At 46.4% G+C, this 57,671-nt stretch carries 55 protein-coding genes and 2 pseudogenes (2 of these 57 only partly in view); 25 read left to right on the top strand and 32 right to left on the bottom strand.

The genetic code is table 11. The features are described 5' to 3' along the window. The 6 genes from FD977_RS01220 to FD977_RS01195 form a co-directional block, all read right to left on the bottom strand. On the bottom strand, nucleotides 1–610 hold the 5' portion of the coding sequence (locus tag FD977_RS01220) for a glutamate-5-semialdehyde dehydrogenase (RefSeq protein WP_215305777.1). 677 nt of this gene lie to the left of the window's left edge; only the first 610 of its 1,287 coding nucleotides appear in the window; its start codon is at nucleotides 608–610; its stop codon lies beyond the left edge, outside the window. 33 nt (nucleotides 611–643) lie between these two features. Further along, nucleotides 644–1,705: a DNA polymerase III subunit delta gene (gene holA, locus FD977_RS01215; protein WP_215305776.1), complete on the bottom strand. Its 1,062-nt coding sequence runs from the start codon at nucleotides 1,703–1,705 to the stop codon at nucleotides 644–646. A 19-nt stretch (nucleotides 1,706–1,724) separates the two neighbouring features. Continuing rightward, nucleotides 1,725–2,252: an LPS assembly lipoprotein LptE gene (gene lptE / locus FD977_RS01210; RefSeq protein ID WP_215305775.1), complete on the bottom strand. Its 528-nt coding sequence runs from the start codon at nucleotides 2,250–2,252 to the stop codon at nucleotides 1,725–1,727. A 36-nt stretch (nucleotides 2,253–2,288) separates the two neighbouring features. Continuing rightward, nucleotides 2,289–4,961 (bottom strand): leucine--tRNA ligase, encoded by a 2,673-nt coding sequence (gene leuS / locus FD977_RS01205; RefSeq protein WP_215305774.1) that lies wholly within the window; start codon nucleotides 4,959–4,961, stop codon nucleotides 2,289–2,291. A 40-nt stretch (nucleotides 4,962–5,001) separates the two neighbouring features. Continuing rightward, complete coding sequence (gene dapB / locus FD977_RS01200) at nucleotides 5,002–5,802, bottom strand: 4-hydroxy-tetrahydrodipicolinate reductase (protein WP_215306995.1); 801 nt, start codon at nucleotides 5,800–5,802, stop codon at nucleotides 5,002–5,004. A gap of 68 nt (nucleotides 5,803–5,870) precedes the next feature. Further along, complete coding sequence (locus FD977_RS01195) at nucleotides 5,871–6,557, bottom strand: outer membrane protein assembly factor BamE (protein ID WP_215305773.1); 687 nt, start codon at nucleotides 6,555–6,557, stop codon at nucleotides 5,871–5,873. Between the two features lie 81 nt (nucleotides 6,558–6,638). On the opposite strand from FD977_RS01195, the gene fur reads away from it, so the two are divergent. After that, complete coding sequence (gene fur / locus FD977_RS01190) at nucleotides 6,639–7,091, top strand: ferric iron uptake transcriptional regulator (RefSeq protein WP_215305772.1); 453 nt, start codon at nucleotides 6,639–6,641, stop codon at nucleotides 7,089–7,091. A 106-nt stretch (nucleotides 7,092–7,197) separates the two neighbouring features. Here fur and gap read toward each other — a convergent pair whose 3' ends face one another. Continuing rightward, nucleotides 7,198–8,226 carry a type I glyceraldehyde-3-phosphate dehydrogenase gene (gap, locus tag FD977_RS01185; protein ID WP_215305771.1) on the bottom strand — a complete coding sequence of 343 codons (1,029 nt, stop codon included), beginning with the start codon at nucleotides 8,224–8,226 and terminating at the stop codon, nucleotides 7,198–7,200. Nucleotides 8,227–8,282: 56 nt separating this feature from the next. Next, entirely contained in the window at nucleotides 8,283–10,277 is a 1,995-nt protein-coding gene (gene tkt / locus FD977_RS01180) for a transketolase (RefSeq protein WP_215305770.1), read from the bottom strand. A 43-nt stretch (nucleotides 10,278–10,320) separates the two neighbouring features. Between tkt and FD977_RS01175 the strand changes: the two genes are divergently transcribed. Continuing rightward, the gene (locus FD977_RS01175; RefSeq protein WP_215305769.1) at nucleotides 10,321–11,082 is read left to right on the top strand and encodes a 16S rRNA (uracil(1498)-N(3))-methyltransferase; all 762 of its coding nucleotides are present in this window, start codon (nucleotides 10,321–10,323) and stop codon (nucleotides 11,080–11,082) included. 53 nt (nucleotides 11,083–11,135) lie between these two features. On the opposite strand, the gene FD977_RS01170 is transcribed toward FD977_RS01175, so the two are convergent. Beyond that, nucleotides 11,136–11,756: a barstar family protein gene (locus FD977_RS01170; RefSeq protein ID WP_215305768.1), complete on the bottom strand. Its 621-nt coding sequence runs from the start codon at nucleotides 11,754–11,756 to the stop codon at nucleotides 11,136–11,138. A gap of 138 nt (nucleotides 11,757–11,894) precedes the next feature. After that, nucleotides 11,895–14,234, bottom strand: coding sequence for an NADP-dependent malic enzyme (locus FD977_RS01165; RefSeq protein ID WP_251369508.1), 2,340 nt, complete (start codon nucleotides 14,232–14,234; stop codon nucleotides 11,895–11,897). A gap of 72 nt (nucleotides 14,235–14,306) precedes the next feature. Between FD977_RS01165 and thiL the strand changes: the two genes are divergently transcribed. The 3 genes from thiL to FD977_RS01150 are packed head-to-tail and all read left to right on the top strand — an operon-like array spanning nucleotide 14,307 to nucleotide 16,428. Then, entirely contained in the window at nucleotides 14,307–15,329 is a 1,023-nt protein-coding gene (thiL, locus tag FD977_RS01160) for a thiamine-phosphate kinase (RefSeq protein WP_215305767.1), read from the top strand. Continuing rightward, nucleotides 15,326–15,907 (top strand): phosphatidylglycerophosphatase A, encoded by a 582-nt coding sequence (locus tag FD977_RS01155; protein ID WP_215305766.1) that lies wholly within the window; start codon nucleotides 15,326–15,328, stop codon nucleotides 15,905–15,907. The genes thiL and FD977_RS01155 overlap by 4 nt, the downstream gene beginning before the upstream one ends. Continuing rightward, nucleotides 15,904–16,428, top strand: coding sequence for a CinA family protein (locus tag FD977_RS01150; protein WP_215305765.1), 525 nt, complete (start codon nucleotides 15,904–15,906; stop codon nucleotides 16,426–16,428). Before FD977_RS01155 ends, FD977_RS01150 begins: the two co-directional genes overlap by 4 nt. 18 nt (nucleotides 16,429–16,446) lie before the next feature. On the opposite strand, the gene corA is transcribed toward FD977_RS01150, so the two are convergent. After that, nucleotides 16,447–17,418 (bottom strand): magnesium/cobalt transporter CorA, encoded by a 972-nt coding sequence (corA, locus tag FD977_RS01145; RefSeq protein WP_215305764.1) that lies wholly within the window; start codon nucleotides 17,416–17,418, stop codon nucleotides 16,447–16,449. A gap of 73 nt (nucleotides 17,419–17,491) precedes the next feature. On the opposite strand from corA, the gene pyrF reads away from it, so the two are divergent. Then, nucleotides 17,492–18,337 carry an orotidine-5'-phosphate decarboxylase gene (gene pyrF, locus FD977_RS01140; RefSeq protein ID WP_215305763.1) on the top strand — a complete coding sequence of 282 codons (846 nt, stop codon included), beginning with the start codon at nucleotides 17,492–17,494 and terminating at the stop codon, nucleotides 18,335–18,337. 2 nt (nucleotides 18,338–18,339) lie between these two features. On the opposite strand, the gene mtgA is transcribed toward pyrF, so the two are convergent. From mtgA to mpl, 6 genes are read right to left on the bottom strand one after another with little or no spacing between them, the layout of a single operon-like run. Next, nucleotides 18,340–19,083: a monofunctional biosynthetic peptidoglycan transglycosylase gene (mtgA, locus tag FD977_RS01135; RefSeq protein WP_215305762.1), complete on the bottom strand. Its 744-nt coding sequence runs from the start codon at nucleotides 19,081–19,083 to the stop codon at nucleotides 18,340–18,342. 17 nt (nucleotides 19,084–19,100) lie between these two features. Then, on the bottom strand, nucleotides 19,101–20,009 hold the full coding sequence (gene aroE / locus FD977_RS01130; RefSeq protein ID WP_215305761.1) for a shikimate dehydrogenase: 909 nt from the start codon (nucleotides 20,007–20,009) through the stop codon (nucleotides 19,101–19,103). 37 nt (nucleotides 20,010–20,046) lie between these two features. Continuing rightward, entirely contained in the window at nucleotides 20,047–20,907 is an 861-nt protein-coding gene (locus FD977_RS01125) for an energy transducer TonB (RefSeq protein ID WP_215305760.1), read from the bottom strand. After that, a complete protein-coding gene (locus FD977_RS01120; RefSeq protein WP_215305759.1) occupies nucleotides 20,891–22,879 on the bottom strand; it encodes a ribonuclease catalytic domain-containing protein in 1,989 nt (662 codons plus the stop codon). The genes FD977_RS01125 and FD977_RS01120 overlap by 17 nt, the downstream gene beginning before the upstream one ends. Before the next feature lie 2 nt (nucleotides 22,880–22,881). Then, entirely contained in the window at nucleotides 22,882–23,610 is a 729-nt protein-coding gene (fabG, locus tag FD977_RS01115) for a 3-oxoacyl-ACP reductase FabG (protein ID WP_215306993.1), read from the bottom strand. Between the two features lie 5 nt (nucleotides 23,611–23,615). Further along, nucleotides 23,616–25,022 carry a UDP-N-acetylmuramate:L-alanyl-gamma-D-glutamyl-meso-diaminopimelate ligase gene (gene mpl, locus FD977_RS01110; RefSeq protein WP_215305758.1) on the bottom strand — a complete coding sequence of 469 codons (1,407 nt, stop codon included), beginning with the start codon at nucleotides 25,020–25,022 and terminating at the stop codon, nucleotides 23,616–23,618. 26 nt (nucleotides 25,023–25,048) lie between these two features. On the opposite strand from mpl, the gene FD977_RS01105 reads away from it, so the two are divergent. From FD977_RS01105 to FD977_RS01080, 7 genes and pseudogenes are all read left to right on the top strand, one after another. After that, complete coding sequence (locus FD977_RS01105; RefSeq protein WP_215305757.1) at nucleotides 25,049–25,576, top strand: TlpA disulfide reductase family protein; 528 nt, start codon at nucleotides 25,049–25,051, stop codon at nucleotides 25,574–25,576. Nucleotides 25,577–25,824: 248 nt separating this feature from the next. Further along, nucleotides 25,825–26,274: a type II 3-dehydroquinate dehydratase gene (gene aroQ / locus FD977_RS01100; RefSeq protein WP_215305756.1), complete on the top strand. Its 450-nt coding sequence runs from the start codon at nucleotides 25,825–25,827 to the stop codon at nucleotides 26,272–26,274. A gap of 36 nt (nucleotides 26,275–26,310) precedes the next feature. Continuing rightward, entirely contained in the window at nucleotides 26,311–26,760 is a 450-nt protein-coding gene (accB, locus tag FD977_RS01095) for an acetyl-CoA carboxylase biotin carboxyl carrier protein (protein ID WP_215305755.1), read from the top strand. A 52-nt stretch (nucleotides 26,761–26,812) separates the two neighbouring features. Further along, nucleotides 26,813–28,177 carry an acetyl-CoA carboxylase biotin carboxylase subunit gene (accC, locus tag FD977_RS01090; RefSeq protein ID WP_215305754.1) on the top strand — a complete coding sequence of 455 codons (1,365 nt, stop codon included), beginning with the start codon at nucleotides 26,813–26,815 and terminating at the stop codon, nucleotides 28,175–28,177. Between the two features lie 34 nt (nucleotides 28,178–28,211). Next, nucleotides 28,212–29,141, top strand: a pseudogene (gene prmA / locus FD977_RS10785) (50S ribosomal protein L11 methyltransferase); the annotation flags it as partial. After that, nucleotides 29,121–29,759, top strand: a complete 639-nt coding sequence (locus tag FD977_RS10780; RefSeq protein ID WP_251369562.1) for a DUF3426 domain-containing protein — start codon at nucleotides 29,121–29,123, stop codon at nucleotides 29,757–29,759. The pseudogene prmA and the gene FD977_RS10780, both read left to right, overlap by 21 nt. 57 nt (nucleotides 29,760–29,816) lie before the next feature. Then, nucleotides 29,817–30,776: a carbohydrate kinase family protein gene (locus FD977_RS01080; RefSeq protein WP_215305752.1), complete on the top strand. Its 960-nt coding sequence runs from the start codon at nucleotides 29,817–29,819 to the stop codon at nucleotides 30,774–30,776. 203 nt (nucleotides 30,777–30,979) lie between these two features. Here FD977_RS01080 and FD977_RS01075 read toward each other — a convergent pair whose 3' ends face one another. The 5 genes from FD977_RS01075 to FD977_RS01055 form a co-directional block, all read right to left on the bottom strand. Beyond that, the gene (locus FD977_RS01075; RefSeq protein WP_370624461.1) at nucleotides 30,980–31,267 is read right to left on the bottom strand and encodes a hypothetical protein; all 288 of its coding nucleotides are present in this window, start codon (nucleotides 31,265–31,267) and stop codon (nucleotides 30,980–30,982) included. A gap of 334 nt (nucleotides 31,268–31,601) precedes the next feature. After that, a complete protein-coding gene (locus tag FD977_RS01070; protein ID WP_215305751.1) occupies nucleotides 31,602–32,789 on the bottom strand; it encodes a ribonucleotide-diphosphate reductase subunit beta in 1,188 nt (395 codons plus the stop codon). A 45-nt stretch (nucleotides 32,790–32,834) separates the two neighbouring features. After that, nucleotides 32,835–35,801, bottom strand: a complete 2,967-nt coding sequence (locus FD977_RS01065) for a ribonucleoside-diphosphate reductase subunit alpha (RefSeq protein ID WP_215305750.1) — start codon at nucleotides 35,799–35,801, stop codon at nucleotides 32,835–32,837. Between the two features lie 272 nt (nucleotides 35,802–36,073). Then, on the bottom strand, nucleotides 36,074–36,889 hold the full coding sequence (gene ampD, locus FD977_RS01060) for a 1,6-anhydro-N-acetylmuramyl-L-alanine amidase AmpD (RefSeq protein ID WP_256442653.1): 816 nt from the start codon (nucleotides 36,887–36,889) through the stop codon (nucleotides 36,074–36,076). A 4-nt stretch (nucleotides 36,890–36,893) separates the two neighbouring features. Further along, a complete protein-coding gene (locus FD977_RS01055; protein WP_215305749.1) occupies nucleotides 36,894–37,742 on the bottom strand; it encodes an inner membrane protein YpjD in 849 nt (282 codons plus the stop codon). 20 nt (nucleotides 37,743–37,762) lie between these two features. Between FD977_RS01055 and ffh the strand changes: the two genes are divergently transcribed. Next, a complete protein-coding gene (gene ffh / locus FD977_RS01050; protein WP_215305748.1) occupies nucleotides 37,763–39,145 on the top strand; it encodes a signal recognition particle protein in 1,383 nt (460 codons plus the stop codon). 18 nt (nucleotides 39,146–39,163) lie between these two features. Here the strand turns inward: ffh and FD977_RS01045 are convergent, their stop codons facing one another. After that, on the bottom strand, nucleotides 39,164–40,906 hold the full coding sequence (locus FD977_RS01045; RefSeq protein ID WP_215305747.1) for a proline--tRNA ligase: 1,743 nt from the start codon (nucleotides 40,904–40,906) through the stop codon (nucleotides 39,164–39,166). 50 nt (nucleotides 40,907–40,956) lie between these two features. Here FD977_RS01045 and FD977_RS01040 point away from each other — a divergent pair, with 50 nt between their 5' ends. Further along, complete coding sequence (locus tag FD977_RS01040) at nucleotides 40,957–41,553, top strand: RNA pyrophosphohydrolase (RefSeq protein WP_215305746.1); 597 nt, start codon at nucleotides 40,957–40,959, stop codon at nucleotides 41,551–41,553. Beyond that, the gene (locus tag FD977_RS01035) at nucleotides 41,550–42,116 is read left to right on the top strand and encodes a CNP1-like family protein (protein WP_251369507.1); all 567 of its coding nucleotides are present in this window, start codon (nucleotides 41,550–41,552) and stop codon (nucleotides 42,114–42,116) included. The genes FD977_RS01040 and FD977_RS01035 overlap by 4 nt, the downstream gene beginning before the upstream one ends. 35 nt (nucleotides 42,117–42,151) lie before the next feature. Here the strand turns inward: FD977_RS01035 and proB are convergent. The 4 genes and pseudogenes from proB to rplU all read right to left on the bottom strand — a co-directional run. Then, a pseudogene (proB, locus tag FD977_RS01030) lies at nucleotides 42,152–42,946 on the bottom strand (glutamate 5-kinase); the annotation flags it as partial. Nucleotides 42,947–42,957: 11 nt separating this feature from the next. Continuing rightward, on the bottom strand, nucleotides 42,958–44,052 hold the full coding sequence (obgE, locus tag FD977_RS01025; RefSeq protein WP_215305744.1) for a GTPase ObgE: 1,095 nt from the start codon (nucleotides 44,050–44,052) through the stop codon (nucleotides 42,958–42,960). Nucleotides 44,053–44,139: 87 nt separating this feature from the next. Beyond that, entirely contained in the window at nucleotides 44,140–44,400 is a 261-nt protein-coding gene (gene rpmA, locus FD977_RS01020) for a 50S ribosomal protein L27 (RefSeq protein WP_215305743.1), read from the bottom strand. 34 nt (nucleotides 44,401–44,434) lie between these two features. Further along, nucleotides 44,435–44,746 carry a 50S ribosomal protein L21 gene (rplU, locus tag FD977_RS01015; protein ID WP_041484800.1) on the bottom strand — a complete coding sequence of 104 codons (312 nt, stop codon included), beginning with the start codon at nucleotides 44,744–44,746 and terminating at the stop codon, nucleotides 44,435–44,437. 75 nt (nucleotides 44,747–44,821) lie between these two features. Between rplU and FD977_RS01010 the strand changes: the two genes are divergently transcribed. Next, nucleotides 44,822–45,826, top strand: coding sequence for a polyprenyl synthetase family protein (locus FD977_RS01010; RefSeq protein ID WP_215305742.1), 1,005 nt, complete (start codon nucleotides 44,822–44,824; stop codon nucleotides 45,824–45,826). Here the strand turns inward: FD977_RS01010 and FD977_RS01005 are convergent. Next, nucleotides 45,823–46,758 carry a reductase gene (locus tag FD977_RS01005; RefSeq protein ID WP_215305741.1) on the bottom strand — a complete coding sequence of 312 codons (936 nt, stop codon included), beginning with the start codon at nucleotides 46,756–46,758 and terminating at the stop codon, nucleotides 45,823–45,825. The genes FD977_RS01010 and FD977_RS01005 overlap by 4 nt on opposite strands. 55 nt (nucleotides 46,759–46,813) lie before the next feature. Between FD977_RS01005 and FD977_RS01000 the strand changes: the two genes are divergently transcribed. Continuing rightward, nucleotides 46,814–47,581 (top strand): fumarylacetoacetate hydrolase family protein, encoded by a 768-nt coding sequence (locus FD977_RS01000; RefSeq protein WP_215305740.1) that lies wholly within the window; start codon nucleotides 46,814–46,816, stop codon nucleotides 47,579–47,581. A gap of 122 nt (nucleotides 47,582–47,703) precedes the next feature. Here FD977_RS01000 and FD977_RS00995 read toward each other — a convergent pair whose 3' ends face one another. Both FD977_RS00995 and FD977_RS00990 read right to left on the bottom strand, forming a co-directional pair. Then, nucleotides 47,704–48,723: a 2-dehydropantoate 2-reductase gene (locus FD977_RS00995; RefSeq protein WP_215305739.1), complete on the bottom strand. Its 1,020-nt coding sequence runs from the start codon at nucleotides 48,721–48,723 to the stop codon at nucleotides 47,704–47,706. An 82-nt stretch (nucleotides 48,724–48,805) separates the two neighbouring features. Beyond that, nucleotides 48,806–50,239 (bottom strand): sodium:solute symporter family protein, encoded by a 1,434-nt coding sequence (locus tag FD977_RS00990; RefSeq protein WP_215305738.1) that lies wholly within the window; start codon nucleotides 50,237–50,239, stop codon nucleotides 48,806–48,808. 108 nt (nucleotides 50,240–50,347) lie between these two features. Here FD977_RS00990 and FD977_RS00985 point away from each other — a divergent pair, with 108 nt between their 5' ends. Next, nucleotides 50,348–51,337, top strand: coding sequence for a squalene/phytoene synthase family protein (locus FD977_RS00985; protein WP_215305737.1), 990 nt, complete (start codon nucleotides 50,348–50,350; stop codon nucleotides 51,335–51,337). On the opposite strand, the gene FD977_RS00980 is transcribed toward FD977_RS00985, so the two are convergent. Beyond that, nucleotides 51,334–51,828, bottom strand: a complete 495-nt coding sequence (locus FD977_RS00980; protein WP_215305736.1) for a methylated-DNA--[protein]-cysteine S-methyltransferase — start codon at nucleotides 51,826–51,828, stop codon at nucleotides 51,334–51,336. The two genes, FD977_RS00985 and FD977_RS00980, sit on opposite strands and share 4 nt — an antisense overlap. A 117-nt stretch (nucleotides 51,829–51,945) precedes the next feature. On the opposite strand from FD977_RS00980, the gene FD977_RS00975 reads away from it, so the two are divergent. The 6 genes from FD977_RS00975 to zapD are packed head-to-tail and all read left to right on the top strand — an operon-like array spanning nucleotide 51,946 to nucleotide 57,271. Beyond that, complete coding sequence (locus FD977_RS00975) at nucleotides 51,946–53,235, top strand: HlyC/CorC family transporter (protein ID WP_215305735.1); 1,290 nt, start codon at nucleotides 51,946–51,948, stop codon at nucleotides 53,233–53,235. Then, on the top strand, nucleotides 53,232–54,302 hold the full coding sequence (locus FD977_RS00970; protein ID WP_215305734.1) for a GspE/PulE family protein: 1,071 nt from the start codon (nucleotides 53,232–53,234) through the stop codon (nucleotides 54,300–54,302). The genes FD977_RS00975 and FD977_RS00970 overlap by 4 nt, the downstream gene beginning before the upstream one ends. A gap of 5 nt (nucleotides 54,303–54,307) precedes the next feature. Then, nucleotides 54,308–55,366, top strand: a complete 1,059-nt coding sequence (locus tag FD977_RS00965; protein WP_215305733.1) for a type II secretion system F family protein — start codon at nucleotides 54,308–54,310, stop codon at nucleotides 55,364–55,366. Then, entirely contained in the window at nucleotides 55,366–55,866 is a 501-nt protein-coding gene (locus FD977_RS00960) for an A24 family peptidase (protein ID WP_215305732.1), read from the top strand. Before FD977_RS00965 ends, FD977_RS00960 begins: the two co-directional genes overlap by 1 nt. Before the next feature lie 17 nt (nucleotides 55,867–55,883). Beyond that, a complete protein-coding gene (coaE, locus tag FD977_RS00955) occupies nucleotides 55,884–56,507 on the top strand; it encodes a dephospho-CoA kinase (protein ID WP_215306990.1) in 624 nt (207 codons plus the stop codon). An 11-nt stretch (nucleotides 56,508–56,518) separates the two neighbouring features. Beyond that, a complete protein-coding gene (gene zapD, locus FD977_RS00950) occupies nucleotides 56,519–57,271 on the top strand; it encodes a cell division protein ZapD (RefSeq protein ID WP_215305731.1) in 753 nt (250 codons plus the stop codon). Here the strand turns inward: zapD and FD977_RS00945 are convergent. Then, on the bottom strand, nucleotides 57,268–57,671 hold the 3' portion of the coding sequence (locus tag FD977_RS00945) for an NUDIX domain-containing protein (protein WP_215305730.1). The gene runs 13 nt beyond the window's last position; the window shows 404 of its 417 coding nt (coding positions 14–417); its start codon lies beyond the right edge, outside the window — the gene reads right to left on this strand; the stop codon is at nucleotides 57,268–57,270. The two genes, zapD and FD977_RS00945, sit on opposite strands and share 4 nt — an antisense overlap.

Genomic DNA, 57,671 nt, shown 5'->3' with positions numbered 1-57,671 from the left:
TATATTTAGTCATGGTGATCATTTCACCAACGGCAGCGCGATCTGTAGTACTCACAACCTGCACTGCATCCATCGGTAAATTAGCAGCGTCCAAACCTTCTTGAATCAATTGCGCTAACAAGGTATTTGAATCAATTGCCTCTGAGCCACCGCGCAAAATGACGGCGTTGCCAGATTTAAGACATAGTGCGGCAGCATCAATCGTGACATTCGGACGAGATTCATAAATGATGCCGATCACACCAAGCGGCACTCGCATCTGACCAAGCTCAATACCCGAAGCCTGCTTTTGTAAAGGCGTAATTTTTCCAATCGGATCTTCCAAAGAAACAATTTGCTCCAAACCCAAGGCCATCGACTCAATGGTCTTTGGCGTCATGGTGAGACGATCAATAAACGCTGCATCCTGACCATTGGTTGTGGCGCGAGCAACATCAAGTGCATTCACTCCAACAATTCCCTCAGAGCGCTCACGAACTAACTTAGCAATATGCAATAGCGCCTGATTTTTCTGATCGCTAGATGCCCGCGCCATTGCACGTGAGGCCTGGCGAGCACGTCGGCCAATATCTTGCATCATGTGTTGAATGGTATTTGTTGAATCACTCATATATTTACTATGTCAAAATTAATATTGTTTTATCTAGCGTAATAAATTACCCACTAAGCGCAAACCATCCCAAGGATCTGCTGGTAGTTCCGCCGCCTGCAATCCTTTAGCCTGACGATCCAAGCCTGCAGCCACTTGCATCGCTCTGCGCAACTTCAAAGGCTGAACCCGCTTTAGAGCCATAGGATATATACGCTCCTTATTGCCCCAGATACGGTTAGTGCGCATTAAGTTCTGCACAGACTCTCCAGCATCGCTTGCTGCTTTTAGTTTCGATAGTATCCGAAGCTCTTCAGTTACGCTCCACAGAATCAGAACTAGGGGCTCACCCTCACCTTTAAGGCCATCTAACATGCGATTAAGGCGAGGCAGATCGCCAGCTAACATCGCTTCAGTCAACTCGAAGACGTTATACCGTGCCACCTTCAAAATAGCCGACCGAATTTGCTCCTCAGTTAATACGCCTGCAGGATGCAATAAACCCAACTTCTGAATCTCTTGATGAGCAGCAATGAGGTTTCCCTCTACCTGCTCAGCAATAAAGGCTAGAGCGCGTTGGCCGTCTGGGCCCGACTGCACCTCTTGACCCTGTTTTTTTAAGCGACCCGCAATCCACTGCGGTAATTGCGTGCGATCCAAAGAATCCAATTGAATCGCCATACCCGCCTCATCCAAAGCACTAAACCAGGCAGAGGTTTTAGTCTTCCCATCTAATTTAGGAAGGATGATGCAAAAAATCGTATCTGGGCCATCAGGCCCTCGCGACTGAGACTCGATTTGGGCGGAGAACTGCTTCAGCGCATCAGCACCATCACGTCCTGGCTTACCAGTTGGTATACGTAACTCAACCCAGCGCTTATCTCCAAATAAAGACATAGTCTGACCAGCACTTAACAAAGCACTCCAATCAAACCCACGCTCTTGCAATAAGACTTCACGATCGGTGTAACCCATTTTTTTGGCAGTGGCACGCAATTGGTCCATTGCCTCCATCATGAGGAGAGGCTCGTCACCGCTAAAGATGTAAAGAGGCTTTAATGAAGCCGCAGAATTGAGCGACTTCAAATGAAGCTGTAGGGCATCGCTCTTAACCATGCGGTTGGGTCGTCATTCTTTAAAAGCTTCGAGCCTGTGGTGCTCGAGCGGATGCAGAAACACGACGCAGAATTTGAACGGCCAGATCTCTGCGCATCAAAGATAGAAATTGTTGTATTTGGACATCGGTAGCCAAAACGGTCGATACCGAGAAGTCCATATCGCGAGTCATATAGATTTCAGCTTCAGGCACAACATCTGCGCCAGTGTTGTCATACGCCCTAAATCCGACCCGAATATTTAAGCGGTAGGCAGAAACTTGACCATTCGAGTTATATGCCAAGATCTCACGGCCATTTAGATCGTTGGTAACCTCTAAGATAAGATCAGCATCTTTAGGGTTAATCGCCACCTTCGCATCAGTACCAGTCAAGATCGCTGTTTGCAAATCAGCGCGCAAAGGTGGTGATGGATTACCAGTAATTGCAATAACCTTAAATGGCAAATCCACCATGCCACGCAAACGATAGCCGCAGGCTATCAAACCACTGACTGGGGCTAAGGTGAGAAACCCAAGCATAGTACGTCGAAGGTGATTTACGCGCATGTGTTTAGTTTCTGTTCAAAATAAAGCGTTAGCGATCTAAGCAACAATATTAATTAAGCGACCCGGAACCACAATCACCTTTTTAGGTGCAGCGCCGTTTAATGCTTTGACAGCAGGCTCACTTTGTAATGCCAAAGCCTCAATTTGTTCTTTAGTGGCATCGGCAGGCACTCTTATATCGCCACGCAACTTGCCATTAATTTGCAACATGATGGTCAACTCAGTTTGAATCAGCGCAGCCTCATCTACTACAGGCCATGGTGCATCCAAAAGAGTGCCAAATGATTGATCGCACCCAATCTCGCTCCAAAGGGCATGGGTCAAGTGAGGCACGACTGGGTAAAGCACCCGAATCAAAATACTCAAAGACTCAAGCAATACAGCAGGTCGCACTGCAGTCTTATCACCCAGCTTTATAGGCTCTAAAACATTAAGCATCTTCATTGCTGCAGAAACTACCGTGTTGTACTGGCGACGCTGATAGTCAAAGTTCGCCTGCTTCAAAATGGTATGTACTTCACGACGCAATTCTTTTTCTGCCTCATTTAAATCGTCTGGCAACACTTCACCGGCAGCACGGATTGCATCCGCCTGACTACTGGAATACATCCATACGCGGCGCAAGAAGCGCGAGGCACCTTCTACACCGGCACTGGACCACTCAAGCTGCTGCTCAGGAGGAGCGGCAAACATCACAAAGAGGCGCGCAGTATCTGCGCCGTATTGATCAATTAAAGCTTGAGGATCAACACCATTATTTTTACTCTTAGACATCTTCTCAACACCACCAATAATGACTGGTGTACCAGAAGTATCGCCTTTCAGCTTGGCACTTTGAGGGCGGCCTTTTTCATCTAGCTCGAGCTCTACATCTAAAGGATTTAACCAAGTTTTTTTACCGGATGCTTCTTCAGAGTAATAAGTCTCATTGAGCACCATGCCTTGCGTTAGCAAGTTTTGGAAGGGTTCATCAAAAGTAATGAGATTGAGATCACGCATGACCTTGGTCCAAAAGCGTGCGTAGAGTAAATGTAAAATTGCATGCTCAATACCGCCAATGTATTGATCCATTGGCATCCAGTATTCATTACGCTCATCAACCATGGTCTTCGCATCTGGACCGGTATAGCGCATGAAGTACCAAGAAGAATCCACAAATGTATCCATGGTGTCAGTCTCACGACGCGCAGGCTTGCCACATTTTGGACAATTCACACTGAGGAAGTCAGCACGTTTATTCAGTGGATTACCACTACCATCTGGTACGCAATCTTCTGGTAATACAACCGGCAAATCCGCTTCAGGGACTGGAACTGCCCCACAACCAGGATTACCCTCATCACCACAATGAATAATCGGAATCGGTGTTCCCCAATAACGCTGACGAGAGATACCCCAGTCACGCAAACGGTAAGTAGTTTTGATTTCACCAACACCCATATTTGCTAAATCCTTGGCTACTGCATCCACTGCCTCTTCATGTGACAGGCCATCGTACTTACCGCTATTAAGACAAACGACATCATCTTTTTGGGCATACCAATCTTGCCAATGGCTAGTATTGAACATGTCTGATGGAGTGCGCAAAGCAATCACTTGCTTAATCGGCAAGTCGTACTTGAGAGCAAATGCAAAGTCCCGCTCATCATGCGCAGGCACACCCATCACGGCGCCATCGCCATAGGACATCAAGACGTAGTTACCAACCCAAACTGGTACCGGCTCTTTAGTTAGTGGATGCGTCACATATAAACCTGTGAACATACCCTCTTTTTCTTGAGTAGCTAGATCAGCTTCAATCACGCTTCCCGTTTTGCATTTCTCAATAAAGGCAGCTAACTCAGGATTATTAGCAGACGCCAATGTTGCTAATGGATGTTCAGCTGCTACTGCGCAGAAAGTAACACCCATAATGGTGTCAGCACGCGTTGTAAATACATACAGCTGACCATCTTGAACAAAATTACCGTGCGCATCAGCAATCTCGTGCTTAAACGCAAAACGCACACCACGACTCTTACCAATCCAATTCTGCTGCATAGTCTTCACACGCTCAGGCCAGCCTAAATTATCTAGACCAGACAGTAATTGTTCTGCATAAGCGGTGATATTGAAGTAATAGCCAGGGATTTCGCGCTTTTCTACCAAAGCACCAGAGCGCCAACCACGCCCATCAATTACCTGCTCATTTGCTAATACGGTTTGATCGATTGGATCCCAGTTCACAACTTGGGTCTTACGATAAGCAATACCTTTTTCGAGCATCTTCAAAAAGAACCATTGGTTCCAGCGATAGTAGTCCGGACTGCAAGTAGCAACTTCGCGTGACCAGTCAATTGCTAAACCCATCGCCGCCATTTGCTTTTTCATATAAGCAATGTTGTCGTAGGTCCATTTGGCTGGAGGTACTTTATTCTGAATCGCTGCATTTTCAGCAGGCATGCCAAACGCATCCCAGCCCATTGGCATGAGCACGTTATAACCCTGCATACGCAACTGTCTCGCCATCACATCATTGATGGTGTAGTTACGAACATGCCCCATATGCAACTTACCTGATGGATAAGGCAACATCGAGCAGGCATAGTATTTTGGTCTTGGCTTGCCAGAAGCATCTACTGCGTTCTCGACTACCTTATAAGCTTGCGAGCTTTCCCAATCAGCGCGTGCTGCAGCTTCAATACTGCGGTGATCGTAATCCTTACTCATTCAATACAACTCTTTTCTTCTATTCTGTTTTACTGAAAATTCACTTACGCAGGCCAAGCACATCTTGCATGTCATAAAGGCCGGAACTCTGACCCTGCAAGAAGCGTGCAGCGCGCAACGAACCTTGTGCATAAGACTGACGACTAGAAGACTTATGGCTAATCTCAATACGCTCACCCTCGCCCGCAAATAAGACAGTGTGATCACCCACAATATCTCCACCACGGATAGTGGCAAAACCAATCGAGCCCGCTTTGCGCTCACCGGTATGACCTTCGCGTGCGTATACCGCAACATCGTCCAATTTCTCACCAAGCGCATCCGCAATCACCTCGCCCATTCTGAGGGCGGTACCAGATGGCGCATCCACTTTATGACGGTGATGGGCTTCAACGATTTCAATGTCGTAACCTTCATTCAACATCTTTGCGGCAATCTCTAGCAACTTAAATGTCACATTGACACCCACACTCATATTTGGAGCAAATATGATTGCCAAATTGACGGAAGCTTTCTTAAGACTATCAATTTGTTCTGAGCTCAGGCCGGTAGTACCGATAATCATTTTGGTGTTCGTCTTTTGCGCCACGGCCAAGTGAGCCATGGTGCCCTCGGGACGAGTGAAGTCAATCAAAAACTCAGCGCCACTTAAAGCCTTCGTAATATCCGATGTAATGACTACGCCAGTTTTTTTACCCAAGAATGCACCAGCATCTTCACCAAGCAAAGGGCAAGACTCATGCTCTAGCGCACCAACAAGCTCAGCATCCGTGCAATTGAGCACAGTCTCGATCAACATTTTTCCCATGCGGCCTGTTGCACCAGCGATTGCGATTTTCATCATTTGTATCTTCGTTTCTTATTCAAGGTTGCCGAAAAACTTCACTCGACATCAACACAACTTTATCTTTATTTAACTTCACTAGCCTGCGGGACGTTGAGTGCACCAGGGCCTAACTGTTGAGGCACCGGCTGAGCATCTGGCGATTTTTTTGAAAAGCTAAAAAAGTCCCAAAATGAACTGCTAGCAGGAGCAGCAGGCACTGTAGCCCCGGCGGGCAAATTATTAGTTGGGCTGGGAACCAGCAACTCTGGCTGCTGCAAAGGTGGAGTTACTGGAGGCTTGTTCGATCCAGTCATGACATCCCAGAATGAGCGTTTGGTTTTTGCATAGCCATCAATCTCGGCAACCAACTCAACATCGGTTGGCAAGGCATCACCCTGGAATTTGACCAACTTATCGCCTTCAAAAAATACCGTTACGCGACGCTCTTTACCCATCACCTGACCGGCACGCTTGAATTCAAAAACGTAGTCCCAGCGATTGGCATGGAAATAACTAGCCAACAAAGGTGTTCCCAGAATTTGACGCACCTGCTCACGACTCTGACCGACTTGTAACTTAGCGTATTGCTCACTCGAAATAAAGTTGCCCTGCACCACATCCGGAACATAAGGTCTAAAGACTTTATTCATCCAGGCACGTTGGGTGTCGTCGACAGCGCTGGTGCAACCAGTGGTGATCATTACCGAACTCACTGTAGCAATAACTAACACCATCCGGGCGAGGTCAAAAACTCCAAAAATGGAGTTCATTAGACGAGTAAAAAGTTGAAGGCAATTTTGCATGGCAGGCCGTATCATTAAGACATTGATTTTAGCTCCCAAACCCTGAATATGAACCAAAACTCGACTCCAGCAGATTTACGCGACATTGGCCTTAAGGCAACCGGTCCACGCATGAAAATCTTGGACTTTTTTCATCAAAATGGTGGCACGCACTTTAGCGCCGAAGACGTCTTTATGGCCTTGGCCAAAGATGACAAAGAAATTGGTCTAGCCACGGTATATCGGGTGCTCACCCAGTTTGAGCAAGCAGGACTATTGCTCCGTAGTCATTTTGAGTCCAGCAAAGGGGATGGTAGGGCTATCTATGAACTGAATGAGGGTCAGCACCATGACCACCTGGTCTGCCTCGATTGCGGTCACGTTGAGGAGTTTGTGGATGAGGCCATTGAAAAAAGGCAGCGCGATATTGCTAAAAACCTCGGTTTCAAGCTCCAGGAGCACTCTTTAGCCATGTATGGCCACTGCCAAAAGAAGAATTGCCGCAATAAGCTAAAGTCCTAATTCAGGAAAATAAGAGCAAATAACGAAAAAAGACCTCAATTGAGGTCTTTTTTTCATGTAAAGCAAGATTTTAAGAACTTTTAGCCTTAAAAACCCACTTAACTACTTACTTTACAGCCATCAATGCTTGGGCAGCATTGAGCATTTGGACTGAATAACCCCACTCGTTGTCATACCAAGCCAATACTTTGACCAACTTACCATCAGCTGAAACGCGAGTCTGGGAAGCATCGTAAATACTGGGGCGCGGATCGTGGTTGAAGTCGATGGATACCAAAGGCAGGGTATTGAAACCCAAAATACCCTTCAACTCGCCCTCACTAGCTGTTTTGAGGATGGAATTGACTTCATCCAGGCTGGTAGGGCGGCTGGCAGCAAATGTTAAATCCACAACAGAAACGTTAATGACGGGTACGCGCATTGCAAAACCATCAAAGCGCCCTGCTAAAGCCGGCAATACCAAGCCAACCGCTTTTGCAGCACCTGTCTTGGTTGGAATCATGCTGGTTACAGCAGAACGCGCCCGGCGCATATCCTTGTGATACACATCAGTCAGAACCTGATCATTGGTGAACGCATGAATCGTAGTCATCAAACCAGACTCGATACCAATTTTTTCTAGCAGTGGCTTAACCAATGGGGCAAGACAGTTCGTTGTGCAGCTTGCGTTGGAGACAACAACATCGCTTGGCTTCAAAACTTGTTGATTCACGCCATAAACAATCGTGGCATCTACATCTTTTTCACCTGGAGCAGAGATCAATACCTTCTTTGCGCCCTGAGAAATATGCACCATGGCTTTTTCTTTGGAAGTAAATTTGCCTGAGCACTCAAGCACTAAATCCACACCCAACTCACCCCAAGGAGTTTCCAAAGGATTGCGAGTAGAGAACATCTTGATGCGATCGCTATTGACCACCATGCAATCACCGTCTACCTTTACTTCAGCAGGAAAACGACCATGCGCAGAATCATATTGCGTCAGGTGCGCATTGATGTCGATATCACCCATTGCATTAATTGCAACAATTTTGATATCACGTCTAGGCTTGCCATTGACTTGATCTTCATACAAAGCACGTAAGACCATACGACCAATGCGACCATAACCGTTAATTGCGACACGAATTGTCATTCCATTTCCCTTACTAATTTTGAATTCTTAAATAAATACTTTGTTTCTTATCTTATCTATTGCTTTGCAATAAATTGCTTCACTGTTTTAGTAATCTGGTCAACCGTTAAACCAAAGTATTCATACAGCACAGGTGCTGGCGCAGATTCCCCGAAGGTATCAACACCGTGCACTGCAGCGCAACCATACTTCCACCAGAAATCACTTACGCCGGCCTCAACAGCAATGCGTGGAATGTCGGCAGGCAATACTTTTGCTTTGTACGCAGCATCTTGTTGATCAAATACTGTCGTCGATGGGATCGATACCACACGAATACCAAAACCCTCGCCCTCTAAACGCTCTGCTGTTTGCAATGCCAGGGCGATTTCTGAACCAGTAGCAATGATCACTGCCTTGATCTTAGATTTCTTGGGATCACGCAAAACATATCCACCGCGGGCAATATCTTTTACTTGCTGACTATTACGTGGCACAAATGGGCAGTTTTGACGACTGAAGATCAAGGCACTTGGGCCATGCTTACGTTCAATTGCAGAGCCCCAAGCCACCGCACTTTCAGTGGTATCACATGGACGCCACACCATTAAATTCGGAATGAGGCGCAAGCTCGCTACATGCTCAACAGACTGATGGGTTGGGCCGTCTTCACCCAAGCCAATAGAGTCATGCGTAAAGACAAAGATACTACGCAGCTTCATCAATGCAGCCATGCGTATTGCATTCCGGCTGTAATCAGAGAAGGTTAGGAAGGTGCCCCCAAACGGGATATAGCCACCATGCAAAGCGATACCGTTCATGATGGCGCTCATACCAAATTCGCGCACACCATAGTTAATGTGGTTACCCCATTGATCGCCACGCACAGCCTTGCATGAAGACCAGTTGGTTAAGTTGGAACCTGTCAAGTCGGCAGAGCCACCCATGAACTCCGGCAAAGCTGGCGCCAATGCCTCGATCGCATTTTGACTGGCCTTACGAGTAGCAATTGTTTCTGCTTTGGTTTCACAAGTTTTTAAATAAGCATCTAAAGTCTTAGAGAAGTCTTTGGATAAATCGCCTTGCATACGGCGCTGTAACTCTGAAGCTAACTCTGGGTATTTATTTTTGTAGGCTTGGAATTCTTTATTCCACTCATGCTCAGCAGCTTGGCCACGCCTCTTGAAATCCCAAGCTTCGTAAATATCGTTTGGAATTTCAAACGGCGCATAAGGCCAGTTCAATGCAACACGGGTTGCAGCGATTTCAGCTGCGCCCAATGGTGAGCCATGTACCTTGTCACTACCGGCCATATTGGGGGAGCCCTGACCAATCGCAGTCTTACAACAAATCAAGGTTGGCTTATCACTCTTCTTCGCCTTGGCAATCGCGCTCGATACCGCTTCTGCGTCATGGCCATCAACATCACGAATCACATTCCAGCCGTAAGCCTCAAAACGCTTTGGCGTATCTTCGTTAAACCAAGAAACCACTTTGCCATCAATCGAGATGCCGTTGTCATCCCAGAGTGCGATGAGTTTATTGAGTTTAAGTGTGCCAGCCAATGAACACACTTCATGACTGATGCCTTCCATCAAACAACCATCACCTAAAAATACATAGGTGTAGTGATCAACAATATCGTGACCTGGGCGATTAAATTCCCCTGCTAATAATTTTTCTGCCAGCGCCATGCCAACCGCGTTTGAAATACCCTGACCTAAAGGACCCGTAGTAGTTTCTACTCCAGGAGTAATTCCATACTCAGGATGTCCAGCAGTTTTGCTGTGCAACTGACGGAAGTTTTTTAACTCGCTCATCGGTAAGTCATAACCAGTGAGATGCAATAAGGAATACAACAGCATCGAGCCATGGCCGTTAGATAAAACAAAGCGATCACGATTCATCCAATGGGGATCGGTTGGATTGTGTTGCAAATGTTCATTCCACAGACCGACTGCAATATCAGCCATACCCATTGGCATTCCAGGGTGTCCGGAATTGGCTTGTTGAACTGCATCCATGGATAAAGCGCGAATGGCATTTGCCATACGAATTTGAAGGTTTGACATCGTAAATTAGGTCTCGAGAAAATTAATTAGCTATATTTCGGTAATGCCTCAATTTTATCTTCCCGGCCCATGGGAAAACCAAAAGCCAAATACCCTCACCCCTGAGCTCGCACATCACTTGCGCGTGCGCCGCATCCAAGTTGGTGAATTTTTCCCCATCTTTGATGGAAAAGGTCTGGTTGCCCAGGCCAAGCTCCTCTCACTGAGCAATAAATCAGGGGAAGCTGAATTGAGCGATATTCGCCAAGACACGCATCGTGAGAGCCCCTATGCCATTACCTTGGCGCAAGGTCTGGCTGGAGGCGACAAGATGGACTGGGTGGTTGAGAAGGCCATAGAGACTGGTGCTCAGGTCATCACACCCTTGCAATGTGAGCGCTCAGTGATCAAATTAACTCGCTCGAGTGACGCTGAACGCGCTCAAAAACGCCTTCTCCACTGGGAAGGCATTGTTCAAGCTGCCTGCGAGCAATGTGATCGCACTGTCTTAGCCGCTGTAGAACCTATTCAGAGTTTTGCAAGTTATCTACAGAAGCCACAAAAAGCCAAACTTAAACTACTTTTAAGTCCTGATACTGATAAAAGTCTTTATTCAGTTTTGCTTGACAGTCCACCGCAAGATATTATTTTGATGATTGGGCCAGAAGGTGGGCACTCCCCAGAAGAGGAAGCGCAAGCTCAAGCAGCGGGTTATCAACTAGTTTCTCTCGGTGATCGAGTATTGAGAACTGAGACTGCTGGAATTGTGGCTATTACTGCTGTTCACAGCATTTGGGACCCAGAAATGCAAAATCGCCTCAGATAGAGGCGATTGTTATTGTTTTACTGTCTTACTGCTTCAATCGTTAAAACGAGTGATTAGGCAAAAGAGTAGAACACGCGATACGGTGTGCGGCGCTCAGACCAGAAGTCCACGGCGTCACGGAACACATCAAGCAGGGTCTCGCGAGCTTCTTTGTCAAACTTCTGTGTACATGGCAAGCCTTCGAGTACCACTACGAAGCCTGGCTGGGGGCCTGACTTATCAACAGTAGTAGTCAGAGTATCCAGTAAAGGATCGAAATTCTTAGCTTGTTGCTTAGTGAAGGTGTAAGCAATCGCAATCGCCTCTAAAACCTCACCTTTAGTTATCGCATTTGCACAATTGGCGTAAATGAAATGCTGGCCAAGTTCAGTAGCTGCCTCCTGAAGGTCAGGAGTACGGAAAGCACGAATAGATTGCACGATATTAGGGCTCACACTGCGCAACATTGCCGGCGGTCCGGCATCGCGAACGGCCAAAGCGGCACGCCAAGAAGCTGTCACTTTTTTCCCCGAAACTTGATTTGCTGCATAGGTTTGTAAACGAGATAAACCGCCCTCAGCATAGATATTGGCAGCAGATGACTCGGTTTCGAGTCGATCGTTACTATCCCAATTTTCAGCCCGACTGTGTTCGTCAAAGCCTACTGTAGTGCCGTTTTCAGAGCGATTATTCATGATGGATGCTAGATTACCCTTAACACGCCATCAAATCAAGCCCAATTACAGTACATTTTATATAAACCATTGATTTATATAGTAATTATTTATGTTAGTTAATACCAACTAACATAAACAAAAATTCATCCTTAGATCTTAGGCCGCTCCCCTAGCGTTACTTGCTGCTTCAACTACCGCCAAAGTCGTCAAATTGACGATACGACGTACTGTAGCTGCTGGCGTCAAAATGTGAATTGGCTTTGCGACCCCTAAAAGCAATGGTCCGATTGCGATACCGTTACCAGCAGCAGTCTTCAATAAGTTATAAGAAATGTTGGCAGCATCAATATTTGGCAGAACCAACAAATTTGCATCGCCTTTTAATGGTGATGAAGTAACCGCACCGGCGCGAATGGTTTCATCCAAAGCGCTATCACCATGCATTTCACCATCCACCTCAAGGCTAGGGTCTGCTTTTTGAATCAAAGCCAGCACATCACGCATTTTGACTGCGGATGGGGCGCTGCTAGAACCAAAATTAGAATGGGACAAGAGCGCCACCTTAGGCGCTATGCCTAATTTACGCATTTCGTTTGCAGCCATCAATGTGAGTTCAGCCAATTCTTCTGCCGTTGGATCAATATTCACATGGGTATCTACCAAGAAGACTTGGCGACCCGGCAAAATCAATCCAGACATGGCACCATAAACATTGGCGCCCGGCTCTTGACCTACCACTTCGTCGATGTACTTCAAATGGGTGGCTAAGTTACCAACGGTTCCACAGATCATGCCATCAGCCATACCTTTGCTAATCATGATGGATCCGATCAAGCTATTGCGGCGACGCATTTCTAGCTTAGCAAAGGATTCGGTAACGCCTTTACGCTCAGTCAAGGCTAAATAGGTTTGCCAGAAATCACGGAAGCGTGGATCATTTTCTGGGTTCACAATCTCAAAATCTTCACCCGCTTTAATACGTAATCCAAACTTTTCAATGCGGTGCTCGATTACCGCAGGGCGACCGATCAAAATTGGTGTAGCCAGATGCTCATCAATGATGATTTGTACTGCACGCAATACACGCTCATCTTCACCCTCAGCAAACACAATACGTTTTTGAGCGGCAGACACTCCTTTAGCAATGCTAAACAATGGCTTCATCAAAGTACCGGAGTGGTACACAAATTGTTGCAACTGATTGCGGTAAGCATCGAAGTCTTTAATTGGACGCAGAGCAACGCCATCCTCCATTGCCGCTTTAGCAACAGCAGGTGCAATGACGGTAATCAGACGTGGGTCAAACGGTTTCGGAATTAAATACTCGGGACCAAAAGACAGGTTCTCAATACCGTATACCGAGGTCACTATTTCACTCTGCTCAGCTCGTGCCAACTCCGCCACAGCCTTTACTGCTGCGACTTCCATGCCACGTGTGATGGTCGTAGCACCAACGTCTAATGCACCACGGAAGATAAACGGAAAGCACAGCACGTTATTCACTTGGTTTGGATAATCAGTACGACCCGTTGCCATTACCGCATCAGGACGAACTTCCTTAACTTCCTCAGGCAGAATCTCTGGGGTTGGATTTGCCAAGGCATAAATCAATGGCTTATCAGCCATCTTCTTCACCATCGATTGTTTAAGAACACCACCAGCTGAGAGGCCTAAAAAAATATCAGCGCCTTCAATCACTTGATCCAAGGTGCGCAAATCAGTTTCTTGGCAGAACGGCTCCTTCTCAGGATCCATTAATTCTTGACGACCTTTGTATGCAACACCAACTAAGTCAGTAACCCAAATATTCTTACGAGGGATACCAAGGTCAACCAATAAATCCAAACAAGCTAATGCAGCAGCGCCAGCACCAGAGGTGACTAATTTCACATTAGCAACATCTTTACCGACTACTTTTAAGCCATTCAGAATCGCAGCAGCAACCACAATTGCAGTTCCATGTTGGTCATCATGAAAGACTGGAATCTTCATACGCGCTTGCAACTTGCGTTCGACAATAAAACAATCTGGTGCTTTGATGTCTTCTAAATTAATACCACCAAAGGTGGGTTCGAGGGCCGCAATGATTTCAACTAATTTATCTGGATCGTTTTCATTGATTTCAATATCAAAAACATCAATGCCAGCAAATTTCTTAAAGAGAACTGCTTTACCTTCCATCACTGGCTTACTAGCCAATGGTCCGATATTTCCGAGGCCCAATACTGCCGTACCGTTGGTGATCACACCGACTAAATTACCTCGAGCTGTGTATTTGAAAGCATTGGCGGGATCTTTAACAATCTCCTCGCACGGCGCAGCAACGCCAGGCGTGTAAGCCAAGGCTAAGTCACGCTGATTGGTTAACTGCTTCGTTGGGGCAATTTCAATCTTGCCTGGGGTTGGGAACTCATGATAGTGAAGAGCAGCTGCCCTTAAATCTGCTATTTGCTGTTCTTTACTGCTATTGCTTGGTTTGCTCATCAGTTCACTCATCAATCGGACGTATTCAAGCCTCTAATTCTATTCCTCTCAGATGGAAGAGTCCCAAGAGCCATAAAATAGGGCATGCAATCTCAAACCCCCTCGCTTGGCGAATTTGAACTAATTCAGCGTTTCTTTCAAACGCAGTCAGAACTCATGCTTGCCAATAACCCTGGCTCAATAAAACTGGGAATTGGTGATGATTGCGCCCTACTAAAAACCGACCCTGCTGAGGAGCTTGCCATTACCAGCGACATGTTGGTATCTGGACGACACTTTTTTGCAGATGCCAATCCAGAGTGGCTAGGCTGGAAAGCGCTAGCAGTCAACCTCTCAGACCTAGCCGCTATGGGCGCTAGGCCACTGGGTTTCACACTCGCACTGGCACTACCGGAGGCGAATTCAGCCTGGTTAGAAGCCTTTAGTAAAGGTTTATTTGCAATCGCCAATCAATTTTCTTGCCCCCTCATTGGTGGCGATACTACCGCCGGTCCACTCAATATTTGCATCACTGCTTTTGGCAGTATTCCAAAAGACAAAGCCATTCATAGGTCTGGGGCATTAGAGGGTGATGACATTTGGGTTTCAGGAGCCCTTGGTGATGCCCGACTTGCTCTTGCTGCACTGCGTCATGAGATTGAATTAGAAAGTGGGGATTTGGAAGCGATTGCAGTACGCATGCATCAACCCACCCCTAGAATTAACTTAGGTATTGCCTTGAGAGGTATTGCCAATTCTGCTTTGGATGTCTCCGATGGTCTATTGGGTGATCTGAGGCATATCCTCAAACAATCAAACAAAGATGCAGAAATCTTTTTAGAGCGAATCCCCAAATCCACAACGCTACGCAAACAATCGCCCACTATTCAGAATCAATATGCAGCGAGTGGTGGGGATGATTACGAGCTGTGCTTTACTGCGGCAAGCAGTACAAGAGATGCGATCATCAAAATCAGTAACGAGCTGAATCTTCCACTCACTCAAATTGGTAGCGTCAAATCCATGCAACACTCAGCACCCGAGATACGCATCATCGATAACGATGGAAAAGAATTAAATTCTCAGCAAGCAGGTTTACTGCTGAAATCTTTTGATCACTTCGCATGAATACCCAAACCAATTCACCAGGCCCCTCCACATTGACCCCCAGCTTGGGTTGGGTATTTAGCAAACCAAGCCGAGCCTTGGCGTTCGGCTTGGGTAGTGGCCTGGCACCATTCGCCCCTGGCACCGCCGGAACACTGTGGGCTTGGGCTATTTTCTTATTAGGTAATTACTTTCTATCAACCGTAACATGGTGGTGGATCATTGCCCTAAGCATTCTTCTGGGTTGTTGGATTTGTGGACAAGTCAGTGAAGAGTTAGGGAAAAAAGATTTTGGTGGAATTGTGCTGGATGAAGTGGTCGCTTTCTGGCTTGTATTGATATTTATCATGCCGGCAAACTTATGGATGCAGATTTTGGCATTTGCACTATTTCGATTCTTTGATGCCGTAAAACCCGGTCCGATCGGAGTGATTGATCGACACTTTAAACATTTAGAGGATGGTGATCATGCTTCTCCATCGAGTTTTGGCGTAGTGTTATGGCGCGGTTTTGGAATCATTGCAGATGATCTCGCTGCTGCATTTTTTACGCTTCTCACAATAGCGCTTGTGCAGATTGGATTGGGCTATCTCTCATGAAAAATAATAACGACCCTCAGCATGAACTAGCGAGAGCTGTTGCCCTAGCTCTAATAGGCCGAGGCTGGAGAATTGCTTTGGCCGAATCCTGCACTGGCGGCCTTGTCTGCGCAACACTGACAGACTTAGCAGGCTCAAGTGATTGGCTTGAGCGAGGCTATATCACCTATAGCAATGCCGCAAAATCTGAATGCTTAGATGTTCCAGCGGAAACCCTTGAATCTTTTGGCGCAGTCAGCGAACCAGTTGCCAAAGCGATGGCCGAGGGGGCGCTACGCAATGCTAATGTCAATGCAGCCATCTCCATTACTGGTATCGCTGGTCCAACAGGTGGTTCAGTAGAAAAGCCGGTTGGCACTGTCTGCTTTGGCTGGGCAATTAAAGAAAATGTTGGGCATGATGTCGTTAATACTGTCACTCTCACCAAACGCTTCAACGGCGATCGTCAAGTAGTGCGAGAACAAGCGCGTGATTTTGCGCTCTCTCAATTTTTGGAATTACTTAAACCAAAAAACGCCTAACAAGGTAGCACTACAGGATTAGCGTGAGCTTAGCCAGCCCTTGTGGCGGAAGTAGCCCAATGGAATCATCGCTGAAATCACCATAGAAATAATGGCAACTGGATAACCCCAGGTCTGCTCTAGTTCAGGCATGTAACGGAAGTTCATTCCCCACACACTCGCTAACAAAGTTGGCGGCATTAAGGCGACTGATACCACCGAGAAGATCTTGATGATCTTACTTTGGTTCAAATTAATAAAACCAACCGTCGCATCCATCAAGAAGTTAATCTTATCGAACAAGAAGGCAGTATGGTTTTCTAGTGAATCAATATCTCGCAAAATCTGACGTGCCTCTTCTTGCTGCTCATCAGACAATAATTTGCTACGCATTAAGAAAGATAATGCACGACGGGTATCCATCACATTGCGACGAATACGCCCGTTCGTATCCTCTTCCTTGGCAATAGTTTCAAGTACTTCTTCCGCATCGTTATCGGTGATGTCATCTTGCAACACGCGCTTACCTGCTAGCTCGAGATTTTCATAAACCTCTTCTAAGGCATCGGCAGAATACTCAGCATCAGTGGAGTACAGGTCAAGTAAAACGTCTTTCGCATTACTGACTGAACCTGGACGCAAACGGGCACGCAAACGCACCAAGCGGAATACCGGTAAATCTTCGTCATGAATGGAGAACAAGACTTGCTTGGTCATCACAAAAGCAACTCGTACGTTGCGAGAAGTTTCTTCTTCGTCCAACAAGAAATCAGTCCGAATATGGAGGTGGCCGTCATCTGCCTCGAAATACCGCGCAGAAGCCTCTAAGTCACCTAAATCATCCAATTCAGGCAAAAGAACGCCAAAAGCCTCTTTAATCCACAAGAGCTCTTCCTCTTCAGGGTCAACAACGTCGATCCAGATAGGGTTGGAGTATTGCAACAATTCATTGCGATCTTCCACTTGCTCTTGAGAGAGGCGGCCATTTTGCAGGACGAACAAGTTGATCATGGTGAACTCCTAAGGAATGGTCGCTAGTTTATCCTATGGATATAACAGTTTGACTAAAATAAGCTTAATCCCAATGAACTCTAGCTCAAATACCTTTACCCAACAACTACAGTCCGCATGGGCTTCCCAAGGCAGTATGTTGTGCGTGGGCTTTGATCCAGATCCCAAGCGTTTGCCCGCTGTATTTCAGGGTAAGCCTGAGGGGATTTTTGAGTTCTGCCGCGAGATCGCTGATGCCACTGCGGATACCGCCTGCTCCTTTAAGCCCCAGTTCGCTTACTTTGCCTCCCAAAGAGCCGAAGCTCAACTGGAAAAGCTGACTCGCTACCTTAAAGATAAATACCCCCACATCCCCGTCATCTTGGACTCCAAGCGTGGTGACATCGGTAGTACGGCTGACCACTACGCCCTAGAAGCCTTTGAACGTTATGGTGCGGATGCCGTTACCGTGAACCCTTACATGGGCTTTGACACGATCGAGCCCTACCTAAAGCACGCCGGTAAGGGTGTGATTGTTTTATGTCGCACCTCAAACCCTGGGGGCTCTGACCTTCAGTTCTTAAATGTGTCGCCTGATGGTGAACCCCTTTACCTGCATGTAGCCAAACTCGCTGCAAAACAATGGAATACCTCAGGACAAATCAGCCTCGTGGTTGGCGCAACCTTCCCCGAGGAAATTGCTCAGGTGCGAGCGATTGTGGGTGATATGCCTTTACTCATCCCCGGCATTGGCGCTCAAGGTGGCGATATCGATGCCACTGTTAAAGCTGGTGGTATACCCAATCAGCCAGGCGCAGGCATGATGATCAACTCCTCTAGAGCAATCTTGTACGCAAGCTCAGGAAATGATTTTGCCAAGGCAGCTAGGGAAATCGCCATCGCAACGAGAGATGCGCTAAGAACCGCAAGCACCAAGTAACACTAGCGCGCTTTTGGTTTCTGAGTGGGTGCTAAAGCAACCCTATCCATGTTTTCCAGAATAAAGTCTTGCCGCGTAGGGAAATGAATATTAGCCTTGCGACAGTATTGAGATTTATCGAAACACTTCGGCGCCGGTAAAGCGGAAGCCAAAGCTGCAGCCTGTTCGCGATCAAGCGATGCCGGATTAATGCCGTAGTAATGCTGAGATGCAGCGCCAACGCCAAAGATGCCCTCGCCCCACTCCACTGAATTTAAATAGATTTCATAAAGGCGCTGCTTAGGAAGCATTACCTCCAACAAACCCGTAATGATGAGCTCCTGCGCTTTGCGAAAATAATTCTGCTCGGAAGAAAGAAAAAGATTCTTTGCTAGTTGCTGTGTGATCGTAGAGCCCCCACGCAAAGCAGTTTTAGATTTACCACTACTCTGTTGATTGAGTTGTGAGTTTTTAGTCCAAGCTTTTTTCATATCCTCAACCCGTACACCCATATGCTGAAAGAAGATATCGTCTTCACTCACTAAAACAGCACGTTTGAGATTGCCAGAGATTTTGTCGTAAGGAACCCAAGATGACTGCACCGGGCAAGACCAAGACAGGCCGCAAAGGCGCCAACGTTCAGCCCTCTGAAATGCAGTACTACTTGGATCAAGCGTTGCCCATAATCCAATCTGAAGGACAAAGTACATTTGCATGGCAACAAAGCCACCCAGCAAACACTTCAGAAAGTAAGAAAGCCAGGGCATCAAAGCTCAGCTAGAAACTAGGAATTACGAAGTTCTGCCAATACAGCGCGAGAATCAATCACATCAGTAAGCTGGGTGCCACGCCAAATTAAGAAAGCATCTGCGGCTTGTTCTACCAACATACCCAAGCCATCACTGACCCGTGCACCGCGGTGTAATGCTTGCTGCATCAAGGCAGTGACTTTGCCGTAGACCATATCGTAGGCAAAAGACTGTGGAGTAAATACATTGCTTGCTGCGTCATCGCTAATGGGAGATTCATCAGATAGACCTGCAGCAGTAGCATTAATAATGAGATCAAAAGGAGATGTGGTCTTACCAACATCCTCTAGATCTCCCAAAGAAACTGTGTGGAATATAACATTGAGTGAAGCAGCCAAGTTACTAAATAATTGAACTAATTCATCGGCTTTAGCTTTAGATCGATTGGCAATGATGAGCTCTTTGGGCGATTGCTCTAACAAAGGGCCAAGCACTCCGCGAGAAGCGCCACCCGCTCCCAACAATAAAATTCGGGAGCCTTGAATCTGAATACCCTGAGCCAATAGGTCTCTGACTAAGCCAGCACCATCGGTGTTATCACCAAAGATTTTTCCATCTTCAATACGCAAAGTATTTACAGCTCCAGCGAGCTGCGCACGCGGTGTTAATACATCCGCAAGAGCTTGAGCATCCAACTTAAATGGCACGGTGACATTCATACCCTTGCCACCAGCAGCAAAGAAAGCTTGCGCAGCGGTTTTGAATTTACCAAGCTCAGGCTGTAAACGTCCGTAATGCATTTTCTGATTGGACTGCTCAGAAAATCGTTGATGAATAGCAGGTGATTTACTGTGTGAGATCGGATTACCGGCGACCGCATAGACATCCACCCCAGGAAATTGGGCGGGGTCAGTATGCAATTGGGCAGAAGTAATTTGACTCATAGTCACTACAGGATAAGCGAAATTGAGTGATGTCTACTCAAGGACGCAAATCTAAGCGATCAGATGCATCCCGCGTGAAATCAAAAGTGGACACCCAATCTAGGATATCAATCTGGTTACGCATTTCTGCGGGGAAAGCTCCAAAGGGAGCAGAAGCACGAACAATCGCTAAGGCTTGGCGATCTAATTCAGGATTGCCAGAGCTACGTCCAATACTTAAGCCATCCTTACCCTGAGCATTATTGGCAATGCGTCCTTGGGCATCCACACTAACGACAATAACCAAACTGCCATACAAGGGGCGACCGTTAGCCCGCGGGAAAAATGCGCTGCCATAAGCCTCTATCTTTTGGCGCATAGCATCGTAATACTGAGCAAAGACAACCGCCTTAGTGCTAGCTCCAGTCAAAACCTTACGACGAGGCTCGCGACCATTGACCTGTAGACGCTTATCTAGCTCAGCCTCCAAAGAATTCAGCTGGGATGTCGCTTTTTTCTCATCACCACTTTTACGACCACCCGAGAGCGCTCGATCTGCTTCAAGCTTGGCCAGCATTTGCTTTTGCTGCTTCTCCAAAACCTCAAGACGGGCATCTGCGCCGAGTCTTGCCCGATGGAGCGCACTAGCATCTTGATTGGGAGTATTGCCGCCTCCATGCAAATCGGCTTGCGCTAATTTATTAGCCTGCTTGGGTGCTACTTGATTACTGGCATTCACTAAGACAACGCTGAGTGGTGTATTTAAACGGCGACTCTCTATTTCTCCCATGCCCCAGCGGAAGGATAGAAAAATAAGGTGGGCCAAAATCGAGAGGCCTAGGGCATAGCGAAATGGGTGGCGGCGCCAACCACTATCTAAGCGCCCTACTAGCTGAGTCAGTTTAGGTGGGACTTGCATCACTCTCAGGAACCTCTGGAGTTTCGATGTGAAGAACCCGAACCCCAGCAGTGAGTTGCAAGAGGTCTACGTCAGCAATACTGACTTCAGCTCGAGTCATGCGTGGATGAGTCGCCAATTCGGGAACTGGAAGATGTAATGGGACCAGCTCTACTCGGGACATGCCTTCCTTGAGATGCCTCACAAAAACTTGCTTTGGAACTTCGTCTTGAGTAGACCAGCGTAAGCACCAATATTTCTCAAGGCGATCTTGGTATTCACCGTAGGCTGAATAGCAAGCTTCAAAGTCAGCCGCAATACCCATCAAGGCTGCATCTCGTGGAGGAAACGGTGCCACCATCTTGGCGGTAATGCCATGCTTTGCTATAGCAATTAACTGCCACTGATTTACTAAATCTGAGTAACGGCGCAAAGGTGAAGTACACCAGGCGTAATACTCCAAACCCAATCCTTCATGTGGACCGGGAGTTGTCTGCATGCGCGTGCGTAAGGGACCCCAGCCCTTTTGAGTTCGGAACAAACCAGGTATCCCATGATCTGCTAACAAGCGTCCTGAGGCACTATTACAATAAATCATCCACTCAGCAACGATGGTATCGAGGATGGAGCCGCGTTGACGAGGTGTAATGTCTACCCGTTGCGCACCACCAACTTCTTTAATTTGAAAATGAAAGTCTCTCGCTAAGGCATTGGGATCTAAGACCCCTAATTGCTCAGGACGCAAACCATTCACTACACGCTGCTCCTGGCGCCCTGCATGCAACAACTTTGCTGCGGCCCACAACACACTGAGCTCTTGACGATAAGCATAGTCAGCCGATTCATCAACCAAACTTTCTTCTGTTACCAGATGCTCTAAATTCTCCAGGCGAAGATTTGCCCCCATCGGAACCATCTCGGCGCGCAACTGCAAGGAGTCTTTATCTAGCACTCCGGTCGAATCGATATCAACGTAGATTGATAAGGCCGGGCGAGCAGCGCCTTCATCTAATGAAAACTGCGAAATCACAGTGTCGGGCAACATCGTAATCTTGTCGCCAGGGAAATACACGGTAGACATGCGAGTACGCGCGACCTTATCTAAAGCATCATCCTTAGCAATCACCAAACCAGGTGCCGCAATATGAATACCGATACGATGTCCGCCACCCTCGAGTACAGTGACTGATAAAGCATCATCAATTTCAGTAGTGCCTGAATCATCAATCGAAAATGCGCTTACTTCAGCCAGGGGCAATTCTGAAATAGCAGCATCTAAGGTAGTTTGATCCACCGCCAAACTTGGGTCATGTGCAGCGCCCTGAGGGAAATGCGCTTTCAAGAACATCCCTTGGTGATATTGCAAAGGTGAATCAATCGCACCACAGCGGATCATTAACTGCGCAGGTGACTCTCCTGACTCGGAACACGCTGCAATCAATGCTTTATAGGCAGAGGTATTTTTATCTGGAGAAAACAAAAGTTGATTTGCCTGAGACTTCAGTGTTTCTGGAAACACGCCAGCCACCAGCTCTTGCTGCCATGCAATCTGCTGCTCTAATTCTTTTTGCTTGCGCTCAAGCGCAGCCAAACCAGCTTGCAGTTGCTCTAGCGGCGCCCTCTGAAAACGTCCCCGTCCTTTGCGACGGAAAAATACTGGCGCACCTTGCAAGGTAATAGCCAGAGCCGTCTGCTGAGAAATGCTGGCTTGTGCACCAAAGTACTCATGAGCAACATCCAATAAGCCAAACTCTTCATCAGGTGCGCAGTCCCATAAAAACTGCAGATCAATCTCTTTAGATAAAGTATTTGCCTCATCCATCAAGACTTGTGGATCTAGCTTTTCAAAACGGAGCCAGACTTCTTTAGCCTTTAACTTGATCTTTTTCCCAGACAGACTAGTTGCTTGCCAAGATTGGGCATCTCCAGCGCCCGAGGCAGACTGGACTGTGGCGACCTTGATGTCGCCACCCTCTTCATATAAAAGATGCATTGCTAGAGCGAGATCCCGCCGCTGGCCTCAAGTGCAACGCCATTCACATAGCTAGCCTCATCACTCGCTAAGAATAAATACACGTTAGCCATTTCCTCTGGAGTACCCAAACGACCGAGCCAACTCCGCCTCTCAATATCTTTCAGGATATTTTCTGGCATAGCTTTGACCATCTCAGTAGCAATAAATCCCGGGCATACTGCATTTACCCGAATACCTTTTGGCCCTAATTCACGCGCCCAGGTTTTAGTGAAGCCAATGACTCCAAACTTCGTAGCTGAATAGTTAGTCTGACCAAAGTTTCCATAAATGCCGACAACACTAGAGGCGTTGACGACAGCGCCCTTACCAGCCTCCAGCATGTGTGGAATGACCAACTGCGTGCAATTGAAGACACCCTTCAGATTAACATCAATCACCGTATCAAATTGCGCTTCGGTCATTTTGACTAAGCGTGCATCTTGTGTGATACCGGCATTATTAATTAGGATATCAATGCGTCCGTGACGTTGCATAACTTGATCAACAGCAGCTTCAATGCTCGCACGATCAGTCACGTTCATGACATAGGCTTCTGAGCCCGGAATAAGATCTATAGCAGCTTTAACTGCCTCGGGATTGGCATCCGCAATCATGACCTTCGCGCCTTCTTGCGCAAAGCGTTTTGCAGTTGCAAAGCCAATGCCTTTAGCAGCACCAGTAATGATGGCTACTTTATCTTTCAGTCTCATACTCATTACTTTGCTTTCTCTTGTATTGCAGTCAATATTTTTTGGTGCACCCCACCAAAACCGCCATTACTCATCACTAAAATATGATCGCCAGACCTTGCTTCATTTGCAACAGCCTTAACCAAAGTAGATAGATCATCAAAGGCTGCAGCACGATTTTCACTTTTTGTATTTAATGGGGCTAAGACTTCATTTAAGTCCCAGCCCAAAGAATCTTTACCACTGCTAGCGCCGTAAGCAAAAATTTTATCGGCCGCCTCCAGGCTATTAGGTAACTGGGCTTTCATGACGCCGAGCTTCATCGTATTAGAACGAGGCTCCAAGACTGCCAAAATGCGAGCCTGCCCCACGCGGCGACGTAAGCCATCTAGCGTAGTAATAATTGCTGTAGGGTGGTGCGCAAAATCATCATAGACCGTCACCTCATTGGCGACGCCAATAGTTTCTAAACGACGTTTCACATTCTTAAACTCAGCTAAAGCGCGTGCGGCATCGGCTGGTGTAATGCCAATATGATTTGCGGAGGCAATAGCCGCTAATGCATTGAGCTGATTGTGACGGCCCATGACTCCCGAGTCTGGTGCCCAGGTCACTGTGGCGACCTCTTTACCATCTTGCAAAACAATAAAACCATCGGCCACTTGAGAAATCAAAGACCAGGCATTGTGTTTATCTTGGCCAAACTTTTCAACGGGTGCCCAAGCACCTCTTGATATGACTCTCTCTAAAGCAGGCTCTTCGCCATTAACTACAACAAGACCATTACTCGGTACCGTGCGGACCAAATGATGAAACTGCGTTTCAATTGCAGCAAGATCCGCAAAAATATCAGCATGATCAAACTCCAGATTATTTAACAAAGCAGTACGCGGGCGATAGTGAACAAACTTGCTGCGCTTATCAAAAAATGCCGTGTCGTATTCATCAGCTTCGATCACGAAATATTTACCCTCGCCTAAGCGGGCCGATACCGTGAAATTCAATGGCACTCCACCAATCAAATAACCGGGCTTGTAATGATTGAACTCTAAGATCCAGGCCAGCATGGCGGAGGTGGTTGTTTTGCCGTGCGTTCCGGCAACAGCCAAAACATGTCTATCAAAAAGCACTTGCTCACCCAGCCACTGTGGACCAGAGGTGTAAGGAAGTCCTTGATTGAGAATTGCCTCCATCAGTGGATTGCCACGAGAAACAACATTACCGATGACAAATAAATCAGGCATCGTCTCAAACTGTAATAATTGATCCGGCGAGAATCCCTCAATGAGCTCAATGCCCTGCGCTTCAAGCTGAGTACTCATTGGTGGATATACGTTGGCGTCACAGCCAGTTACACGGTGTCCGGCCTGCCGAGCGATTGCGGCAATGCCGCCCATGAAAGTACCGCAAATGCCCAAGATATGAATATGCATTGGGGAATTTTAGCTAAGGAGTAGCAATGAACCGAAGACAGTGGATCAGCATCATCGCAATTGGTCTTGCAGCGCTCGTTGCCGGGGTCTTAACTTCGCAATGGATTTACAAAACAAGCCTGGCAAGCGACCCGGCTATCAAAGCCTTTTTCGCCAATCCATGGCGAACACCCGATGGAAAATCAGTTGATACCGAACAATGGCGCGGAAAAGTGCTCGTGGTGAACTTCTGGGCATCCTGGTGCCCTCCCTGCGTTGAAGAAATGCCCACTTTGGACAAATTACAAGCAGAGTTCAAGAGTCAAAATGTCTTATTTGTCGGCATCGGTATCGATTCACCCTCTAATATTCGTCAATTCCTAGAAATGACCCCTGTTTCCTACCCAATTGTGATCGGCGGACTTGAGGGCAGCAATATCTCGAAGCAGATGGGGAATGCTCAAGGCGCACTTCCTTACACCGTCATCATTAATACCCAAGGTAAGTCTACTAGCAGCAAATTAGGAAAGATAAGCGAAGAAGAGCTCAGAAGTGCAATTAAATCAGCTTTATAGGGATCTTTAAAGGATCTTTGCAATCATTATTGAGGTCAATATTAGCAATATCTGAGCTGAATATTGCAATATTTACACTTCAAATCGTAAAAAATAGCCAGTTGATTGTGTCATTTTCAGGCTTGGGACAGCACTCCGGGGGTATACTTTAAGTGCAAGATGAAGAAGATTCATCATTAAATAAGCAGTTTTCAGAGAAAAGCTTTATCTCCGCAATAAAACCTAACTGCCTCTAAAAATATCGATCTATGTCGAAAAATACTTCAATTCTCGTTATCCAAGGTCCCAACCTCAATCTGCTCGGAACCCGTGAGCCAGAGGTTTACGGCAAAACTACCATGGAAGATATTCATACAAAGCTAGGTGCGATCGCCAAATCCCACTCAGTTGATTTATCTACCTTCCAAAGTAACCATGAAGGCGAGCTGATTGACCGAGTTCAAAAGGCCAAACAAGATGGGGTGGATTTCATCATCATCAATCCAGGTGCTTTTACCCATACCAGCGTTGCCTTGCGTGATGCACTGGCTGGGGTTGCCATCCCGTTTACGGAAATACACCTTTCAAATATTCACCAGCGTGAGGAGTTCCGCAAACACTCCTACCTGTCTGATATTGCTACCGGCGTTATCTGCGGTTTGGGGGCCATTGGTTATGAATTAGCACTACAAGCAGCTATCGCCCGTTTGCAAAAATAAAGATTTATTCAGAATTACCCGAGAGGAAGCCTTTCCATGGACCTAAGAAAACTAAAAACCCTAATCGACCTTGTTTCTGAATCAGGAATTTCTGAGTTAGAAGTCAATGAAGGCGAAGATCGTGTTCGCATTGTGAATGCTGGCTCTTCAGCTCCTGCAGGTCAAGTGGTTTACGCCAATCCAGCGCCCGCTCAAGCTATGCAAGCAGCTCCTGTGGCTATACCAACTATTGAGGAAGCGCCCGCTGAAACTGGTTTTGTTGCTCGCTCACCAATGGTGGGTACCTTCTATCGCGCCCCAAACCCCGAGTCTCCGGATTTCGTGAAAGTTGGCGATACCGTCAAAGTGGGTCAAACGCTGTGCATTATTGAAGCGATGAAACTTCTCAATGAAATTGAGTCTGAGCAAGCAGGCGTTATTAAGCAAATTCTGTGTGAAAACGGTCAAGGCGTTGAATTTGATCAACCGCTGTTCATCATCGCTTAATAGATCTCCCTTAGATCTATTCCAATCCACCGTTATTTAACTCAGAGCCGACATGTTCGATAAGATTCTGATTGCCAATCGCGGAGAAATTGCTCTCCGCATCCAACGCGCATGTCGCGAGTTGGGAATTAAAACTGTGGTGGTCTACTCAACCGCAGATAAAGAAGCTAAATATGTGAAGCTTGCAGATGAAGCAGTCTGCATTGGACCTGCACCATCACCTCTGAGCTATCTCAATATGCCTGCCATCATTTCAGCGGCGGAAGTAACGGATGCCGAAGCGATTCACCCTGGCTACGGTTTTCTCTCTGAGAACGCCGACTTTGCTGAACGTGTTGAGAAGTCTGGCTTTTCATTCATTGGGCCTACGGCAGCTTCAATTCGCTTGATGGGCGATAAGGTATCAGCGAAGCGCGCCATGATCAAAGCAGGTGTTCCTTGTGTTCCTGGATCGGAAGGTGCCTTACCAAGCGACCCAAAAGAAATTATTGCCACTGCAAAACGCGTTGGCTATCCAGTCATTATTAAGGCTGCCGGTGGTGGTGGTGGACGTGGTATGCGTGTTGTCCATACCGAAGCTGCTCTTCTCAATGCGGTCAACATGACCAAAGAAGAAGCAGGTCGTGCTTTTGGTAATCCTGAAGTCTATATGGAGAAGTTTTTAGAAAAGCCTCGCCACGTTGAGATACAGATCTTGGCTGATACCCATGGCAATGCCATTTGGTTAGGTGAGCGTGATTGCTCCATGCAACGTCGTCACCAAAAAGTAATTGAAGAAGCTCCAGCACCCGGCATTGATCGTCGTGCTATCGCCAAAATTGGTGAACGCTGCGCTGAAGCTTGTAGAAAAATTGGTTACCGTGGTGCTGGAACTTTCGAGTTCTTGTATGAAGATGGCGAATTCTTCTTCATTGAGATGAACACCCGCGTTCAAGTAGAGCATCCAGTCACCGAAATGATTACGGGCGTTGATATTGTTCAAGAACAAATTCGCATCGCCGCTGGCTTAAAACTCAGCTATCGTCAAAAAGACATCATTTTCCGTGGTCATGCCATCGAATGCCGTCTGAATGCAGAAGATCCGTTTAAGTTCACACCAAGCCCAGGGAAAATTGGTTCATTCCATATGCCAGGTGGTCCCGGTATTCGTGTCGACTCACATGCCTATAGCGGTTATGTGGTGCCATCCAACTACGACTCCATGATTGGTAAGTTGATTGCTTACGGTAATACTCGCGAGCAAGCGATACGACGTATGCAGATTGCGCTTTCCGAAATGGTCATCGATGGCATTACAACTAATGTGCCACTGCACCGTGAACTCATGCTCGATCCGAACTTCATCGAAGGCGGAACTAGCATTCACTATTTGGAGCATCGCCTCGAAGAGCAAGCCGCTAGTCGCGGTAAGCCCTAAGTTGCAGGTCAGCTGATGTCAATCTGGAGTAAGCATGTCCTATCGTGAACTCATTTTCACGGTTCCAGCAGAGATTGCAGAGCCTTTAGGTGACGCTTTGCTGGAAGTGGGTGCACTCTCGGTCACTGTTGAGGATGATGCCGCAGGTGCTTACGATGAAAATCCACTCTATGGCGAGCCAGGACTCTCACCAGAAGTTCAAGCTTGGGATCGATCTTCTGTAACTGCACTTTTCAATCCAGAGATGGATGATTCTGATGCAGCAAACTTCATCTCCGAGCTTCTCGCATCCCTCCAGGAAGCGGGATTTCATCTCCCAGCCCCCCAAGAAAAGATTGTTGAAGAGCAGGATTGGGTTCGCCTAACCCAAAGTCAATTTGCTCCAATTCAGATTGGTGAGCGTATTTGGGTAGTGCCTTCTTGGCATGAAGCCCCTACCGACCCTAACGCAATTTGTTTGGCGGTCGACCCAGGCTTGGCATTTGGCACTGGCAGTCACCCCACTACGCACCTTTGCTTACTTTGGCTTGAACAAAACACCATGCTTGCGAATCAAAGCTTGCTTGATTACGGTTGCGGATCTGGAATTCTGGCCATTGCCGCTGCGAAATTGGGATACAAACCCGTAGTTGGCACTGATATTGATCCGCAAGCGATGGTTGCAGCACGCAGCAATGCAGAAATCAACAAGACAGTCATTCGATTTGTCCTGCCCAACGAAAATGCACCAGAACTTGCATCTGAAACTAAATACGACATCGTGATGGCTAATATTTTGGCCAATCCGCTACAAGTTCTAGCGCCTGCCTTGGTAAACAAGATGCGCCCTGGTGGAAAAATTGTTCTCTCAGGCGTTCTTGCTCGTCAGGCAGAGGAAGTCATTGCAACTTACAGTCAATGGTTAACCCTATCTATTTGGAAAGAGAGTGAAGGTTGGGTCTGTTTGCACGGCACACTTCCAGAGCAGGGTGCTAAAGCAAGTTCAGTTGACAAAAATAGAGTTACTTCAACTCCGACTCAAAAAAAAAGTCTTAAGTTAATCCTTCTCAGCCTTTTTTTCCTTTTACTCATCATTGTTGGAGAGCACCTTTCTAGAAATTCTTTACTACCAACATTAGCAACACGTGTTGATGGCAGCTCTTCTGCGATTGCAACAACGAGTTTTTCTCTTTTGCAAAAGTTGGATGAACAATTGTGTCGCGCACTAGGGTGTATAAATCGCTCTGTAAGCGATTTTGCTGCCTGGAAAATAACTTCTGTCACCCTTTCAGCTGAAAACGCGCGAGAGGGCCTTAAAAACGCCTCAAATCAATCTGTGCTGCAAGTTGAAATACAAAATCGTCTTGCACTACCTGTTTTATTCCCGAATTTAGAAATTTCTCTTACCGACGCAGAGGAGTCTGAAATCAAAACGATTCGATTTACTCCGCAAGAATGGTTGCCGACTGCTTGGCAAGATTCGCATCCTGATTTTTTACGTCAAGGCGCCCCTTCCGGTGAGATCTTTTCTTCTGCATTGCCGATTTCTCTACCGCAAAATGCTGCAGGCTATCGTGTCAGAATTTTTTACCCTGAAAAATAGCCCGCACGTCTTATCTCATACTCATTTCAATTGATTTTTATTAGAAAGTAATTATTTATGGCTAGCTTGATCTGCGGTTCAATCGCTTACGACACCATCATGAACTTTGAAGGCAAATTTGCCGATCAAATCCTGCCAGAGCAGATTCATATCCTCAATGTCGCCTTCCTCGTTCCTACAATGCGTCGTGAATTCGGTGGATGCGCAGGCAATATTGCTTACAACCTGAGCCTTCTTGGGGGCGACCCCATCATCATGGCAACTGTAGGCGGTGATGCAGCCCCCTATCTTGATCGCCTCAAACAACTAAAGATTGATGCAACGCACATTCGTCAGATTGAACAGGCATTTACTGCTCAAGCAATGATCACTACCGATCAAGCCAATAATCAAATTACCGCTTTTCATCCGGGCGCAATGGGTGAATCTCATCTCAACCAAGTTTCCGCAGTGATTACGGAACGCAGCAAGAATGCTAAGGGTGCCGCCAAATTTGGAATCGTTGCTCCAGATGGTCGTCAAGGAATGTGGGAACACTGTCATCAGCTAGCTGAAACAGGAATTCCTTTTGTATTTGATCCGGGCCAAGGTTTGCCGATGTTTAGTGGTCCAGAGCTCCTTGAGTTGATAGATATTGCAAGCTATCTCGCCGTAAATGACTATGAAGGTGAAATGCTCTCCCAAAGAACCGGTTTAAGCCTAGCAAAAGTAGCTGAAAGAGTAAAAGCTTTGATTGTCACCAAGGGTGCTGAAGGTGCGGATATTTACTTTGAGGGTAAATGCATTGCGATTCCGCCGGTACCAGCAGCTAAAGTAGTTGATCCAACTGGTTGCGGTGATGCTTTCCGTGGTGGATTGCTGTTTGGATTAGAAAATGGCATGGATTGGGAAACTACTGGCCGCTTGGCCAGCTTGATGGGCTCGATCAAAATTACCCACCAGGGACCACAAAATCACCAAATGAGCAAAGATGACATCGCCGCTCAATTCAAATCTGCATTTGGATTTGCCCTCTAAAGCCAATAATTACCTGAAGTAGCAATAAAAAAGGGATCTCGTGAGAGATCCCTTTGAACTTCACCCGCCTACAAGCAGAGCTTATGGACGTGTGCCAGTTGGGAAGGGCCAAGCAGCGGCTGGATTCAACGTAGTTGAAGCTGCAGCTTTTTTAGCCACGGGCTTTTTTACAGCTTTGCCCGCTTTCTTCGCAGCAGGCTTACTTACTTTTTTTTTGCAGCTACACGCTTCTTAGCAGCAGGACGCTTTTTAGCGGCAGGCTTCTTAGCAGCAGCTTTTTTAGCAGCAGGACGCTTTTTAGCGGCAGGCTTCTTCTTAGCAGCAGGCTTCTTAGCAGCAGCTTTTTTAGCAGCAGGACGCTTTTTAGCGGCAGGCTTCTTCTTAGCAGCAGGCTTCTTAGCAGCAGCTTTTTTAGCAGCAGGCTTCTTAGCAGCTACTTTTTTCTTTGCAGCTGGTTTCTTTGCAGCAACTTTCTTCTTGGCGATTGCCATAGTAATGCTCCTTCACGTGAAGATTAGTACAAACTACCGATTAAGAAGACCCGACCATTCATTTCCGCCTGGTTTTGCAACCGCTTGGAGCCGACGAGCGAGCCATTCATCGGCGCGCGGCTTGATGCTAAGTGCTGCACGCTAATGAATCTTGGAAAAAAAGCCGTGACCCCAAAGGGTAACGGCTTCTTAAATTTGCTAGAAAAAATAGAGAGAGTAGACCAGGCACCCTTGAACAAGGGTTTTCGGATTTGAGTCTGGTTCTGCTGACTTTTAAAACTATCCAACCGTCTAATCTCCTATTTAGCCGGCCATGCGCTTTTTAATTAACTGATTATTCCCAACTTAGCGCACCGCCAGTTTGATACTCAATAACGCGTGTCTCAAAAAAGTTTCTCTCTTTTTTCAGATCAATCATTTCTGACATCCATGGGAATGGATTCTCTTCATTTGGGAACATCGCGTCAAGTCCTATTTGCAAACATCTGCGATTACAGATGTATCTTAGGTAACCTTTGAACATCGGCGCGTTCAATCCGAGCACTCCACGAGGCATCGTATCCTCTGCATAACGGTACTCTAATTCCACTGCTTTTTCGAAGATAGATTTGATCTCATCTTTGAACGCAGAAGTCCATAACTGCGGGTTCTCCAGCTTGATTTGATTAATTAAATCAATACCAAAATTGCAGTGCATAGACTCATCACGAAGGATGTATTGATACTGCTCAGCAGCACCCGTCATTTTGTTTTGGCGACCCATTGCAAGTATTTGCGTAAAACCAACATAAAAGAATAATCCTTCCATTACGCAGGCAAAAACGATCAATGATTTGAGTAACATTTGATCAGTTTCTAATGTCCCGGTTTTGAAATTAGGGTCAGTCAACACATCAATAAAGGGAATTAAGAACTGATCCTTAGCGCGAATAGACTCAATTTCGTTATACGCATTGAAGATTTCGCTCTGGTCTAAGCCCAAAGATTCCACAATATATTGATAGGCGTGAGTATGAATCGCCTCTTCAAAAGCCTGACGCAATAAATATTGACGGCATTCTGGAGCAGTAATATGGCGATAAGTACCCAAAACAATGTTGTTTGCCGCTAAAGAATCCGCTGTTGTGAAGAAACCAAGATTACGTTTAATGATGCGACGCTCATCTTCAGTCAAGCCATTAGGATCTTTCCAAAGCGCGATATCGCGGTTCATGTTGATCTCTTGTGGCATCCAATGGTTTGCGCAACCAGCTAGGTATTTCTCCCAAGCCCACTTATATTTAAATGGAACCAACTGATTCACGTCAGTCTTGGCATTAATCACGCGCTTATCAGCAGCGTTAACACGCAAAGCTGCGCCACCAGTCAATGCAGCGGCTTGCACAGGTGCGGACTCCACATTCTGCGGAGCAACAATCGCAACCTGGTCTGCTTGTGGGCGTTGTGGCTCCGCAAATACCGGTTGTGGTGCTAAGCCAACTTTAGCCACCGCAGGGGCTACTTCTTCTTCCCAATTCAACATAAGCTTCTCCTAATTCTTATTTTTCTATATCAGTTAGCAAAAAGCTTACTGACATGCTTCACATTCCTCAAATCCAGCATCACCAGGGCGCATTGTGCAAGCAGGGCCATCTAACTCTTGCGCTGCTGCTGCATCAGTACCATTCACACCACCGCCACTAGATACCGCATTTAACTGACCACTCGCAACCGTAGACTTCTCCACGTGCGTTGCAGCCATTGTGCGGAGGTAATAGGTGGTCTTTAAACCACGCAACCATGCCAATTTGTACGTGTCATCCAATTTCTTACCAGATGCGCCACCCATGTAAATGTTGAGTGACTGTGCCTGGTCAATCCACTTCTGACGACGAGAGGCGGCCTCAACCAGCCAGCTTGGCTCCACTTCAAATGCGGTGGCATATAAATCACGCAAATCTTGTGGAACACGATCAATCTTGGATAAGGTACCGTCAAAATACTTCAAATCCGCAATCATGACTTCATCCCAAAGGCCGCGATCTTTTAAATCACGAACCAAGTACTCGTTTACTACGGTGAACTCACCTGAGAGGTTAGATTTTACGAACAAGTTCTGGAATGTCGGCTCGATACAGGCTGATACACCGATGATATTGGAAATTGTTGCAGTCGGTGCGATCGCAACGCAGTTTGAGTTGCGCATACCGTGCTGCTTAATGCGGGCACGTAAGCCATCCCAATTCATAGTGGAGGAACTATCCACCTCAAGGTATCCGCCTCTCTCTGCAGCCAACAATGCCACCGAGTCTTGAGGAAGAATGCCACGATCCCATAATGAACCTTTGTAGGTACTGTAAACGCCACGCTCTTCAGCCAACTCATTGGATGCTTGATAGGCGTAGTAGCAAACTGCTTCCATTGAAGAATCAGCAAACTTCACTGCCTCATCGCTAGCGTAAGGAATCCGTTGCATGTGCAGACAATCTTGGAAGCCCATGATGCCCATACCCACTGGACGGTGCTTCAAGTTGGAGTTGCGCGCTTTTGCAACAGCGTAGTAGTTAATGTCAATCACGTTGTCCAACATACGCATTGCAGTGCGGATAGTTTTTTGGAGTTTCTCGTGATCCAAAATCATCTTGCCGGATGCATCAGTAGTCATGTGCGCTGTCAAGTTCACAGAACCCAAGTTGCAAACTGCAATCTCGCTCTCGTTTGTGTTCAGAGTGATCTCAGTACACAAGTTAGAAGAGTGCACTACACCAATATGTTGTTGTGGGCTACGAATATTGCAAGGATCTTTAAATGTGATCCATGGGTGACCAGTTTCAAACAACATGCCCAACATCTTGCGCCACAATTGCTGCGCAGGAATGCGACGGAATGGTTTCAATTCACCAGCATCTACTTTTTTCTCGTAAGCGACATAAGCTTCTTCAAAGGCCTTACCGAATTTGTCATGCAGATCAGGTGTATTTGAAGGCGAGAATAATGTCCAATCACCACCTTCCATCACGCGCTTCATGAACAAGTCAGGGATCCAGTTTGAGGTATTCATATCATGCGTACGGCGACGATCATCACCAGTGTTCTTACGCAACTCGAGGAACTCTTCAATATCTAAGTGCCACGTCTCTAAGTAGGCGCAAACCGCACCCTTACGCTTACCACCTTGATTCACCGCAACCGCTGTGTCGTTCACCACTTTTAAGAATGGAACAACACCCTGTGACTTTCCGTTAGTGCCTTTGATATGGCTTCCCAAAGCACGTACGTTTGTCCAGTCATTACCCAAACCGCCAGCAAACTTTGACAGGAGAGCATTCTCCTTCAAAGCTTCGTAGATACCCTCAAGATCATCATCCACCGTTGTCAAGTAGCAGCTGGATAACTGAGGACGTGTAGTCGCTGAGTTAAACAAGGTTGGCGTACTGGACATGAAATCAAATGTAGAAAGGATTTCATAGAACTCGATTGCACGACGCTCACGATCTAACTCATTCAAAGACAAGCCCATTGCAACGCGCATGAAGAATGCCTGTGGCATTTCAATACGGCGATCTTCAATGTGCAAGAAATAACGGTCATACAAAGTTTGCAAACCGAGGTAGTTGAATTGCAAGTCACGACTTGCATTCAAAGCAGCAGCCAATCTTGGTAAATCAAAATCACGCATACGTGGGTCTAAGAGCTCAGCAGTAATACCTTCATTGATGTACTTGGCAAAATAGCTGCCGTACTCTGCTTGCATATCGCCTTGCAATACTTCGCGACCGAGGATTTCCTTACGAATCACGTGCATCAAGATACGGGCAGTTACTTGACTATATGCGGGATCTTTTTCAATCAACGTGCGTGATGCCAAAATTGCGGAGTCATACACCTGAGCCATTGGTACGCCATCGTACAAATTTTTGATAGTTTCAGTAATGATTGGGCTTGCATCAATATTATTGCCAAGGCCTTCACAGGCAGCCTCGATAATGGTGCGCAAGGCCGCCATATCCAAAAACTTCTCAACACCGTTGTCTAATACCTTCAAACCTGGCTCATTAGCTTGAAGGGATGATTCAGTTTCTTGTGCAGTGGTCTGCTGTGCAGCACGTTCTTGATTGCGCTTTTCACGATAAAGAACATATGCACGAGCAACGTTGTGCTCACCACTCCGCATCAACGCCAACTCCACTTGATCTTGAATATCCTCGATATGGAAAGTACCGCCATTTGGCCGACTACGCAATAAAGCACGAACTACTGCGTGGGTGAGCTGCTCAACCTGCTCACGTACACGTGCAGAAGCAGCGCCTTGACCGCCATTAACTGCTAAAAATGCTTTTGTAACCGCAATGGCGATTTTGGATGGCTCAAACGCCACCACTGAACCATTTCGGCGAATGATTTTGTAATCGGATAATTGGGTAGCTTGGCCACCTCCCACGCCACCAGCAACAAAGCTAGCAGATGGGGATTGATTCATCGATTCGGACGAACTTATCCCTGGATTATTTGTGCCGGCAGTCTGTCCCGCTGCCTGAGGGTTGGCGTATGTCATATTTTTCCTGCTTATATATAGTTATTTGGACAAAAAATCATTAAAAACAATAAGGTATTGCTGTACTAAAACACTACATCTAGTGTCTCGAAGAGCATTTATCACTAAGTATAGGGAAATATTTAGAAATTAGTAAGTCATTTCTCACGGATATTTATAAGTATTTTTCCCTATATTCTCTAGAAATTAGGGCTTATTTTGGTGCAGTTTTTGTGGCCCTTTTAGTCAAAGGGCAAGAAAGTGAGCGTGTGCTCACATACTAGTTTAGAGGCCTAACGCGTATTTAAACCAAAGGGTAATTTTTCGACAGGAATGTTGTTTTTACCCTGAAACTTCTTCCAATCAAACTGCTTGCCTGGGTCAGCTTTTCTACCCGGGGCAATATCGCTGTGCCCAGCAAATTGAAGATTGAGGTAAACGGATTGTATTTGGGAGCTTAATTTAGCCAAGGCGGAGTACTGAATATCTTCAAAGGGATGATCGCCATCCCCCTCTAGCTCGATACCAATCGAAAAATCATTGCACTTTTCTCGCCCCAAAAAAGATGAGGCGCCGGCGTGCCAGGCTTTGTTATGGGTGGATACGAACTGAAAGACCTCGCCACGGCGAGAAATCAAAAAATGGCTGGATACCTTTTGATCGGCAATTTCTTCAAAATAGGGATGTAAGGAAGAATCCAGCTTATTTTGAAAAAAATCTACGATAAATTGGGTGGAATTGTTATCGACGAATCCACCGGGTGGAAGGCTGATGTGATGGATCACCATTAGGTCCGGTACAAGGCCCTCCGGTCGCATATCTTGGTTGGGTGACATATGCCAAGCAGCCGAACCAAGCCAGCCTTGGGCGTCCAAGCTATCGAGATGCTCTTGCGAACAATAGAAGCGCGCCTCCTGCATGATCGCTTCAGGCCTTGGAAGATGCACAGAGCAATGGTGGCATTGGACAATCACCTCCGGCTCAACCACTTTGCTTCGCTCGGCTTTTATCTTGGCGGCCTCATCTGTATTGAGCTTTGTTTGTTTTTTCCCTTTTATCCAAAGGTATAAAGCACCTGCGCCAGCAATGAATAGAAGCCACTTAATCAAAACGTCATACTCTCTGAAGAATCACTTCCAACACAAATCGACTGCCAACATAGGCCAGAAGCAAGGCGGCATAAGCGCTCAAGACCCAACGAACAGCGACGCGCCCACGTAAACCAACACGCCAACGGGCTATTAGAAGGCCAGAAAATAAGATCCAGGAGATCAACGCAAAAATAGTTTTGTGGTCGAAAACAAGTGGCTTACCAAATAGCGTTTGCGAGAAGAGGAGTCCAGAAAATACTGTCAAACTTAACAGTGCAACACCCACATAGAGTAAGTTAAACAGGAGACTTTCCATTGCCATCAGTGGCGGCAAATCTTCTAACCAGTGAGAGATGCGGCTATTAGGGATGATGGCAAGCTGACGGTGTAACGCGCGATCCTGAACACTCATTAACATGGCATGCATCGCTGCCAAACTCAATAATCCAACTGAAATAGTAGCAACAATAAAGTGCCCCTTAAACCAAGGATCAGATACCGCCTTTGGAGAAATCAAGGTGCCGGAAAACATCACTGGCATTACAGAGCAAACCAGAGCAAAACATAAGACAAGCCAGCGCAAACTGGAAATCGGTAGAAACCACGACTGAAACCAGTAAAACGCGAGGCCCACCCAAGCAATTAGTGAAAGATCCTGAGCAAAACCAAATACAAATCCCTCGGGTGTGAAGACCGAGTTGTGCAGCTCAAATCCATGCACCAACAAAATCAATAGGATCAATGCCTGAACCAAGCCTGTAAAAGCCGGAGATTCAATCTTTCCCTTGGGCTGCGAACCCAAAAAGACCAAAAGGAGCAAATAAAGTGCAGAAGGGAGCCAGTCCAAGCTTGAGTAACCTAAAATATCCATCTAGAAAGTCTAATCGATAAATGCTTGAGAATCTCACCGATCGCCTATCTCGTGTTGTTAAAACAATGCGGGGGCAAGCTCGCCTCACTGAGGCGAACACCGCAGAAATGCTCCGGGAGATCCGCCTGGCCTTATTAGAGGCCGATGTTGCGCTTCCAGTAGTTAAATCCTTACTAGAACAAATTAAATTTAAAGCCCTCGGAGAGGAAGTGGTTGGAAGCCTCAGCCCAGGGCAAGCGCTGGTTGGTGTTGTTCAGCGTGAACTGGCTCAAGTCATGCGTGGTGACGCTACCCAAAGTGGCGAACTGAATCTAGCAACCCAACCACCAGCAGTAATTCTGATGGCCGGCTTACAGGGCGCAGGAAAAACTACCTCGGTTGGTAAGTTGGCCAAGTTTTTGCAAGAAAAGAAGAAAAAGAAAGTCCTCACCGTCTCTTGTGACGTCTATCGTCCTGCAGCCATCGAGCAGCTAGAAACTGTCAGCAAACAAGTTGGTGCTGAATTTTTCCCAAGCAACATCAATCAAAAGCCGAGTGAAATTGCTGCTGCCGCTCTAGATTGGGCACGCCGCCATTACTTTGATGTGCTGCTAGTAGATACGGCGGGTCGTCTCGGCATTGATGAAGCGCTCATGCAAGAAATCAAAGCCTTGCATGCCAACCTCAATCCAATTGAAACACTGTTTGTTGTTGATGCCATGCTAGGTCAAGATGCTGTTAATACCGCTAAAGCTTTCCATGAAGCACTTCCACTTACCGGTGTCATTCTTACCAAGTTAGATGGTGATTCACGCGGTGGTGCAGCGCTTTCAGTGCGTCAGGTCACTGGAGTACCACTCAAGTTCATTGGTGTTGCCGAAAAAATGGATGGCCTCGAAGCATTTGATGCCGAGAGAATGGCAAGCCGTATTTTGGGCATGGGCGATATTCTTGCTTTAGTTGAGCAAGCCCAACAAAACGTCGACGTTGCCAAAGCAGAAAAGCTAGCGAGCAAGATTTCTAAAGGCGGATTTGATCTAGGTGACTTCCGAGATCAACTTGCACAAATGCAACAAATGGGCGGGATGGCCAGCTTGATGGATAAGCTACCAAGTCATATGGCACAAGCAGCCTCCAAAACAAATTTGAGTGCTGCCGACAAACAAACCAAACGCATGCGCGGTATTATTGATAGCATGACACCAAAAGAGCGTGCAAAACCTGAATTACTAAAAGCAACTCGAAAACGTCGTATAGCAGCTGGTGCAGGCGTTGAGGTTCAAGAAGTGAATCGCCTGCTGGCACAGTTTGAGCAAATGCAAACCATGATGAAGCAGTTTAAGGGCGGCAAGATGGCGCGCACTATGGCATCCATGGCAGCTAAAGGAGCCGCCAAAGGTATTGGCGGACTCTTTAAAAAATAATAGTTAAAACTGTTTGATTTAAGAAACGAGTTTCTTAGCTGCAGCAACTGCAGCAATCACTTTTGCTTTAATTTCTGCCAGTGGAATATTTTCTGATTCAGCATCAGTACGTCCCTTCAATTCCACTTGAGCATCTGCAAGACCGCGATCACCAATCACGACACGGAACGGAACGCCAATAAGCTCCCAATCAGCAAACATCGCGCCTGGTCTTTCGCCACGGTCGTCGAGTACTACATCTACTCCAGCAGTAATTAATTCATCATGTAATTGATCGGCAGCAGCTTTCACTGCCTCTGACTTGTCGTAGCCCATTGGGCAGATCACTACTTCAAATGGCGCCATCGAAATCGGCCAAATGATTCCACGCTCATCATTGCCCTGCTCAATTGCAGCGCCTAATAAGCGAGTTACACCAATGCCATAACAACCCATCACCATCGGCTGTGCTTTGCCTTGCTGATCTAGGTAAGTACAGCCCATCGCCTCAGAGTAACGCGTACCCAATTGGAATACATGACCTACTTCGATGCCGCGGCAAATATCGACAACCCCTTTGCCATCAGGCGAAGGATCTCCCGCCACAGCATTACGCAAATCCATCACCAAAGGCTCTTGCAAATCACGGCCCCAGTTCACACCGGTTAAGTGATGCCCAATATCATTAGCGCCGCATACAAAGTCAGCCATATTGGCAACGGTACGATCTGCGACTACGGTTACATCAGCAGTAACTCCAACTGGACCTAAATAGCCAGCTGGTGCGTTACAGGCTTGCTTGATCTCAGCTTCACTGGCAAAGCGTGACTCTGTCATACCAGGAATCTTGCTCGCCTTGATTTCATTAAGCTCGTGGTCACCACGCACTAGCACCATAAATAATTTTACTGGACCTTTTGCTTGATCGGCAGCAAATAGCAAGGACTTCACAGTTTGCTCTAATGGTAAGTTTAAAAACTTGGCAACCTCTGCACAGTTTGTTTGATTTGGTGTCGCAACTTTAGATAGTGCATGAGCTGCAGCACCACGTGTACCAATCAATGAGACCGATTCAGCAGCCTCAAGATTGGCGGCGTAATCCGAATTCGGGCAATACACAATGGCATCTTCACCGGTATCGGCGATTACATGAAACTCTTGACTGCCCGATCCACCAATAGCGCCGTTATCTGCTGTGACTGCACGGAAATTCAAACCCATACGTTTAAAAATACGTGTGTAAGCATCAAACATGATTTGATAGGACTTCTTCAGACCCTCAGCATCACGATCAAAGGAGTAAGCATCTTTCATACTGAACTCGCGTCCACGCATAATTCCAAAACGTGGGCGGCGCTCGTCGCGGAACTTCGTCTGAATTTGATAAAAATTCACCGGGAGTTGTTTGTAACTCTTAATTTCGTTTCGCGCTAAATCTGTCACCACCTCTTCAGAGGTTGGCTGAATTAAAAAATCGCGATCATGGCGATCTTTGATGCGTAGCAATTCTGGGCCCATCTTTTCCCAGCGACCGGTCTCTTGCCATAACTCTGCAGGTTGAATCATTGGCATGAGCAACTCAATAGCACCAGCGCGATTCATTTCTTCGCGAATAATATTTTCAACCTTGCGAATAGACTTCAAACCCAAGGGTAAATAGTTGTAAATGCCTGCACTGAGCTTACGAATTAAACCGGCGCGCACCATGAGTTTGTGCGATACCACCTCAGCGTCTGAAGGGGCTTCTTTAAGCGTGGCGAGAAATGATTGTGAAGCTTTCATGTATGGATATAATCAAATCATTGATTTTAAAGGATTTGAGGCGCGATCTCATGCTTGACCGTGAAGGGTATCGACCCAATGTCGGCATAGTCATCCTAAACAGCCATAACGAGGTTTTCTGGGGAAAACGCGTTGGGCAGCATTCGTGGCAGTTCCCGCAGGGCGGGATTCAACATGGAGAGAGCCCAGAGCAGGCCATGTACCGCGAATTGCATGAGGAAGTTGGCTTGCTGCCAGAACATGTCCAAATTATTGGACGAACCAGGGACTGGCTTCGTTACGACGTCCCGGAGGAATTCTTACGCCGCCAGCAAACCTCAAAAAATCATCGCGCAAGCTATCGCGGCCAAAAGCAAATCTGGTTTTTACTGCGTTTAGTGGGCTTAGATAGCGATATTCACCTACGCGCTTCTGAGCATCCTGAATTCGATGCTTGGCGCTGGGTGCCTTTTTGGATTCAACTCGATTCCGTCATTGATTTCAAGCGCGAAGTCTACGAATTAGCTCTCTCTGAGCTTGCGCGCTATTTATCCCGTGGCATGCGTATGCAGCAACTTGCCTGGGGATCCCCGCTCGATTTGCTTCAATCCCTTTACGGGGCCGAAGAAGATGAGCCCAAAGAAGAAAAGCCAACCGATAAGCCATGATGAAATTCTCTATTTGCACCCCTCGACTTCCTATCCTCAGTCTAGTTTTGGGTTTAGCCCTCGCTGGGTGTGCTGGCGACCCTCTAGAAAGTGGTGTTGATCCATTTGCACCGATGGTTTTTAAAGAGGGTGCAACAGCGATGCCGCTAAATCCGCCCAATAGAGCAACTATTCAGCCTTTTTATGTCTCACAACAGACTATTTTTAAGTTTGCAGTCGATACGAACTCTATTTTGATTGGCAACGATGGCATCACCAGATATATCGTGATCCTGACAAGCCCCAATGGCAATAGCCAAGTCCAATACGAAGGTATTCGCTGTGACTCCTTCCAATGGCGCCTCTATGGCACCCTAGAGAATGGTGCCTGGAAAGAAAATCCTTTATCCACTTGGCGTGCTATTCAAAGCAATGTACCAAATCGCTATCAAGCCGCGTTAGCACAAGGTGCATTTTGCAACTTTTCTTCTCAAGAAAAGAGTGTCAAGGCTATCGTTAATTCGCTTAATCCAAATGGTTTTACTGGGCAGAGTAAACCTACCAACTCAAATGGCGTGATGTAATTTAAAAATTCTGAAGCTAATCTAATGACTTAGGAAGCACTTAAGCAGGTACCAATTTTTTCCCCACGCATCAAGCGAGTGAGAACCTGAGGCTCGTGCCCAGAAGCGATAATGGTATCTGCGCCTGTTAAAGCGGCAACCTTCGCGGCCAACACTTTAGTTAGCATGCCGCCCTTGCTTAACTCGCTTGCAGCGCCACCAGCCATTTTTTCTAAAGCAGGATCACCAGCAATAGCGTCACTTAACAGACTAGCCGAAGTATCTTGACGTGGATCAGCGGTATACAGGCCACCCTGATCCGTCAGAATGACTAATAAATCCGCATGAATTAAATTCGTAACCAAAGCAGCCAAGCTATCGTTATCACCAAACTTAATTTCATCGGTAACTACGGTGTCGTTTTCATTGATGATGGGGACAACGCCCAACTTCAACAAGGTATCTAAAGTTGCCTTGGCATTAGCATTGCGCTCAACATCCGCCAAATCAGCATTAGTTAATAAGACCTGTGCGCTACGTAAATTAAAGCGCGCAAAACAACTTTCATAAACTTGCACCAAACCCATTTGACCGACGGCGGCTGCAGCTTGCAGCTGATGAATTTCTGTTGGGCGCTTAGTCCAACCAAGACGTTGCATTCCTTCCGCAATCGCACCAGAGCTGACCATCAATACCTCATGGCCATCAGCTAATAAGGCAGCCATTTGCTCAGCCCACATACCAATTGCAGCATGATCTAAGCCCTCACCATTATTGGTGACTAGGCTTGAGCCTACTTTCACTACGATTCGTTTAGTTTTCTGAGTGTTCATAACAAATACGGATCTCAAATGACTACTGATTAATCTGGAGTCTTATCTTCTGGCTGAACTTGATCTTGGTAACGCGGGTCAGCAGCACGCTCATCTGCATCATCCCGATCCTTGCGAACAGAATCTAAATAATCCTGCAATGAGTAGCACAGCTTATCGCACCCTAGGCCTGTCAAAGCAGAGATCTCAAATACGGGACCCTTCCACTTAAACCGTTTAATAAAGTCCGCAACCACTTTCTTGCGATCTTCTTCAGGAATCATATCGACTTTGTTCAGCACTAACCAGCGTGGCTTTTCAACCAAAGCTTCATCGTATTTACGCAATTCATTCACGATAGCAACAGCATCTGCCACCGGATCAATATTGTCATCAAATGGTGCGATGTCAACTAAATGCAAGAGCACACCAGTACGTTGTAGGTGTCTTAAGAAACGATGACCCAAGCCAGCACCTTCAGCAGCACCCTCAATCAATCCAGGAATATCAGCAATCACGAAGCTGCGCTCAGCGCCTACCCGCACTACACCTAAATTCGGGTGCAGCGTTGTAAATGGATAGTCTGCAATCTTTGGACGTGCATTAGATACGGCGGTAATCAAAGTCGATTTACCAGCATTAGGCATGCCCAGCAGTCCTACGTCAGCCAATACCTTTAGTTCCAACTTGAGCTTACGACGCTCGCCATCTTTGCCATTTGTCTTTTGACGAGGAGCGCGGTTCGTACTACTCTTAAAGTGAATATTTCCCCAACCACCAACACCGCCCTGCGCCAAGCAAAGACGCTCACCGTGAGTAGTTAAGTCAGCAATCGGCTCACCAGTTTCGTAATCAGAAATGATGGTGCCCACTGGCATACGCAACTCAATATCGTCACCAGCACGACCATAGCAATCAGCGCCACGGCCGGGCTCACCATTTTTTGCGGTGTGCGTTTTAGCGTAGCGATAGTCAATCAAGGTATTGATGTTGCGATCCGCAGTAGCCCAAACGCTTCCGCCTTTGCCACCGTCGCCACCATCAGGACCACCGAATTCGATAAACTTTTCGCGGCGCATAGAGGCACTCCCGGCACCACCTTGGCCGGCTATGACTTCAATACGAGCTTCGTCTATAAATTTCATGAATAAAAAAGGCCTCGCTTAGCGAGGCCTGTTCCTAAGAGTTAAATTCGGAATAAATCTGAATCAAACGTGTCTCAGTCAGGCGTCTTATGAACGCGGGAGAACTGAAACCTGGGCCTTCTTCAAAGCACCCTTAACGCCAAATTGCACTTGTCCATCAATTAAGGCAAACAAAGTGTGATCCTTACCAATACCAACGTTCATACCCGGATGTACTCGTGTACCACGTTGACGAATAATGATGCTACCAGCGTTGATCTGCTCACCGCCGAAAACTTTAACGCCTAAGCGTTTCGATTCTGAGTCGCGGCCATTTCGTGTCGAGCCGCCGCCTTTTTTCTGTGCCATATCTTTTCTCCTGCTATTGAGCCGTTAGCCTAAATTAGGCTTTGATCGTGTTGATCAGAATTTCTGTGTAATTCTGACGATGGCCTTGGTGCTTTTGATAATGCTTGCGACGGCGCATCTTAAAGATTGTCACTTTATCGTGACGTCCCTGGGAGACGACAGTGGCCATCACAGCTGCACCATTAACCAATGGATCACCCAATTTGAGTGAAGCGCCTTCGCCTACGGCTAAGACTTGGTCAAGAGTGATTTCGCTGCCGATTTCCGCTGGTATCTGTTCTATTTTCAATTTTTCGCCTGCAGCAACTTTATACTGTTTGCCACCGGTTTTTATGACCGCGTACATGGTGTGAAACCTCAATTAATATCTACATTTAAGCTAATCCACCCTGGATGAGCTAAGCCGATTATTATATCTTGCATGACGAGCACTGTCAAAACCAATGAATTAAGCCAAATTTTGGCCCCAATTGCCTTAGATTTCAAGGCCTTAGATGAGGTTATTCGCCTTCGATTGGCCTCAAAAGTTGCCCTAATCGATCAAATCTCGACTTACATCATCCAGGCAGGTGGAAAACGGGTTAGACCCGCTCTTTTACTCTTAGTCAGCAAAGCTTTAGCAAATGACAAATCAAGCCCACATGCCTTAGAGCTGGCAGCAGTAGTGGAATTTATCCACACAGCGACCCTTTTGCATGATGATGTTGTCGATGAATCCACTCTCAGAAGGGGTCGAGAAACCGCCAATGCAGCCTTTGGCAATGCAGCAAGCGTGCTGGTAGGCGATTTTCTGTATTCAAGAGCGTTTCAGATGATGGTGAGGCCCAATGACTTGCGGGTCATGGAAATCCTGTCCGATGCCACGAATACGATTGCTGAAGGCGAGGTTTTACAACTCCTCAATATGAACGACCCTGAAGTCGATGAAGAAAGCTATTTGCGGGTGATTCGCTATAAAACCGCCAAGTTATTTGAATCATCCACAGAACTTGGGGCGATTTTAGCTGGCGCTGATGCCAAACAAAGAGAGCAATCTGCTGCTTTTGGTCGCCATATTGGCACTGCTTTCCAATTAATGGATGACCTGTTAGATTACACCGCTGATGCATCCCAAATGGGGAAAAATGCTGGTGATGACTTAAGAGAAGGCAAGCCTACGCTACCGCTCATTTATCTTCTTGAAAATGGCACTACCGAAGAACGCTTACTCGTTCGTGCGGCAATCGAACAAAATCAAGACTTGCCGGATGACGTCTTCCAACAGATTCTGAGTGCAGTTCAAAATTCTGGCGCACTGGATTACACCCAAGCCACCGCAAAGCGAGAAGTCGATCTTGCACTTGAGTGCCTTAAAGAGTTTCCTCAAAATGAGGCAACAAGCGCACTACATGCCTTGTGCAGATACTCTCTGTCAAGGCAGACCTAAGCGCCAACGCTTTTCATTCTGATATCACGCGCAGTAATACGCGCCTTTTCAGCCTCATCACGCAAACGCGCAATTTCCTCCGTACTCAGACGCTCCAGATTGGAATAATCTAATTTCCAAGTAGGGTCAACTGACCACACTAAGGGAGACTGCACCGTGGTTCGGGCACCTGGAGCACCTTCAAGTAAGCGCAAAGCCAATTCAAAATTAGAGTCTTGCGATTGCTCATCATTAGGGAGCGCTGCAGCATTGCCCAACGGGAGGTCACTAAAGAGCAAGCGAGGCACACCGCAATACTCCACAATATCTTTCGCTGCTCCCATGATGACTGTGGGGATACCAGCCTCCTCCAAATAACGCGCCAATAAGCTTTGACTTTGGTGACAAATCGGGCAGTTGGGAATTAGCACAGCAACATCAACATGGTCTGCGCGCATCTTACTCAGAATCAAAGGCGCATCGATTTCCAGAGTGTGGCGTTGGCTACGATTAGTTGGTAAGCCGTAAAAATGCGGGGATAGGGATTGAATGCGTCCCTTTATAACGGCCCGCTTTGCAGCACCAATTGGAAACCAACAGTTACTGTCCTGCATATTGGCGTTGAGCCTATCAACACCGACATGCGCAATCCGCAAGTCTGCGCTCTCATCCGTCGAGCATACATAGGGGTCATAAAACTTAGCTGCAGCGTTATAGGGTGCGCCAGGTCCTTGCGGGCCCTTACTGGCATCAAACGGTACGGCTGTAGTCACCAAACCCAGGATCGATTGATTCAGAGGCTTTTGCAACGCAGTAAAAGGCACATCAATGTAATGAGCCCAAACATACGGCGTTTCATACCCCAAACCAAGATAGTAATTACGGGTACGCTCAATATAGCGAACTGGCTGATCTAATTCAGGCGCAAATAGTAATTCAGAATGCTTAGCCATCAATCCATCCCTGTAAGATATCGCTTATAAATATTAACCATCAGGAGGATTCATTATGGCTCAATGGCTCAGATTTCAACATCAAGGCAAGACCGGCTTAGGACAAGTACAAGGCGATCAGATTACCGTGTACACCGGTGATCTATTTAATCAGCCGCAAGCTACTGGCGAGACATTAAAGTTATCCGATGTGACTATCGACATCCCATGCACCCCATCCAAAATGGTTGCTATGGTGGATAACTTTCATGCGCTAGTTACTAAGCTTGAGCATGCCGTGCCAGTAGAGCCTTTGTATTTTCTAAAAGGCAATAATTCTTTCTTGGCAGCCAATCAAGTCATCCGCACTCCCAAGTCTTACTCTGGCAAAGTAGTTTATGAAGGTGAGCTTGGCATTGTCATTGGCAAAGCCTGTCATGAAGTAGATGAGGCTCAAGCAGCCCATGCTATTTTTGGTTACACCTGCATTAACGATGTCACTGCAATTGAAATTTTGAATCGCGATCCCGGCTACGCGCAGTGGACTCGCTCTAAGAGTTTCAATACCTTTGGTGTCTTCGGTCCATACATCACTACTGATGTAGATCCAAGCAAGTTAACGATTAAAACAATCCTCAATGATCAAGAACGTCAGAACTATCCCGTCTCTGACATGATTTTTCCAGCAGCAAAATTAGTCAGCTTAATCTCTCAAGATGTGCCATTGCAAGCTGGCGACATAATCGCCTGTGGTACCTCTGTTGGTGTTGGCTCTATGAAGCCCGGCAGTAATGTCAGCATCATTATTGAGGGTGTTGGACGCCTAGATAATCGCTTTGAATAAATGATCAAGGCTGTTGACCTAAAACTAAACCCTCAAAACAAAAACCCTCGCTATGTTTAGTAGCGAGGGTTTTTTAATACTCAATTACTTTAGGTATTGAATCTACCTATTGCAGCAGATTCTTAGTATCCAGAAACAGATGGCAATGCCAAGCTACCTTTAGAAGCTTGAACATTTTCATCAAGGTACTTTGTTAAAGCAAAGACTGTATTGAGGCAGGGTGTTGGTATTTTGGTAATCTGGCCAAGCTCAATGACAGAGCCTAATAAGGCATCAATCTCCAAGCTACGACCTGCTTCTAAGTCCTGCAACATAGAGGTCTTGTGTTTGCCTACTTTTTCTGCGCCAGCAATACGACGTTCAATGTCCACGCGGAAAGTGACACCCAACTTCTCGGCAATAGTTTGTGCTTCAGCCATCATATTGCGAGCCAACTCTTTAGTCAGTGGATATTGGCAAATACCTTCCAATGTTCCGTGAGTCAAAGAGCTAATTGGATTGAAGGTCATATTGCCCCACAATTTCAACCAAATCTCTGAGCGAATATCTTCTAGGATGGGTGACTTAAAGCCAGCAGCTGACATCATTTCAGATACCTTCTGAATACGCTCAGTCTGCTTACCGTCCAACTCACCCAATGGGAAACGATTACCTTCAACGTGACGAATCACGCCAGGAGCTTGAGTAAAGGTTGCCGGATACACTACGCAGCCAATAATGTTGTTGGGATTGATTGAACTCTTAGCGACACCACCTGCATCGACTGTTTCAACAGAGTGATCTTGATAGTCGCCACCCAACTTCTGGAAGTACCACCAAGGAATTCCGTTTTGCATCGGAATTAAAATTGTCTCCGGCCCCATGATTGCAGCGAGATCTTCAATAACCGGCTCAACCTGATGGGCTTTTACCGCCAAAATCACCACATCAGGTGTTTCGGCATCCCGAATTTTTTCAACCGCTTTTACCTCGGCTACCAAAGGCTCAGGCTGGTCATCCATAATTAATGCAAGGCCACGCTCTTTAATTGCAGCCAAGGTTGCGCCACGGGCGACTACCGTTACGTCATTGCCAGCTCTGGCTAACATGACCGCAAGATAACCGCCAATCGCACCTCCTCCACCGATCACACAGATTTTCATAAGCACCCCATAAAGATAAATAATTTTTGAATTAATCTCATATTAGAGGAGAACATTTAGGGGTGCAATAAAATATTGAGGCCTACTTATCTAATGCGCCTAAGCTTGTTATTGGGCTCGGTTTTGCTATTAAGCCGCCCAACAGCATACCGACAATGCTGGCTAAAAGGCCAGCTAATTGAGGGGGAAGGATTGCTGTCGGAGCCATGATTTCGCAACTAATCCAAGCCGCTAACCCCCCTAAAACAGCTAACAAACCGCCCAAAGAATTTGCTCTTGACCAATACACGCCAAATGCTAAGGGCACAAAAGCTGCTACCAGCGTGATCTTGTAGGCATTTTCAACCATCTTAAAAATAGATAGTTCTGAATTAATTGCAAAGAAGGTAACCGCTACCGTAAAACAGAGAACGGTGATTCGCATAATCTTCAATAAGTGTTGATCAGTTAAATGCTTAAAAAAGCCTCGCACAATATTTTCAGCGAAAGTGACAGAGGGTGCTAACAAGGTGGCGCTGGCACAACTTTTAATTGCCGACAGTAAGGCGCCAAAAAACATTACCTGTGCAATCAGTGGGGCATGATTCAGAATAAGCAGAGGCAAAATCATTTGTGAATCAGTGTCTATGTACTGCTTTACCAAATCAGGACTGATGATGGTTGCTGAATAAGCCAGGTATAGCGGCACAAAAGCAAATACGAAATACAAGACTCCACCCAATAAGGCTGCCTGAACAGCAATGTTGACGTTCTTAGAGGAGGTAATCCGCTGAAAGACATCTTGCTGTGGAATGGAGCCCAACATCATGGTGCATAAAGCCGCAGTAAAACCCAGAATAGAGGCTAGGTTCATATCAGGCCAAAAATTAGAAAATTGGCCTGCCGCAAGCGCATGATCAAAAACGATACCAACCCCTCCAGCTTGGGTTGTCATCTCTCCACCGATATAGAGCATGCCCACCACAATAATGATCATCTGAATGAAATCGGTTATGGCTACCGACCACATACCGCCAAACAAGGTATAAATCAGCACGCTCCCAGCGCCAATCAACATACCGGCAGTTTGCGTAATACTGCCATCGGAAACCACATTAAAAACCAAGCCGAGTGCTTTAATTTGAGCTGAAACCCAGCCTAAATACGAAATCACAATACAAAGGGTAACCAGTACTTCAACTGTACGGCCGTATTTCTCTCTAAAGAAATCACCGATAGTGAGCATTCGACGGTTATAGAGGTGACGAGCAAAAAACAGGCCGACCAATATGAGGCATAAAGATGAGCCAAAGGGGTCAGATACGATTCCTCCTAGACCCTCCTTTAAGAAGGTTGCAGGAATGCCTAAAACCGCCTCCGAGCCAAACCAAGTAGCAAATACGGTGGCGGTCACAATAGGCAAAGGAAGGCTATGGCCTGCTGCGGCAAAGTCAGCAGTGTTTTTAACTCGTAGCGCAGCCCATAGGCCAATGCCTACAGAAACTACCCAATAGATGATGACAAACCAAATCAACATCGCCTAATTTCTCCATCTGTAATTTGCACAAATTATATGGCTTTGTTACTTATGGCATTTAAGCAACTAGAGCTAAATTTGGGCATGCTGGTCTGACATAATTCAGGGGTGAATTCCGCCATACACCCTAAAGAGAACCCCAATAGCGATTTAGCCTATCAAAAAGCGATTCTGAGTTCTGTATCGCGCACTTTTGCGCTCACCATTCCTCTCTTGCCGCCAGCGATTGAGGTGGTAGTTGGCAACACCTACTTGCTGTGCCGCATTGTCGATACGATCGAGGATGCGGCTGAGCTCAATCCAGCAGAAAAGCAGAATTTATCTAAGCTATTTTTGGAGGCGACGCTAGGGACTATTCCAGTAGCGTCATTTGTAAGCCCCTGCCTAGATGCCTTAAGAGGCTATTCCAATGTCGATGAGCTGGATTTAATTGCGAACACCCCTACTGTTCTGCGCATTCTGCATACTTTCTCGGATAGAGATCGGACAGCTATTAGCCGCTGTGTTTCGATTATGTCTGATGGTATGTCTCATTTTCATAATCGACAATCGCAAGAGGGATTAAAAGACCTCGCAGAATTTGAAGAGTATTGCTATGTAGTAGCTGGCGTAGTGGGCGAGTTATTGACAAGCATCTTTAGTAACTACTCCCCTGAGTTTGCAAAATGCATTCAAGGCCATGAGTACTTAGCTATCGCTTTTGGTCAAGCCTTGCAAATGACTAATATTATGAAAGACTCACCAGCAGATAGTGCACGCGGAGTTTCTTGGAAGCCAGCGCAGATGAGCCAAGTAGAGCTTCTGAAGATTGCCTATGAAAAACTCCAAGAGTCTATGAGCTACATTATCTTGCTTCCGAAGAATGAAATAGGCATGAGGCGCTTCTGCTTCCTAGCCTTTGGGCTTGCTGTCATGACACTTGAGAAAATTACCAGCAGAAAAGAATTTAGCAATCAGTCTGAAGTGAAACTTTCTAGAAATTCTGTTTGGATTTTCTATGCCTTCACAAAGATCGCAGCCGGGAATGAACTCTTGATGAAATCATTCTTTTATGCAGCATCTCAGCAACTCAGAAAACTCTCGGCCAAGAATACTTAAAGCACACCCTCATGCTTTAAGAGCCAAATTTTGATCTGGCGATAAAAACCCGGACTATCCTCTTTCATAAAACCCCCAAGACCTTGAGCGGAAACTACCCTATGACATGGGGTGACCAAAGGGTAAGGATTAGCACCGCAAGCAGTACCGACTGCACGAGGTCCACTTTTAATCTGTTTTGCAATCTCACCATAGGTCATTGTCTGTCCCACCTCAATGCCTAGAGTGGCATTCCAGACTTTTTGCTGGTGAACTGTTCCGGCAGGCTTGAGCGGGACATCAAATGCTGATGAAGCATCATTGAAGTATTGAGCGCACTGCTTTGAGAAACCTTTCGCCAACGCATTCCCCGGAGGAATCAAGGCAGTATGTGGTGGCAGATAATCGATTTTTGAGATCATCAAACTCCCATCCACTAGCTCTGTTTGCACGCCTAGACACCCAAAGGGGGCAGATATGACGCAATACTCGACTGATCTAAGGGTAGACATGCAGAAGATTCTGACACAGATTGAGGGATAAATTCATACAAGATTCTGATGCAGCTATAGCTAGTGAAATGGCACTTTGCTATATTGGTTGTTCCTTATTCTTTGCAGGCACAACTGATGGACACTTTTTTTGATGATTGGCCTTTTATTAGCCAAGTCGCATTAGTCCTATTTTTACTCGCACTATCCGGCTTCTTTTCTATGGCCGAAACCAGCATGCTTTCATCCAATCGTCATCGCCTGCGGGCCATGGCTCATGGTGGCAATGCTGGAGCTGCGCTTGCCGAGCGACTATTAAAGCGAATGGATTCACTGCTTTCAGTATTACTGATATCCAATAACCTCATCAATACCATCCTACCAATTTTAGTTACTGGTATTGCTTTACATATTTTTGGCGATAGCGGCCTGGTTTTATCCATTGCCACATTGGTTGTTGCTCTACTCATCATTATTTTTAGCGAGATCACCCCGAAAGTGATCGGTGCAGCTTTTCCAGAAAAAATTGCAACTAATGTTGGCTGGCTCATTCTCCCCCTCACTTTTGTACTCAAGCCACTACTCTGGTTTATTAATAGCTTTGTATCGGGGTTGATGAAGGTCTCAGGATTACAAGCTTCAACTGATAAGGGGGTTATGAGCAAAGAAGAATTGCGTAGCTTAGTTCTAGAATCCAATCGATTTGTTTCTGCACACCATCGCAATATCTTGCTCAATCTTTTCAATCTTGAAAATATTTTGGTTGATGATGTAATGACGCCGCGCTCCAAAATCGAAGCACTAGATCTCTCACGCCCTATTGAGGAGGTGATGGAACAATTAGAAACCTGCTATCACAATAAACTTCCAGTATGCGATGGTGACTCTGAGCGCATTGTCGGAATTTTATCCGTGAAAAAAGCACTCTCATTACTAGGCAATGCAGAGCTTCATCATGAAGACTTTAGATCCCTGCTTAATGAACCCTACTTCATTCCTAGTGGGACGCCCGTTCTGCAGCAAATGCAATTTTTCCAGGATAACCAACAGCGACTCAGCTTGGTAGTGAACGAATATGGCGAAGTCCTTGGTCTAGTCACTTTTGAAGACATCGTTGAAGAACTTATCGGCGAGTTCACCACCTCTTTTTCCAATCTCTCTAATGATCCTCATTGGCTTACTGATGGCACTTACCTTGCTAGCGGTACTGCCTCATTGCGAGATTTAAATCGCCTACTCAAGTTAAATCTTCCGCTCGATGGACCACGCACCCTAAATGGTCTAATCCTAGAAAAGCTCGAAGCAATTCCTGATTACGATGTCAGCATTCGAATTGCAGATGTGGTGATGGAAATCGTGCAATTTGATGAGCAGGGCGTGAAAACAGTAAAGCTATACCAACCTCTCACTCAATCTCATCAAGATTGAGTGACTTACTGCATGACTCTCACATTATTCGGACCTGGCATGACATCGCTGTTAATGCATTAAATCATCGGGCTACGGATATTCATATTGAGGCGAGATCTCAAGAAACAGTAGTGCGCACGAGGATCGATGGTCGCCTTACCCTACAAAACCAATACCCCATTGATTTTCATGAACGCCTAATCACACGCATCAAAATATTGGCACGTCTTGATATTGCAGAAAAACGTTTACCTCAAGATGGTCGACTTGTGATTGGCCATGACTTTAGCCACCCCAATATCGATTGCCGCGTATCCATTCTTCCCACCCTGCATGGTGAAAAAGCAGTCGTGCGTATTTTGCCTAGCTGCTTGGAAGAGTTGGCGCTAGATCAAATTGGCTTACTACCAGAGCAACTGGGAATAGTTCAAGAGGCGATTAGCCAAACCAATGGATTGATTCTGGTGACGGGGCCTACCGGAAGCGGTAAGACGCGAACCTTGTACAGCTGCTTGAGCTCATTGAATCACGTGCAACGCAATATTTGCTCAGTCGAAGATCCGATTGAAATTCGACTGCCTGGAATAAATCAAGTGGCCTACCACCCAAAAGCAGGATTAGATTTTCCAGTCATTATTCGCGCACTCCTGCGCCAAGATCCAGATGTCATCATGATCGGTGAAATACGGGATGCTGCCAGTGCGCAGATTGCTATTCAGGCGGCACAAACAGGGCATTTGGTTTTAAGTACTCTTCATACACGCAATGCCATTGGCGCATTAAGCCGACTCAAAAGTCTCGGAGTGGATCAAGAATCTATTGAATCCTGCCTTCGTTGCGTCAGCTCTCAAAGGTTAATTCGTAAACTCTGCAATCAATGCAATCTCAACCTCAGCAAGGCACCTTGTAAGCTTTGTAAGGGATCCGGCTATTTTGGGCGTATTGGTATCCATGAGGTTTTGGGGAGCAAGCAGTTATTTGAATCAGCTCAAGCGCTTGATATCTACTCAGCAGGAACGCAATTACTTAAATCCGGCTTAATAGATCAGATATCGCTAGATGCCGAGCTTGGCAGTTGGCATTAGTCCGAATGCTTTTCAAAAGAAAACTCAGTAAGTCTGAGCAACTCCATTTTGCAGAGCAGATGCTTGCACTGCTTCAGGCTGGACTTCCCCTGCTCAATGCCATCCAGCTATTAATTCAGTCTGCACCAAAACCCTGGCAAGCTTGGCTAGAGGATATTCGTGCACTACTTCAAAAGGGCAATAGCTTTTCTTTTTGCCTAAGCGCACAAGATGGAAAATTTTCCCCAGAATTTTCTAATCTCATTAGGGTCAGCGAGAGAACCGGTGATCTAGGCTTGGCGTTACGCACAATTTCACAACAACTGGAAGCCCAGATTGAGCTGCGAAGAAAAATACAGCAGTCCCTAACGTATCCCATCATCACTTTAGCAACATCTTTTCTACTTGTATTGGTGATGATGATTTGGGTTGTGCCCGTATTTAAAGAAGTCTTTGGGCATTTTCAGGCCGAGCTTCCAGCGCCAACCAGAATCCTCATCTCCATCTCCACAGGCGTCCAAAATTACTCTCTAGAAATATTATTTTGTATGCTGTTAATGGTGACAGGTTTTATGTCTATCTGGCTCCAATCAAGCTCGCTCCAAAAATATTGTGACGCCCTCTTATTGCGAACACCATTCTTTGGTAATCTCTTTAGACTGGCAACGCTCAGTCACTGGTGTCGTACCTTAGGTCATTTATTAGAGACGGGTTTACCACTCCCAGATGCGCTTAGAGTTACCGCACAATCCTCCAATCACTGGGTGAGTCATGACTTCAGTGCCGAGATATTTAAACACCTCACCCGAGGCTGGCCATTAGGAGAGTCGCTTAAACGAGCAGATCCTAAATCACGACTTCTTGACGTAGAAACATTACTACTCCTTCACATTGGCGCTGAAAGTGGTGCATTGGCTGAGATGTTAAATAAGCGTGCCACCACTCTTGGCGCCCAGCTTAGTAGCCAACTCAATGCACTTAGTCAAAGCTTGGAGCCTACATTAATTCTATTTGTTGGTGCCATCATTGGTAGCTTAGTCATAATCCTATATCTACCCATTTTTAATTTAGGACAAATCGTTTAGTGGATCACACAGTAAGTATCTGGATAATTCAATCTCTGCTGATACTGGCTTTGCTGTACTTGGCTTATATCGATTGGCGCACTTTCCGCCTACCGAATGCAATCACCCTCCCCTTGATTATTCTAGGGATTGCTTTCAACGCATTCTCAGACTTGCGCTTTACCACCCCAAGCTCGGCATTCATTGGAGCATTTCTAGGGTATGGTTTTTTATGGGTATTAAATACCGGCTATCGCCTCCTGAAAAACCGGGATGGGATTGGCATGGGTGACGCGAAGCTCCTAGCGGCTCTGGGTGCCTGGCTAGGCTGGAGCACCCTACCTAGCATCCTCCTCATGGCTTCCATTACAGGGATACTGGGTGGCATCATTTGGCTCAAATTACGAAGAGACCATTTGCGGGAAGCATTTCCTTTTGGCCCCTTTTTAGTTATTGCTGGCATCATTGAGTTGTTATGGCCTCAACTCATTCAAACTTGGATTCTGCCCAAGCTGATCTAAAAGCCTTGAAAGGGAAAATTTCCCTCATTGGCTTAACAGGTGGCATTGGGTCTGGCAAAACGGCAGTTAGTGATCTGCTGGGTGGGCATGGAGCCGGCATTATTGATACAGATAAGATCTCACATCAAATCACTGCTTCTGGCGGAACAGCTATCCCACTGATTACCAAGGCCTTCGGCGCGGACTTTATTGACCCCCATGGCGCTCTTAATCGATCCAAAATGCGGGCTCTAGTCTTCGAAGATTCCAGCGCCCGCCAGGTTTTAGAGCAAATCACCCACCCCTTGATTCAAGAGGAAACTGTTAAGCAAGCGCTTGAACTGGCCAAGTCTGGAGTGCCCTACCTGGTTTTTGTGGTGCCCCTGCTAATGGAATCTGGATTTTGGACGAAGCTCATTGACTATCTTGTGGTGGTAGATTGCCTAGAAAAAACCCAAATTCAACGAGTGATGCACCGCAACAATATGGCACGCTTAGATGTGGAAAATATTCTCAAAGCGCAAACTAGCCGAAATGCTCGTATAGCAGCAGCCAATGCTGTAATTGAAAATCAAGGTAGCTTAGATGAGCTCAAGCCAGCAGTTTTAAAACTGCACCAACAATTACTCAAAATCTTAGAAGAACCCTTAGGTTCGTCATAGAATATAGGCTTGTGATTGTCTACGAATACCCCTTTAATGAATTAGTTCGAAGCATGCTTCGGCTAGAGTATTTGTTCGCCCGCTTTAATCACTTTCTACGATCCGATGATCCCGAGCTACACCACAATGCCATTGCCATGTTGTTTGACCTGGGTGATATTGGTTCTCGAGGCGACATTAAATCCCTACTCCTCAAAGAATTTGAACGTCAAAAATACACCTTGAATGGTTTAAAGTCCTCCCAAAAAGTGGACCAAGAAGCCCTTACACAAACTCTTTCTGAAATTGACAAAGCTGCGCAAAATATCAATCAGTCTGTGGGTAAGCCCAACGCTGCAATTACTGAGAGTGAGTGGCTTAATGCTATCCGGACCCGATTAAATATTCCCGGTGGAACAAGTCCAATTGATTTACCTAGCTACCATGCCTGGAAAAACACTCCCTCAACTCAACGTAGAGAATTGTTAGACAAGTATGTTGCGCCGCTTTTGCCATGGCATGAAGCTTGCCAAATTTTCTTAAGACTACTGCGCCAATCTGGCGAGGCTAAAGATGTAGTAGCCCATCATGGTGCTTACCAACAAGCACCATCAGGCAAGGTGTATCAATTAATGCGCATTGCCGTTGAAGATGACGCCCTCTACTCAGAAATCAGCGCCAATAAATATCTACTCTCCATTCGCTTTCTGAAGATCGATCAAGATAAAAAACCGCAGACCATCAATGAGGATGTGCCTTTTAGACTCACCCTCTGCCAGCTCTAAATCTTTAGCTGTTTAAGCTTTTCTAGCATGGGCCATGCAGCTGGTAATAAAGGCTCCACCGTCGGAAGTGCATCTCCAAGCAACTGCCAAGAGAGCGCCTGACCCTCACAACCTGTAGGCACTCCAGACCATTTTCGAATGATGCTGACATGCAAGCGCACATAAGCATGTGGATAGTCATACTCTAAAACAACTAGCTCTTCGCTAGATTCGATATCTATTCCAAGTTCTTCTTGTAATTCACGTTTTAGTGCTGCAAATACAGATTCACCAGCTTCAATTTTTCCACCCGGCACCTCCCAATAGCCAGCATAAGGTTTACCCTCAGGGCGCTGGCCCATAAGAAAGCGACCTTCCGCATCCAACAGAATTCCGGCGGCAACCTCTGTCACAGGGCGAT

It is taken from the genome of Polynucleobacter sp. AP-Elch-400A-B2 (assembly GCF_018688355.1).
In the GTDB taxonomy this organism is placed as follows: Bacteria; Pseudomonadota; Gammaproteobacteria; order Burkholderiales; family Burkholderiaceae; genus Polynucleobacter.
The sequence above is the reverse complement of the archived record's forward strand: the minus strand, read 5'-3'. Positions and strand labels throughout refer to the sequence as shown.

Coding starts and splice junctions, on each gene's coding strand:
- holA (WP_215305776.1), bottom strand. CDS start 1,705: ATGGTTAAGAGCGATGCCCTACAGCTTCATTTGAAGTCGCTCAATTCT.
- lptE (WP_215305775.1), bottom strand. CDS start 2,252: ATGCGCGTAAATCACCTTCGACGTACTATGCTTGGGTTTCTCACCTTA.
- leuS (WP_215305774.1), bottom strand. CDS start 4,961: ATGAGTAAGGATTACGATCACCGCAGTATTGAAGCTGCAGCACGCGCT.
- dapB (WP_215306995.1), bottom strand. CDS start 5,802: ATGAAAATCGCAATCGCTGGTGCAACAGGCCGCATGGGAAAAATGTTG.
- FD977_RS01195 (WP_215305773.1), bottom strand. CDS start 6,557: ATGAACTCCATTTTTGGAGTTTTTGACCTCGCCCGGATGGTGTTAGTT.
- fur (WP_215305772.1), top strand. CDS start 6,639: ATGAACCAAAACTCGACTCCAGCAGATTTACGCGACATTGGCCTTAAG.
- gap (WP_215305771.1), bottom strand. CDS start 8,226: ATGACAATTCGTGTCGCAATTAACGGTTATGGTCGCATTGGTCGTATG.
- tkt (WP_215305770.1), bottom strand. CDS start 10,277: ATGTCAAACCTTCAAATTCGTATGGCAAATGCCATTCGCGCTTTATCC.
- FD977_RS01175 (WP_215305769.1), top strand. CDS start 10,321: ATGCCTCAATTTTATCTTCCCGGCCCATGGGAAAACCAAAAGCCAAAT.
- FD977_RS01170 (WP_215305768.1), bottom strand. CDS start 11,756: ATGAATAATCGCTCTGAAAACGGCACTACAGTAGGCTTTGACGAACAC.
- FD977_RS01165 (WP_251369508.1), bottom strand. CDS start 14,234: ATGAGTGAACTGATGAGCAAACCAAGCAATAGCAGTAAAGAACAGCAA.
- thiL (WP_215305767.1), top strand. CDS start 14,307: ATGCAATCTCAAACCCCCTCGCTTGGCGAATTTGAACTAATTCAGCGT.
- FD977_RS01155 (WP_215305766.1), top strand. CDS start 15,326: ATGAATACCCAAACCAATTCACCAGGCCCCTCCACATTGACCCCCAGC.
- FD977_RS01150 (WP_215305765.1), top strand. CDS start 15,904: ATGAAAAATAATAACGACCCTCAGCATGAACTAGCGAGAGCTGTTGCC.
- corA (WP_215305764.1), bottom strand. CDS start 17,418: ATGATCAACTTGTTCGTCCTGCAAAATGGCCGCCTCTCTCAAGAGCAA.
- pyrF (WP_215305763.1), top strand. CDS start 17,492: ATGAACTCTAGCTCAAATACCTTTACCCAACAACTACAGTCCGCATGG.
- mtgA (WP_215305762.1), bottom strand. CDS start 19,083: ATGCCCTGGCTTTCTTACTTTCTGAAGTGTTTGCTGGGTGGCTTTGTT.
- aroE (WP_215305761.1), bottom strand. CDS start 20,009: ATGAGTCAAATTACTTCTGCCCAATTGCATACTGACCCCGCCCAATTT.
- FD977_RS01125 (WP_215305760.1), bottom strand. CDS start 20,907: ATGCAAGTCCCACCTAAACTGACTCAGCTAGTAGGGCGCTTAGATAGT.
- FD977_RS01120 (WP_215305759.1), bottom strand. CDS start 22,879: ATGCATCTTTTATATGAAGAGGGTGGCGACATCAAGGTCGCCACAGTC.
- fabG (WP_215306993.1), bottom strand. CDS start 23,610: ATGAGACTGAAAGATAAAGTAGCCATCATTACTGGTGCTGCTAAAGGC.
- mpl (WP_215305758.1), bottom strand. CDS start 25,022: ATGCATATTCATATCTTGGGCATTTGCGGTACTTTCATGGGCGGCATT.
- FD977_RS01105 (WP_215305757.1), top strand. CDS start 25,049: ATGAACCGAAGACAGTGGATCAGCATCATCGCAATTGGTCTTGCAGCG.
- aroQ (WP_215305756.1), top strand. CDS start 25,825: ATGTCGAAAAATACTTCAATTCTCGTTATCCAAGGTCCCAACCTCAAT.
- accB (WP_215305755.1), top strand. CDS start 26,311: ATGGACCTAAGAAAACTAAAAACCCTAATCGACCTTGTTTCTGAATCA.
- accC (WP_215305754.1), top strand. CDS start 26,813: ATGTTCGATAAGATTCTGATTGCCAATCGCGGAGAAATTGCTCTCCGC.
- FD977_RS01080 (WP_215305752.1), top strand. CDS start 29,817: ATGGCTAGCTTGATCTGCGGTTCAATCGCTTACGACACCATCATGAAC.
- FD977_RS01075 (WP_370624461.1), bottom strand. CDS start 31,267: ATGGCAATCGCCAAGAAGAAAGTTGCTGCAAAGAAACCAGCTGCAAAG.
- FD977_RS01070 (WP_215305751.1), bottom strand. CDS start 32,789: ATGTTGAATTGGGAAGAAGAAGTAGCCCCTGCGGTGGCTAAAGTTGGC.
- FD977_RS01065 (WP_215305750.1), bottom strand. CDS start 35,801: ATGACATACGCCAACCCTCAGGCAGCGGGACAGACTGCCGGCACAAAT.
- FD977_RS01055 (WP_215305749.1), bottom strand. CDS start 37,742: ATGGATATTTTAGGTTACTCAAGCTTGGACTGGCTCCCTTCTGCACTT.
- ffh (WP_215305748.1), top strand. CDS start 37,763: ATGCTTGAGAATCTCACCGATCGCCTATCTCGTGTTGTTAAAACAATG.
- FD977_RS01045 (WP_215305747.1), bottom strand. CDS start 40,906: ATGAAAGCTTCACAATCATTTCTCGCCACGCTTAAAGAAGCCCCTTCA.
- FD977_RS01040 (WP_215305746.1), top strand. CDS start 40,957: ATGCTTGACCGTGAAGGGTATCGACCCAATGTCGGCATAGTCATCCTA.
- FD977_RS01035 (WP_251369507.1), top strand. CDS start 41,550: ATGATGAAATTCTCTATTTGCACCCCTCGACTTCCTATCCTCAGTCTA.
- obgE (WP_215305744.1), bottom strand. CDS start 44,052: ATGAAATTTATAGACGAAGCTCGTATTGAAGTCATAGCCGGCCAAGGT.
- rpmA (WP_215305743.1), bottom strand. CDS start 44,400: ATGGCACAGAAAAAAGGCGGCGGCTCGACACGAAATGGCCGCGACTCA.
- rplU (WP_041484800.1), bottom strand. CDS start 44,746: ATGTACGCGGTCATAAAAACCGGTGGCAAACAGTATAAAGTTGCTGCA.
- FD977_RS01010 (WP_215305742.1), top strand. CDS start 44,822: ATGACGAGCACTGTCAAAACCAATGAATTAAGCCAAATTTTGGCCCCA.
- FD977_RS01005 (WP_215305741.1), bottom strand. CDS start 46,758: ATGGCTAAGCATTCTGAATTACTATTTGCGCCTGAATTAGATCAGCCA.
- FD977_RS01000 (WP_215305740.1), top strand. CDS start 46,814: ATGGCTCAATGGCTCAGATTTCAACATCAAGGCAAGACCGGCTTAGGA.
- FD977_RS00995 (WP_215305739.1), bottom strand. CDS start 48,723: ATGAAAATCTGTGTGATCGGTGGAGGAGGTGCGATTGGCGGTTATCTT.
- FD977_RS00990 (WP_215305738.1), bottom strand. CDS start 50,239: ATGTTGATTTGGTTTGTCATCATCTATTGGGTAGTTTCTGTAGGCATT.
- FD977_RS00980 (WP_215305736.1), bottom strand. CDS start 51,828: ATGTCTACCCTTAGATCAGTCGAGTATTGCGTCATATCTGCCCCCTTT.
- FD977_RS00975 (WP_215305735.1), top strand. CDS start 51,946: ATGGACACTTTTTTTGATGATTGGCCTTTTATTAGCCAAGTCGCATTA.
- FD977_RS00965 (WP_215305733.1), top strand. CDS start 54,308: ATGCTTTTCAAAAGAAAACTCAGTAAGTCTGAGCAACTCCATTTTGCA.